The 57,671-nt window shown below is 34.4% G+C and carries 54 protein-coding genes, 1 pseudogene and 1 riboswitch (2 of these 56 cut by a window edge); of the genes and pseudogenes, 47 read left to right on the forward strand and 8 right to left on the reverse strand.

The window, feature by feature from the left end; genetic code table 11:
* The 24 genes from purC to ACYQ3D_RS02015 form a co-directional block, all read left to right on the forward strand.
* Nucleotides 1-597: the 3' portion of a phosphoribosylaminoimidazolesuccinocarboxamide synthase gene (gene purC / locus ACYQ3D_RS01900; protein WP_459835598.1), read on the forward strand. It extends 111 nt beyond the left edge of the window; the window shows 597 of its 708 coding nt (coding positions 112-708); its start codon lies off the left edge, out of view; it ends in the stop codon at nt 595-597.
* A gap of 106 nt (nt 598-703) precedes the next feature.
* Nucleotides 704-2,134, forward strand: a complete 1,431-nt coding sequence (gene purF, locus ACYQ3D_RS01905; protein ID WP_459835601.1) for an amidophosphoribosyltransferase — start codon at nt 704-706, stop codon at nt 2,132-2,134.
* A gap of 92 nt (nt 2,135-2,226) precedes the next feature.
* Complete coding sequence (gene purM / locus ACYQ3D_RS01910) at nt 2,227-3,264, forward strand: phosphoribosylformylglycinamidine cyclo-ligase (protein WP_459835604.1); 1,038 nt, start codon at nt 2,227-2,229, stop codon at nt 3,262-3,264.
* Nucleotides 3,265-3,491: 227 nt separating this feature from the next.
* Entirely contained in the window at nt 3,492-4,097 is a 606-nt protein-coding gene (purN, locus tag ACYQ3D_RS01915) for a phosphoribosylglycinamide formyltransferase (RefSeq protein ID WP_459835606.1), read from the forward strand.
* Nucleotides 4,098-4,299: 202 nt separating this feature from the next.
* On the forward strand, nt 4,300-5,865 hold the full coding sequence (gene purH / locus ACYQ3D_RS01920; RefSeq protein WP_459835609.1) for a bifunctional phosphoribosylaminoimidazolecarboxamide formyltransferase/IMP cyclohydrolase: 1,566 nt from the start codon (nt 4,300-4,302) through the stop codon (nt 5,863-5,865).
* A 12-nt stretch (nt 5,866-5,877) separates the two neighbouring features.
* The gene (locus tag ACYQ3D_RS01925) at nt 5,878-9,651 is read left to right on the forward strand and encodes a phosphoribosylformylglycinamidine synthase (RefSeq protein WP_459835611.1); all 3,774 of its coding nucleotides are present in this window, start codon (nt 5,878-5,880) and stop codon (nt 9,649-9,651) included.
* A gap of 424 nt (nt 9,652-10,075) precedes the next feature.
* Nucleotides 10,076-11,194 carry an alanine dehydrogenase gene (ald, locus tag ACYQ3D_RS01930; RefSeq protein ID WP_459835613.1) on the forward strand — a complete coding sequence of 373 codons (1,119 nt, stop codon included), beginning with the start codon at nt 10,076-10,078 and terminating at the stop codon, nt 11,192-11,194.
* Nucleotides 11,195-11,369: 175 nt separating this feature from the next.
* A complete protein-coding gene (locus ACYQ3D_RS01935) occupies nt 11,370-12,749 on the forward strand; it encodes an alanine/glycine:cation symporter family protein (protein ID WP_459835616.1) in 1,380 nt (459 codons plus the stop codon).
* 296 nt (nt 12,750-13,045) lie between these two features.
* A riboswitch (glycine riboswitch) is annotated at nt 13,046-13,144 on the forward strand.
* Between the two features lie 125 nt (nt 13,145-13,269).
* Nucleotides 13,270-13,656, forward strand: coding sequence for a GrdX family protein (locus ACYQ3D_RS01940; RefSeq protein WP_459835618.1), 387 nt, complete (start codon nt 13,270-13,272; stop codon nt 13,654-13,656).
* 108 nt (nt 13,657-13,764) lie between these two features.
* Nucleotides 13,765-15,051 carry a glycine/sarcosine/betaine reductase component B subunit gene (locus ACYQ3D_RS01945; RefSeq protein WP_459835620.1) on the forward strand — a complete coding sequence of 429 codons (1,287 nt, stop codon included), beginning with the start codon at nt 13,765-13,767 and terminating at the stop codon, nt 15,049-15,051.
* Nucleotides 15,052-15,076: 25 nt separating this feature from the next.
* Entirely contained in the window at nt 15,077-15,544 is a 468-nt protein-coding gene (gene grdA, locus ACYQ3D_RS01950) for a glycine/sarcosine/betaine reductase complex selenoprotein A (protein ID WP_459835622.1), read from the forward strand.
* Between the two features lie 56 nt (nt 15,545-15,600).
* Nucleotides 15,601-16,068, forward strand: a complete 468-nt coding sequence (gene grdA / locus ACYQ3D_RS01955; protein WP_459835624.1) for a glycine/sarcosine/betaine reductase complex selenoprotein A — start codon at nt 15,601-15,603, stop codon at nt 16,066-16,068.
* Between the two features lie 39 nt (nt 16,069-16,107).
* Nucleotides 16,108-17,406 (forward strand): glycine reductase complex selenoprotein B, encoded by a 1,299-nt coding sequence (gene grdB / locus ACYQ3D_RS01960; RefSeq protein WP_459835626.1) that lies wholly within the window; start codon nt 16,108-16,110, stop codon nt 17,404-17,406.
* A gap of 74 nt (nt 17,407-17,480) precedes the next feature.
* On the forward strand, nt 17,481-18,686 hold the full coding sequence (gene trxB / locus ACYQ3D_RS01965) for a thioredoxin-disulfide reductase (RefSeq protein ID WP_459835628.1): 1,206 nt from the start codon (nt 17,481-17,483) through the stop codon (nt 18,684-18,686).
* Between the two features lie 63 nt (nt 18,687-18,749).
* Complete coding sequence (gene trxA, locus ACYQ3D_RS01970) at nt 18,750-19,067, forward strand: thioredoxin TrxA (RefSeq protein ID WP_459835630.1); 318 nt, start codon at nt 18,750-18,752, stop codon at nt 19,065-19,067.
* Nucleotides 19,068-19,265: 198 nt separating this feature from the next.
* Nucleotides 19,266-20,804: a glycine/sarcosine/betaine reductase complex component C subunit beta gene (gene grdC / locus ACYQ3D_RS01975; protein WP_459835632.1), complete on the forward strand. Its 1,539-nt coding sequence runs from the start codon at nt 19,266-19,268 to the stop codon at nt 20,802-20,804.
* Between the two features lie 28 nt (nt 20,805-20,832).
* On the forward strand, nt 20,833-21,993 hold the full coding sequence (gene grdD, locus ACYQ3D_RS01980) for a glycine/sarcosine/betaine reductase complex component C subunit alpha (protein ID WP_459835634.1): 1,161 nt from the start codon (nt 20,833-20,835) through the stop codon (nt 21,991-21,993).
* Nucleotides 21,994-22,162: 169 nt separating this feature from the next.
* Nucleotides 22,163-23,530 carry an alanine/glycine:cation symporter family protein gene (locus ACYQ3D_RS01985; protein ID WP_459835636.1) on the forward strand — a complete coding sequence of 456 codons (1,368 nt, stop codon included), beginning with the start codon at nt 22,163-22,165 and terminating at the stop codon, nt 23,528-23,530.
* A gap of 534 nt (nt 23,531-24,064) precedes the next feature.
* Nucleotides 24,065-25,183: an alanine dehydrogenase gene (gene ald / locus ACYQ3D_RS01990; RefSeq protein WP_459835638.1), complete on the forward strand. Its 1,119-nt coding sequence runs from the start codon at nt 24,065-24,067 to the stop codon at nt 25,181-25,183.
* A 110-nt stretch (nt 25,184-25,293) separates the two neighbouring features.
* Complete coding sequence (locus ACYQ3D_RS01995) at nt 25,294-26,673, forward strand: alanine/glycine:cation symporter family protein (protein WP_459835640.1); 1,380 nt, start codon at nt 25,294-25,296, stop codon at nt 26,671-26,673.
* A gap of 273 nt (nt 26,674-26,946) precedes the next feature.
* Entirely contained in the window at nt 26,947-28,101 is a 1,155-nt protein-coding gene (alr, locus tag ACYQ3D_RS02000; protein WP_459835642.1) for an alanine racemase, read from the forward strand.
* Nucleotides 28,102-28,495: 394 nt separating this feature from the next.
* Complete coding sequence (locus ACYQ3D_RS02005) at nt 28,496-29,788, forward strand: HD-GYP domain-containing protein (protein ID WP_459835645.1); 1,293 nt, start codon at nt 28,496-28,498, stop codon at nt 29,786-29,788.
* A gap of 14 nt (nt 29,789-29,802) precedes the next feature.
* A complete protein-coding gene (locus ACYQ3D_RS02010) occupies nt 29,803-30,408 on the forward strand; it encodes a hypothetical protein (RefSeq protein WP_459835647.1) in 606 nt (201 codons plus the stop codon).
* Between the two features lie 312 nt (nt 30,409-30,720).
* Nucleotides 30,721-31,956: a patatin-like phospholipase family protein gene (locus ACYQ3D_RS02015; RefSeq protein ID WP_459835649.1), complete on the forward strand. Its 1,236-nt coding sequence runs from the start codon at nt 30,721-30,723 to the stop codon at nt 31,954-31,956.
* A 139-nt stretch (nt 31,957-32,095) separates the two neighbouring features.
* On the opposite strand, the gene ACYQ3D_RS02020 is transcribed toward ACYQ3D_RS02015, so the two are convergent.
* Nucleotides 32,096-34,426 (reverse strand): ATP-binding protein, encoded by a 2,331-nt coding sequence (locus ACYQ3D_RS02020; protein ID WP_459835651.1) that lies wholly within the window; start codon nt 34,424-34,426, stop codon nt 32,096-32,098.
* A gap of 232 nt (nt 34,427-34,658) precedes the next feature.
* Here ACYQ3D_RS02020 and ACYQ3D_RS02025 point away from each other — a divergent pair, with 232 nt between their 5' ends.
* Nucleotides 34,659-35,261, forward strand: coding sequence for a thymidine kinase (locus tag ACYQ3D_RS02025; RefSeq protein WP_459835653.1), 603 nt, complete (start codon nt 34,659-34,661; stop codon nt 35,259-35,261).
* 185 nt (nt 35,262-35,446) lie between these two features.
* On the opposite strand, the gene ACYQ3D_RS02030 is transcribed toward ACYQ3D_RS02025, so the two are convergent.
* Nucleotides 35,447-36,355, reverse strand: a complete 909-nt coding sequence (locus tag ACYQ3D_RS02030) for a P1 family peptidase (RefSeq protein WP_459835655.1) — start codon at nt 36,353-36,355, stop codon at nt 35,447-35,449.
* Nucleotides 36,356-36,491: 136 nt separating this feature from the next.
* Nucleotides 36,492-37,286 (reverse strand): prolipoprotein diacylglyceryl transferase, encoded by a 795-nt coding sequence (lgt, locus tag ACYQ3D_RS02035; RefSeq protein ID WP_459835656.1) that lies wholly within the window; start codon nt 37,284-37,286, stop codon nt 36,492-36,494.
* A gap of 109 nt (nt 37,287-37,395) precedes the next feature.
* Between lgt and ACYQ3D_RS02040 the strand changes: the two genes are divergently transcribed.
* The 10 genes and pseudogenes from ACYQ3D_RS02040 to ACYQ3D_RS02085 all read left to right on the forward strand — a co-directional run bounded on the left by ACYQ3D_RS02040 (nt 37,396) and on the right by ACYQ3D_RS02085 (nt 45,958).
* Nucleotides 37,396-38,019, forward strand: coding sequence for a redox-sensing transcriptional repressor Rex (locus tag ACYQ3D_RS02040; protein ID WP_459835658.1), 624 nt, complete (start codon nt 37,396-37,398; stop codon nt 38,017-38,019).
* A 233-nt stretch (nt 38,020-38,252) separates the two neighbouring features.
* Complete coding sequence (hflX, locus tag ACYQ3D_RS02045; protein ID WP_459835660.1) at nt 38,253-39,737, forward strand: GTPase HflX; 1,485 nt, start codon at nt 38,253-38,255, stop codon at nt 39,735-39,737.
* Between the two features lie 170 nt (nt 39,738-39,907).
* Nucleotides 39,908-40,681 carry an MBL fold metallo-hydrolase gene (locus tag ACYQ3D_RS02050; RefSeq protein WP_459835662.1) on the forward strand — a complete coding sequence of 258 codons (774 nt, stop codon included), beginning with the start codon at nt 39,908-39,910 and terminating at the stop codon, nt 40,679-40,681.
* A 15-nt stretch (nt 40,682-40,696) separates the two neighbouring features.
* Nucleotides 40,697-41,848: a S1C family serine protease gene (locus ACYQ3D_RS02055; RefSeq protein ID WP_459835664.1), complete on the forward strand. Its 1,152-nt coding sequence runs from the start codon at nt 40,697-40,699 to the stop codon at nt 41,846-41,848.
* A gap of 11 nt (nt 41,849-41,859) precedes the next feature.
* On the forward strand, nt 41,860-42,339 hold the full coding sequence (gene rlmH / locus ACYQ3D_RS02060) for a 23S rRNA (pseudouridine(1915)-N(3))-methyltransferase RlmH (protein WP_459835666.1): 480 nt from the start codon (nt 41,860-41,862) through the stop codon (nt 42,337-42,339).
* A 31-nt stretch (nt 42,340-42,370) separates the two neighbouring features.
* A complete protein-coding gene (locus ACYQ3D_RS02065) occupies nt 42,371-42,889 on the forward strand; it encodes a ferritin (RefSeq protein ID WP_459835669.1) in 519 nt (172 codons plus the stop codon).
* A gap of 321 nt (nt 42,890-43,210) precedes the next feature.
* A complete protein-coding gene (locus ACYQ3D_RS02070; RefSeq protein WP_459835671.1) occupies nt 43,211-44,131 on the forward strand; it encodes an ABC transporter ATP-binding protein in 921 nt (306 codons plus the stop codon).
* A complete protein-coding gene (locus tag ACYQ3D_RS02075) occupies nt 44,118-44,888 on the forward strand; it encodes an ABC transporter permease (protein ID WP_459835673.1) in 771 nt (256 codons plus the stop codon). Before ACYQ3D_RS02070 ends, ACYQ3D_RS02075 begins: the two co-directional genes overlap by 14 nt.
* Before the next feature lie 225 nt (nt 44,889-45,113).
* Nucleotides 45,114-45,308 (forward strand): annotated as a pseudogene (locus ACYQ3D_RS02080) (cold-shock protein); the annotation flags it as partial.
* Nucleotides 45,309-45,427: 119 nt separating this feature from the next.
* A complete protein-coding gene (locus ACYQ3D_RS02085) occupies nt 45,428-45,958 on the forward strand; it encodes a carboxymuconolactone decarboxylase family protein (RefSeq protein WP_459835676.1) in 531 nt (176 codons plus the stop codon).
* A gap of 23 nt (nt 45,959-45,981) precedes the next feature.
* Here the strand turns inward: ACYQ3D_RS02085 and ACYQ3D_RS02090 are convergent, their stop codons facing one another.
* Nucleotides 45,982-46,128, reverse strand: a complete 147-nt coding sequence (locus ACYQ3D_RS02090) for a ferritin family protein (protein WP_459835679.1) — start codon at nt 46,126-46,128, stop codon at nt 45,982-45,984.
* Nucleotides 46,129-46,450: 322 nt separating this feature from the next.
* On the opposite strand from ACYQ3D_RS02090, the gene ACYQ3D_RS02095 reads away from it, so the two are divergent.
* From ACYQ3D_RS02095 to ACYQ3D_RS02115, 5 genes are read left to right on the forward strand one after another with little or no spacing between them, the layout of a single operon-like run.
* Nucleotides 46,451-47,518 (forward strand): GerAB/ArcD/ProY family transporter, encoded by a 1,068-nt coding sequence (locus ACYQ3D_RS02095; RefSeq protein WP_459835681.1) that lies wholly within the window; start codon nt 46,451-46,453, stop codon nt 47,516-47,518.
* Nucleotides 47,519-47,544: 26 nt separating this feature from the next.
* Nucleotides 47,545-48,627 (forward strand): GerAB/ArcD/ProY family transporter, encoded by a 1,083-nt coding sequence (locus tag ACYQ3D_RS02100; protein WP_459835683.1) that lies wholly within the window; start codon nt 47,545-47,547, stop codon nt 48,625-48,627.
* Nucleotides 48,624-50,234, forward strand: coding sequence for a spore germination protein (locus ACYQ3D_RS02105; RefSeq protein ID WP_459835685.1), 1,611 nt, complete (start codon nt 48,624-48,626; stop codon nt 50,232-50,234). The genes ACYQ3D_RS02100 and ACYQ3D_RS02105 overlap by 4 nt, the downstream gene beginning before the upstream one ends.
* Entirely contained in the window at nt 50,221-51,453 is a 1,233-nt protein-coding gene (locus tag ACYQ3D_RS02110; protein WP_459835687.1) for a Ger(x)C family spore germination protein, read from the forward strand. Before ACYQ3D_RS02105 ends, ACYQ3D_RS02110 begins: the two co-directional genes overlap by 14 nt.
* A gap of 22 nt (nt 51,454-51,475) precedes the next feature.
* Nucleotides 51,476-51,712 carry a hypothetical protein gene (locus ACYQ3D_RS02115; protein WP_459835689.1) on the forward strand — a complete coding sequence of 79 codons (237 nt, stop codon included), beginning with the start codon at nt 51,476-51,478 and terminating at the stop codon, nt 51,710-51,712.
* A 25-nt stretch (nt 51,713-51,737) separates the two neighbouring features.
* Here the strand turns inward: ACYQ3D_RS02115 and ACYQ3D_RS02120 are convergent, their stop codons facing one another.
* Complete coding sequence (locus tag ACYQ3D_RS02120) at nt 51,738-52,817, reverse strand: GerAB/ArcD/ProY family transporter (RefSeq protein ID WP_459835691.1); 1,080 nt, start codon at nt 52,815-52,817, stop codon at nt 51,738-51,740.
* 111 nt (nt 52,818-52,928) lie between these two features.
* Here ACYQ3D_RS02120 and ACYQ3D_RS02125 point away from each other — a divergent pair, with 111 nt between their 5' ends.
* Genes ACYQ3D_RS02125 through ACYQ3D_RS02135 form a run of 3 tightly spaced genes read left to right on the forward strand, consistent with a single transcriptional unit; the run spans nt 52,929 to nt 54,852 of the window.
* The gene (locus tag ACYQ3D_RS02125; RefSeq protein ID WP_459835693.1) at nt 52,929-53,726 is read left to right on the forward strand and encodes a SigB/SigF/SigG family RNA polymerase sigma factor; all 798 of its coding nucleotides are present in this window, start codon (nt 52,929-52,931) and stop codon (nt 53,724-53,726) included.
* Nucleotides 53,714-54,358 (forward strand): stage II sporulation protein R, encoded by a 645-nt coding sequence (spoIIR, locus tag ACYQ3D_RS02130; protein ID WP_459835695.1) that lies wholly within the window; start codon nt 53,714-53,716, stop codon nt 54,356-54,358. The genes ACYQ3D_RS02125 and spoIIR overlap by 13 nt, the downstream gene beginning before the upstream one ends.
* Before the next feature lie 50 nt (nt 54,359-54,408).
* On the forward strand, nt 54,409-54,852 hold the full coding sequence (locus ACYQ3D_RS02135; protein ID WP_459835697.1) for a C40 family peptidase: 444 nt from the start codon (nt 54,409-54,411) through the stop codon (nt 54,850-54,852).
* 39 nt (nt 54,853-54,891) lie between these two features.
* Here the strand turns inward: ACYQ3D_RS02135 and ACYQ3D_RS02140 are convergent, their stop codons facing one another.
* From ACYQ3D_RS02140 to ACYQ3D_RS02150, 3 genes are read right to left on the reverse strand one after another with little or no spacing between them, the layout of a single operon-like run.
* On the reverse strand, nt 54,892-55,458 hold the full coding sequence (locus ACYQ3D_RS02140; RefSeq protein WP_459835699.1) for a manganese catalase family protein: 567 nt from the start codon (nt 55,456-55,458) through the stop codon (nt 54,892-54,894).
* Between the two features lie 24 nt (nt 55,459-55,482).
* Entirely contained in the window at nt 55,483-55,740 is a 258-nt protein-coding gene (locus ACYQ3D_RS02145; protein WP_459835701.1) for a spore coat protein CotJB, read from the reverse strand.
* A 19-nt stretch (nt 55,741-55,759) separates the two neighbouring features.
* A complete protein-coding gene (locus tag ACYQ3D_RS02150; protein WP_459835703.1) occupies nt 55,760-55,927 on the reverse strand; it encodes a spore coat associated protein CotJA in 168 nt (55 codons plus the stop codon).
* Between the two features lie 256 nt (nt 55,928-56,183).
* Between ACYQ3D_RS02150 and ACYQ3D_RS02155 the strand changes: the two genes are divergently transcribed.
* The 4 genes from ACYQ3D_RS02155 to ACYQ3D_RS02170 form a co-directional block, all read left to right on the forward strand.
* Entirely contained in the window at nt 56,184-56,339 is a 156-nt protein-coding gene (locus tag ACYQ3D_RS02155; protein WP_459835706.1) for a DUF1540 domain-containing protein, read from the forward strand.
* A 27-nt stretch (nt 56,340-56,366) separates the two neighbouring features.
* Nucleotides 56,367-56,528, forward strand: a complete 162-nt coding sequence (locus tag ACYQ3D_RS02160) for a DeoR/GlpR family DNA-binding transcription regulator (RefSeq protein ID WP_459835708.1) — start codon at nt 56,367-56,369, stop codon at nt 56,526-56,528.
* 180 nt (nt 56,529-56,708) lie between these two features.
* Nucleotides 56,709-57,164, forward strand: coding sequence for a hypothetical protein (locus tag ACYQ3D_RS02165; protein WP_459835710.1), 456 nt, complete (start codon nt 56,709-56,711; stop codon nt 57,162-57,164).
* 82 nt (nt 57,165-57,246) lie between these two features.
* On the forward strand, nt 57,247-57,671 hold the 5' portion of the coding sequence (locus ACYQ3D_RS02170) for an NAD+ synthase (RefSeq protein ID WP_459835712.1). It continues 301 nt past the right edge of the window; the window shows 425 of its 726 coding nt (coding positions 1-425); its start codon is at nt 57,247-57,249; its stop codon lies beyond the right edge, outside the window.

The following is a 57,671-nucleotide window of genomic DNA, read 5'->3' on the forward strand; positions in this document are numbered from 1 at the left end:
CAGAAAAAAGGTCAAATTACTGATAAAGGAAAATTTAATGCTCAAATTTCAACTATTTTCTTTGAGTTATTAGAGGAGAATGGGATCTCTACTCATTTAATAGAAAAGATAAATGATACAGATGTAGTAGTTAAAAAGTTAGATATTATTTTAGTAGAAGTAGTAGTTAGAAATATAGCAGCTGGTAGTTTAGCAGAAAGATTAGGTTTAGAAGAAGGTACTAAGTTAGACCAACCAGTATTAGAGTTTTATTATAAAGATGATGATTTAGGAGACCCTATGATTAATGAGTATCATGTCTACGCTGAAGAGTTAGCTACCCCGGAACAATTAGCAGAGGTTAGTGATTTAGCTTTTCGGATTAATGATATTCTAGTTGACTTTCTAGCAGATAAAGGTATTGATTTAGTTGACTTTAAATTAGAGTTTGGTGTAGATAGTGACGATAATATTCAGCTAGGAGATGAGATCTCACCAGATACTTGTCGTTTGTGGGATAGTGAAAGCCAAAAGAAATTAGATAAAGATAGGTTCCGGCGGGATTTAGGTGAAGTAGAAGGGGCTTATCAGGAGATTGTAAATCGGCTTACTAAGTAATTTTAAAAATTTAGATTTTGAGTTTAAATGGTTTGAATTAGCAGACAGCACACAACACATAGCTTACGACTGGGTCAATAGTTGAAAAGAAGGAGTTGAAATAAATATGACCAGAAATCATTCTTGTCAGGGCGGAAATTTAATAGATAAGATGGAAGAAGAATGCGGGGTATTTGGAGTCTATTCTACTTCTCAGGCTGAAGTCGATGTAGCAAATTTAACTTATTTAGGTTTACATGCTCTCCAACATCGGGGCCAAGAAAGTGCCGGTATTTGTGTTAATGATAGAGGTGAATTTACGAATTACAGAGGCATGGATTTAGTAACTAATGTATTTGATGAAGAAACATTAGAAGAGTTAACTGGACAAATGGCAGTAGGACATGTTCGCTATTCTACAACAGGTTCTAGTTTATTATCTAATGCGCAACCTCTAGTAACTAATTCAATCAAAGGAGAATTAGCTTTAGCTCATAACGGAAATTTAGTTAATGGTTTAGAAATGAGAGAAAACCTAGAAGAGAGAGGATCTATCTTTCATTCGACACTTGATACTGAAGTGATTGCTCATCTAGTAGCTAGGTCTTTTAAGGATGATATTGTGGAGGCTTTAACTCATAGTTTACAAAAGGTAACCGGAGCTTTTAGTCTGGTAGCAATGACTGAAGATAAACTAGTAGCTGCTCGTGACCCCCATGGTTTTAGACCGCTAGCTATAGGAAAAATAGGTGATAGTTATATCGTTGCTTCCGAGACTTGTGCCTTTGATATTATCGGGGCTGAGCATATTAGAGATGTTGAACCGGGAGAACTTATAATTATTAGTGATGAGGGGATTGAAAGTAAATATTATGGAGAACGGACTTCTTATAATTTCTGTGTTTTTGAGTTTATTTACTTTGCTCGTCCTGATAGTGTAATTGGGGAGCAGAATGTGCAGTTGGCCCGCAAAGAGATAGGACGTCAATTAGCTAAAGAGACGGATATAGAAGCTGACCTTGTAGTGCCAGTACCTAGCTCTGGGATTCCCTCGGCTTTAGGATTTGCCGAAGAAGCAGGAATTGAATATAAAAAAGGAATTTTAAGGAATAAATATGTGGGACGGACTTTTATTCAACCTACCCAAGAGATTAGAGATCTTAAGGTAAGAATCAAATTAAATCCAATTCGAGATATTATTGAAGGAAAACGGATAATTTTAATTGATGATTCAATAGTAAGAGGTACTACTAGTCAACAGATTATTCGGATGATGCGCGAAGCAGGAGCTAAAGAAGTCCATCTAGGAATAGCTTCTCCTCCAGTAGCTTATCCTTGTTATTATGGTTTAGATACTTCTCGCCGCCAGGAATTAATTGCAGCAGAAAATAGTGTAGAAGAAATCTGTGAGCATATTGATGCTGATTCTTTAAATTATGTTACTAAAGAAGGTTTATTAGATTCTATTTCTGCTAATGGTTATGGTTTTTGTACAGCTTGTTTTGATGGAGACTATCCAGTGGGAGAAGGAGCAGATAAATTTAGTTTGGAGGAATGAGATTAAATTTACAATTGACAATTGAGAATTGACAATTAAATTCAAAATCAAATAAATTATTACTGATTGTAAATAGAAAAAGAGGTGTTAGGATGGGACTAACCTATAAAGACGCTGGAGTGGATATTGATGCTGGAGCAGAAGCAGTGGATAAGTTAACAGAGGATGTAGAAGCTACTTTTACTCCGGAAGTACTAACTGGCTTAGGAAACTTTGGGGCTTTATTTGCTCCAGATTTAAGTGATTTTGATCAACCGGTATTTGTTTCAGGAACTGATGGAGTAGGAACTAAGTTAAAGGTAGCTTTTAAGACGGGCCAACATGATACTATAGGTATTGATTTAGTAGCTATGTCGGTCAATGATATTTTAGCTCAGGGAGCTAAGCCTTTATTCTTTTTGGATTATTTAGCTACTGGTAAATTAGAACCAGATAGTGTAGCTGAAGTTGTTACCGGAATTACAACTGGTTGTCAAGAAGCAGGATGTGCTTTAATTGGTGGGGAAACAGCAGAAATGCCTGATTTTTATGATTCTGGAGAGTATGATCTAGCAGGTTTTGTGGTGGGCATGGTTGATAAAGAAGAAATTATTACAGGAGCCGATATCAAACCAGGAGATAAAATTATTGGTCTAGGTTCTAATGGAATTCATAGTAATGGTTATACCTTAGCCCGCAAAGTCTTTTTTGAACTAGCAGGTTATGATGTTGACCAGCAATTAGCTGAATTAGATACTACTTTAGGTCAAGAGTTATTAAAACCAACTAGAATTTATGTAGAGCCAGTTTTAGAGATTTTAAACCAGTATCAAGTTAATGGGATTGCTCATATTACTGGTGGGGGCTTAATTGAGAATCTGCCTCGGATTCTACCAGCTAATACTGGGGCAGTAATTGATAAAAGTAGTTGGCCCACGCAACCTGTATTTGATTTAATGCAAAATTTAGGTGATATAGCAGAAGAAGAGATGTATCGAACTTTTAATATGGGGATCGGAATGGTCTTAGTTGTGCCGGAAGAAGAAGCAGATGATGTAGTTAAGCAGGCTAATCAAATAGGAGAAAAGGCTTATCTGATTGGTGAAGTACAACCAGGAGACGATAAAGTACAATTGACAATGGAGAATTAATAATTGAGAGTTGATAATTGAGAGTTAAAGGCAAAGAATAAATAATATAGAAAGTTAAGGTTGAGGTTAAGTAAATTCAAGGTTAAGATTGAGGTTGAGTAAAATCATAAAAGATATATAATTGCTAGATTCAAGTTTTTATTAATAGATTTATTTGGGTTTGATTTTATCTTTTAATTGTAAACTGTAAATTCTAAACTGTACACTGTTAAAGGTGAGGTGTTGTAATGTTAAAAGTAGGAGTTTTAGCCTCAGGAAGAGGTACTAATCTACAGTCTATCATTAATGGGATTGAGGCAGGGGAAGTTCCGGCTGAAATTAAGATTGTAATCAGTGACCGCGAGGAAGCCAAGGCTCTAGAAAGAGCTGCAAGGTATGGTATTGATGCTGTGTATGTTAATCCGCAACAATATGATACAACTAAAGATTTTGAACAGGCACTGCTTGATATCTTAGAAGAGCAGGAGATAGAGTTAGTAGCTATGGCTGGGTTTATGCGCTTATTAACTTCTTATTTTATTGGGCACTATCGGAATCAAATAATGAATATTCATCCTTCTTTATTACCAGCTTTTAAAGGACTCCACGCCCAGCAACAAGCTTTAGATTATGGAGTTAAAGTGGCAGGTTGTACTGTCCACTTTGCTGATGAGGGAATGGATACCGGGCCAATAATTTTACAAGCTGCTGTACCAGTTAAACAAGATGATACCGAAGAGACGTTAGCTAATCGGATTTTAGAAGAAGAACATAAAATTTATCCGCGGGCAATTAAATTGTATGCCGAGGGTAAGTTAGAGGTTAGAGACGGGAAAGTTAGGATTCAGAAGTGATTTACAATTTATAATTGAGAATTGAGAGTTGAGAATTAAAAATTAAAAACAGCTGTTGAATTTTCATTAAAAAAGTTATATTTTATCTCTATAATGTTTTAAAGGAGTAAAGGATTTAATTAAGAAATTTAGTATTAAGGAGTATAGAATTGTAAATTGTCCATTATTAATTATCAATTAAAAAACTAAGGGGTGAGAGTGAATGGCTCAGATTAGACAGGCGTTATTAAGTGTTTCTAATAAGGAAGGGATTGTTGAATTTGCTCAGGGTTTAAGTGAGTTGGGAGTAACTATTATTTCTACTGGTGGTACAGCTCAAAAGATTAAGGAAGCTGGATTAGATGTAGTAGAGATCAGTGAGGTAACAGATTATCCCGAGATGATGAATGGTCGGGTGAAGACTCTACATCCTGCTGTCCATGGTGGAATTTTAGCAGTTAGAGATAATCAAGAACATATGGAAGAGATTAAGGAGCAAGGGATTAAGCCGATTGATTTAATTGTTTGTAACTTGTATCCATTTGCCGAAACGATTGCTCAGGAAGATGTAACTCTAGAAGAAGCTGTGGAGAATATAGATATTGGCGGACCAACTATGATCCGTTCTGCTGCCAAGAACTTCAATGATGTAGGAGTAGTTGTTGATCCAGCTGATTATGATACTATTTTAGAGCAGTTAGAAGCTAATGAAGGAACTTTAGCTGCCGAGAAAAAAATGGAGTTGGCCCATAAAGCATTTGAGCATACTGCTAAGTATGATAGTTTAATCCAGAAGTATTTAAGTGGACTAGTAAGTGAAGATGAACTTCCTGAAACTATGTTAGATGCTTATAGTAAAAAATCAGATTTAAGATACGGAGAAAATCCACATCAAGATGCTGCCTTTTATCAGGAGCAGGAAACTAATGAACCATCTATTACAACTGCTCAGCAGCTACATGGTAAGGATTTATCTTTCAATAACATCAATGATACTAATGGAGCTTTAGAATTAGTAAAGGAATTTCCAGATCAGCCTGCTGCTGCAGTAATTAAGCATGCTAACCCTTGTGGTATGGCTCAAAGTGATAATTTACTTGATGCCTATAAACAAGCTCATGCTGGAGATCCATTATCTGCTTTTGGTAGTATTGTTGCTTTAAATCGTGAAGTAACAGCAGATGTAGCAGATGAGATAGCAGATGAAGATAAATTTATTGAGGTAGTGATTGCGCCTAAATTTACTGATGAAGCACTTGAAATTCTTAAGGAAAGATGGGATAGTGTTCGATTGTTAGAAACAGGAGATTTATATATTAATCGAGATAACCCAGGATATAATCTTAAGAAAGTAACTGGTGGTTTATTAGTTCAAGAGCGAGATATAATAGAATTAGATAAAAATGAACTAGAGATAGTTACCGAAGTTAAGCCAACAGAAGAGCAGTTAAAAGATTTATTATTTAGTTGGAAAGTTGTTAAACATGTAAAATCCAATGCTATTGTAATGGCTAAAGATGAAATGGTAGTGGGCGTTGGAGCAGGCCAGATGAGTCGAGTTGATTCTATGATGATAGCTGGTCGGAAAGCTGATGGTAGACAACAAGGAGGAGTTGTAGCTTCTGATGCTTTCTTCCCCTTTCCTGATGCAATTGAAGAAGCAGCTGACAAAGGAATTAAAGCAGTCATTCAACCAGGTGGTTCGATTAGAGATGAGCAGGTTATTGAAGCTGCTAATAAGAATGGAATTGCTATGGTCTTTACCGGTAGAAGACATTTCAGACACTAAGGAGGCCTAAAAATGTCCCAGATTAGAAGAGTTTATGTAGAAAAAAAGGAAGGCTATAATGTAGAAGCCAAAGAATTACTAGAAGACTTACAACAGAATCTGCAACTAGAGGATTTAGAAGACTTAAGAATAGTTAATAGATATGATATTTCCCAGATCTCTGAAGAAGCATATCAACAAGCGCTTCATACAATACTCTCCGAACCTCCAGTAGATAATTTATATGAAGAAGAATTGGAATTAGCAGATAATGAGCTAGCTTTTGGAGTGGAGTATTTACCAGGCCAATATGACCAACGTGCCGATTCAGCAGAGCAATGTATCCAGATACTAAATAATGATCAAAAACCAATAGTGAGAGTAGCCAGGATCATTGTATTGCAAGGTAGCTTAACAGAAGAAGATATAGTAGAAATAAAAGACTATTATATCAACCCAGTAGATTCCAGAGAAGCAGATTTAGCTAAGCCAGACACATTAGAGTTAGAGTATGAAGTGCCCGAGGAAGTAGAGATAGTAGAAGGATTTATAGAATTAGATGAACCAGGAATTGAAAATCTACTATCAGAGTTAGGGCTAGCAATGAGTAAAGAAGATTTACTCCATACTCAACAATATTTTAGAGAAGAAGAACGAAGAAATCCGACAATTACCGAAATTAAAGTCTTGGATACCTATTGGTCGGATCATTGTCGGCATACAACCTTCTTAACAAGTATAGAGGATGTAAAAATAGAAGGAGATAAATATACTAAACCTGTAGAAGATGCTTATCAAGAATATCTAGAGGCCCGAGCCAAGGTTTATCCTACTGAAAACAAGGATGTCTGCTTGATGGATATTGCCTTAATGGGGATGAAAGAGTTAAGAAAAGAAGGTAAATTAGATGATTTAGAAGTATCCGATGAAGTAAATGCTTCTAGTATTATTGTTCCTGTAGATGTAGATGGAACAGAAGAAGAATGGTTAGTCATGTTTAAAAACGAAACTCATAACCATCCGACAGAAATTGAACCTTTTGGGGGAGCAGCAACTTGTTTAGGGGGGTGTATCCGGGATCCATTAGCAGGTCGTTCCTATGTTTACCAAGCAATGCGGATTTCAGGTTGTGGAGATCCGAGAGTAGATATAGAAGATACAATTCCTGGTAAGTTACCCCAAAGAAAAATAGCCCAAGAAGCTTCGGAGGGCTATAGTTCCTATGGTAACCAAATAGGAGTAGCCACCGGACAAGTAGCAGAAATCTACGACGAAAGATATCTAGCTAAGCATATGGAAATAGGGGCAGTGGTAGCAGCTAGTCCTAAAGAAGATGTAGTTAGAGGAAGTACCCAGCCCGGTGATATTGTTATTCTAGTAGGTGGTAGAACAGGACGGGATGGTTGTGGTGGTGCCACAGGTTCATCAAAAGAGCATACTGAAGAATCAATTGAAGAATGTGGGGCTGAAGTACAAAAAGGTAATCCCCCAACTGAAAGAAAGATCCAACGTTTATTTAGAAATTCTGAAGCCAGTCAGATGATCAAAAAATGTAATGACTTTGGAGCTGGTGGAGTAGCGGTAGCAATTGGTGAACTTGCTGATGCTCTAGAAGTTGATTTAAATGCGGTCCCAAAGAAATACGAAGGATTAGATGGGACAGAATTAGCAATCTCTGAATCCCAAGAACGAATGGCAGTAGTAGTAGATGAAGCAGATGTAGCAAGATTTAAAGAATTATCTCGAACAGAGAATTTAGAAGCAACAGTAGTAGCTAAAGTAAAAGACCATGGTCGATTAATTATGAACTGGAATGGTAATGATATAATTAATTTAAGTAGAGATTTCTTAGATACTAGTGGGGCTACGCAAGAAACAAAGGTAGTAGTTACAGAACCTGAAGCAGAAAGCTACTTTACAGAGGCGCCTAAGAAAAGATTAGCAGGGGCTATTAACTTAAAGGAAAAATGGTTCGAGAATTTAGCAGATATAAATGTTTGTAGTCAACAAGGATTAGTAGAAAAGTTTGATAGTACAATAGGTGCCGGTAGTGTATTGCTGCCTTATGGTGGTAAATATCAATTGACACCGACGCAAAGTATGGTAGCTAAAATTCCTACTTTAGAAGGAGCTACAACTACAGGAACAATCATGAGCTATGGCTTTGATTCTAAACTAACAACCTGGAGTCCCTTCCATGGCGCTTTGTATGCAGTAATTGAATCAGTTGCTAAAGTAGTAGCAACTGGGGGAAGTTATGATCGGATAAGATTTACTTTCCAAGAGTACTTTGAAAGTTTAAGAGAAGATTATAAAAGATGGGGGAAACCATTTAGTGCTTTGCTAGGTGCTTATCAAGCGCAAAAAGAATTTGGATTACCTGCAATAGGTGGAAAAGATAGTATGTCCGGAACCTTCCATGATCTTGATGTGCCTCCTACACTAGTCTCCTTTGCAGTTGATCCAGTAGATGTTAATAATGTAATTTCTCCCGAGTTTAAAGAGGCTGGCAGCCAAGTAGTTTATGTGCCTTTAGAAAGAGATGAAGCTGCCTTACCTGATTTTACTAAATTAAAAGCAGCTTATGAAAAAGTTACTGAACTAATTAGAGAAGGTAAGGTTTTGTCTGCTCGAGCAGTAACCTTAGGTGGAATAGCCGAAGCAGTAACTAAGATGTCTTTTGGAAATAAGATAGGGCTGACTTTCCAGGATGAATTAGAAGATGAGGAATTATTTAGTCCTGATTATGGTTCCCTAGTCTTAGAAATAAAAGCAGAAGAAGATGTGGCAGAATTATTTGGAGCAGTCAATTATAAAGTATTAGGTAGTACAACTGCTGAAGAAATAATCAAAGTAAATGATATCCAACTAGCTATTGATGAAGCTATTAAAGTTTGGGAAGAACCACTAGAAGATGTCTATAAAACTAAAACAGAGGGCACAGAAAAATTTGATTTTCAACCATACAAGACAGAAGATATACCTGCCTGTCAGAATAAAGTAGCCCAACCACAGGTTTTAATACCTGTCTTTCCTGGGACAAACTGTGAGTATGATACAGCACGACAATTTGAACAAGCAGGAGCTGATGTGGAAACATTAATCTTTAAAAACTTACAACCAGATCAGATAGAAGAGTCAATAGAGGATCTGGCAGCAGCAATAAAAAGATCGCAAATAGTTTCTTTAGTAGGAGGATTTAGTGCAGGAGATGAACCTGAAGGGGCAGGTAAATTTATAGCAACAGTCTTTAGAAATCCTAAGATAAAAGAAGCAGTAAGGGATTTATTAAATAACAGAGATGGGTTAATGATTGGTATTTGCAATGGGTTCCAGGCCTTAATCAAATTAGGCTTAGTACCTTATGGAGAAATCAGAGAGCTAACAGATGAGGCCCCAACATTAACTTATAATCAGATAGGACGCCATGTTTCCTGTGCTGCAAATACAAGAATAGTATCCAATAAGTCTCCTTGGTTAACTAATGTAGATGTAGGAGATATTCATACAATACCTTTATCTCATGGTGAAGGACGTTTTGTAGCCAGTGAGGAGCTGGTAGAGGAGTTACTTGCTAATGGCCAAGTAGCAACGCAATATGTAGATTTTGCGGGAACGCCAACCTCTGGTATAGATTTCAATCCTAATGGTTCTGTCTATGCTATAGAAGGAATCACCAGTCCTGATGGACGGGTATTAGGTAAGATGGCCCACTCTGAACGGATTGGTAATCATGTAGCCAAGAATATAATAGGTGATATGGATCAGCAGATATTCAAGGCAGGAGTAGAGTACTTTAAAAAATAAGTAAAAAGATATATATTGATATATTAGCCTTCTAGCTTAAAAAGCTAGAAGGCTAATATTATAAAGTAGTTTTTAAGCTATTAGAAATTTAAAGCTAATACGTTAATCCTTGTTTAATATTAAATTATATTTTATGATATACCCCCCCCTTTTTTTTCTTTTATATGTAAGATTTATGTTAACTTTATAACTTTACACTGTTGATGATAGGTGTCTAATCTTAATAAGTCAAGAATTATTTATTATTATGATATATAGTTAACATATAATTGACATGAGTAATTACCTTTGTTACAATAGAGGCGTATTGAATATAAAATCATAAATTTTTTAGCTTTTAGGTGAAATTGTGATAATTTATTTTAAATTTAAATGTATTTACATTGTATATAAATATAAAACTATTAAAAAGGGGGAATTAACAATGATTATTGGAGTACCAGCAGAAATTAAGAATAATGAAAACAGAGTAGGAATTACTCCACCAGGAGTAGAGGCATTAACTGGGGAGGGACATGAGGTAATCATTGAAAAAGAGGCAGGAGTAGGTATTGGTATTTTAGATGAGGATTATGTAGAAGCAGGAGCTAAAATTGAAGCGGACAAAGAAAAATTATTTGCAGATTCTGATATGATTATGAAGGTTAAAGAACCACTACCAGAAGAATATGATTTATTTAAAGAAGGACAGATTTTATATACTTATTTACACTTAGCAGCTGAAGAAGAATTGACTGATGCTTTAAGAGAAAAGAATGTTGTTTCTATTGCTTATGAAACAGTTGAATTAGAAGATGGTTCTTTACCATTACTAACTCCTATGAGTGAGGTAGCAGGTAGATTAGCTACTCAAGAAGGAGCTAAGTTTTTAGAAAAGCCAAAAGGAGGAAGAGGAGTATTACTTGGTGGAGTTCCTGGTGTAAGTCCAGCTAAAGTAGTAGTTATTGGTGGAGGAATTGTAGGAGTAAATGCTGCTAAAATGGCACATGGTTTAGGAGCAGATGTAACAATTATGGATATTGATCCTGCACGAATGAGACATTTAGATGATATTTTTCATGGAGATGTAAAAACTAGAATGTCTAATAAGTATAATATTTACGAAGAAGTAACAGAAGCAGATTTAGTAGTAGGTGCTGTTTTAATTCCTGGAGCTAAGGCACCTAGCTTAGTTACTGAAGACATGATTAAAGATATGAAAGAAGGAGCAGTAATTACAGATGTAGCTATTGACCAAGGTGGTTGTGTAGAAACTACTTACCCAACAACGCATGATGATCCTGTATTTACTAAGCATGGAGTAGTTCATTACTCAGTAGCGAATATGCCTGGAGCAGTAGCTAGAACTTCTACTTATGCTTTAACTAATGCAACTTTACCTTATGCAATTGATCTTGCTAATAAAGGATATAAAGATGCACTATTAGATGATCCAGCATTATTAAAAGGATTAAATGTCTATGAAGGTAAAGTGACTTATAAAGGAGTAGCTGAAGTTTATGATTTAGATTGTTATGATGCTAAAGAACTTTTAGAAGAGTAAGTGAAGAGTAAGTTAGGTTATAAGAAAAAGGCGGAGTTGGTTTATTCCGCCTTTTTAATTGCAAAATAGCATTTTATATTTTATAATTTTACAAATTATACAGGTAAAAGATCTGAATATTTTAAAAAATATTAAAATTTGAGATAATTAAAAATTAATAAGGGGGGATTATTAAATGGGATTGTTTCAGCAAATTGTTAGTTCAATTAGTGGTTTTGTGTGGGGATCTTATATGCTAGTATTTCTTGTAGGTACTGGAATCTATCTTACTTTAGGATTAAAATTGAGAACAATTACTAAACTTAAGTATGCTTTTCAGATGCTCATGGCAGGAAGAGATAAAGAAAAACAGAAAGGTGAAGGGGATATTACTCCATTTCAGGCATTGATGACTTCACTAGCAGCTACAGTAGGAACTGGTAATATTGCTGGTGTAGGTACAGCTATTTTTTTAGGAGGTCCTGGAGCAGTTTTTTGGATGTGGATTACAGCTTTATTTGGAATGGCTATTAAATACGGAGAAGCTGTTTTAGCAGTAAAATATAGAGCTAAAAGTGAAGATACTGGAGAATTTGCTGGTGGGCCAATGTATTATATTAAAAACGGGATGGGAGAGAAATGGAATTGGCTAGGTGGAGCTTTTGCTTTATTTGCTGGAGTTGCTTCCTTTGGTATTGGAAATACAGTACAGTCCAATTCAGTTGCTAGAGCTGCTGAACAGGCTATTGGTCTTCCTTATTGGGGAACTGGAGTTATTTTAGCAGTTTTGACTTATGTAGTGATTATTGGAGGAATTGAAAGAATTGCTGAAGTCACAGAAAGGTTAGTTCCTCTAATGGCTTCTATTTATGTCCTGGGTAGTATAGTTATTATCCTAGTTAATATTGAACAGATAGGTTCAGCATTTTCATTGATATTTAATAGTGCTTTTAGTGGTCATGCTGCCACAGGTGGTTTTGCAGGAGCAGCAGTAACTCAAGCAATCCGTTTTGGTGTATCTCGAGGTGTATTCTCTAATGAAGCTGGTCTTGGTAGTGCTGCTATTGCTCACGCTGCTACTACAACTGAAGAGCCAGTTAAGCAGGGAGTTGTAGGCATGTTAGGTGGGTTCCTAGATACAATTGTCGTTTGTACAATGACAGCTTTAGTTATTGTTATGAGTGGTGCTTGGACCTCTGGAGAAACAGGAGCAGAATTAACATCTAAGGCATTCAATTTGGGATTACCAGGACCTGGAGACCTGATTGTAGCCTTTGGATTAATTTTCTTTGCTTTTTCTACAATTTTAACTTGGAGTTATTATGGGGAAAAATCATTTGAGTATTTATTTGGTTCTAAAGTAATTATGCCGTATCGTTATGCCTGGGTTATTGCTTTATTTATTGGAGCAATTGGGAACCTAGAAGTTGTTTGGAATCTTGCAAGTGCGATGAATGGGTTAATGATTGTACCAAACTTAATTGCATTATTAGCATTAAGTCCAGTAATCTTTGAAGAAACTAAGAAATTTTTCGATAAGGAACAGAAACAACAAGATGCAAATACTAATGGATAATTGATTTAAGACAAATAAATAGTTTAGTATCCGAATGAATCTTAATATATAGGTTTTGTGAAAACTTCAAGCTCTGGCATAGATTTTAAATCCTAATGTTTTTGTCTATGCTATAGAAGGAGTCACCAGCCCTGAGATGGACGGACATTAGGTAAGATGGTGCACTCCGGACGGATTGGTAATCATGATTATAATAGTGTGAATTCATTGACATTTTATAAAATGAAAGTTATAATATAATTGAAAAACTTGAAATTTAGTTATAACTTTCATTTTAAAATAAAAATTAAACTTGGATGAATCTTAAGGGAGAGATCCAATGTTTGGACACCGAAGGGGCAAAAGGAAATTTAATTATTCCTTAAACTCTCAGGTACAAAGACCTTAAGAGGACAAGATCTGGACTAAATTATTAGGACAGAGAGAACTAATTATTAAATTAGTTCTCTCTGTCCTAATTTTTTATCTATAATATTCTTACAATTTATAATATTTTGATAATTTATAAGGAGGGAGACTAGTGAGATATACAATAGTAACAAATAATCCCTTAGTTCAAGAAAATATAGAATTTAATATTGAATACTGTAATACTTTGGATGAAGTAATGAAATCAGCTAGAGATATGATTCATGTAGGATATAAATTAATAACGCACCCACTAAGCGGAAGTGTAAAACCAGTTCAAAGTCCATATAAATCTATAATTTTGCAAGAAGTTACAGATGATAAGCAAGAAAATAAATTAGATTATGATTCATTAAAAACAATAGAATCTGCAATAATAAAGGTAAAGCAGTTTAAAAAAAATCATACTATGACTTTAAAAGAATATCCTAAGTCAATTCTTGTTGATTATCAAACAATAGATTTTACTTTATTACAGAGTGGTCTAAAAGAAATTTAAGATAGTTTCGGAAAGGGGGTGATAAATTTAGCTTTTGATAAGTTTAATATGAAGATTTTGATTAAAAATTTAGTGATAAACAAAAAAAGATAAAGGGGGGGGAAGATAGTGAAGTTAGAATTAGGAAAGATTCACATTAATGATGTTCAATTTGGAGAAACAACAAAAGTTAATAATGGTGTTCTGACAGTTAATAAAGATCAATTACTTGAAGAAATAACTATTGATAATAGAATTAAGTCTTTAGATATTGAATTAGCTAAACCAGGTGATAGTGTTAGGATTATTCCAGTTAAAGATGTAATTGAACCTAGAGTAAAAGTTGAAGGAACAGGTGGTATCTTTCCTGGGGTAATGGCTGAAGAAGATATAGTAGGTTCAGGAAGAACTCATGCTTTAAAGGGAGTTGGAGTAGTAACGACAGGTAAAATAGTAGGTTTTCAAGAGGGAATTATTGATATGTCTGGTCCAGGAGCTGACTATACTCCATTTTCTAAATTAAATAATATTGTGGTTACTTGTGAAGTAATTGACGATATAGAACAGCATGAACATGAAGAAGTTGTAAGAATAATGGGATTTAAAGTAGCCAATTATATTGGACAATTAGCTAAGGACTTAGAACCTGATGAAATAGAAGAGTTTGAGCATAAGCCAATACCTGAAGCTATTACTGAATATCCAGATTTACCTAGAGTAGGTTATATTTATATGTTACAGACTCAAGGGTTACTGCATGATACTTATGTATATGGAGTAGATGCTAAGGAAATTTTACCAACATTAATTTCTCCAACTGAAATAATGGATGGGGCAATTATAAGTGGTAATTGTGTGTCTGCTTGTGATAAAAATGCTACTTATGTGCATCAAAATAATCCAATCATTGAGGATCTATACAAACATCAGGGAGAAAAGTATAATTTCATGGGAGTTATAATCACTAATGAGAATGTAACATTAGGTGATAAAGAAAAGTCTTCAAATTATGCTGCTAAATTAGCAGAACAATTAGGATTAGATGCAGCAATAATTTCTCAAGAAGGCTTTGGTAATCCTGATGCTGACTTAATTATGAACTGTGTTAAATTAGAGGAAAAGGGAATAAAAACAGTTCTAACAACTGATGAATATGCAGGAAGAGATGGCTCGTCTCAGTCATTAGCAGATGCTGACCCAAAAGCAGATGCAGTAGTAACAGCTGGTAATGCTAATGAAACGGTTACTTTGTCTGCTATGGAAAAGACAATTGGGCGCCAGAAATTTGCAGATGTAGTTGCTGGAGGTTTTGATGGTAGTTTACATGAAGATGGAAGAATTACAGTTGAGTTACAAGCTATTACAGGAGCTACTAATGAACTTGGCTTTGGTCATTTAACTGCGCGCGGATATTAAAAATAAATCATAAGGGGGAAAAATAATGTTAGAGGATAAGAAAGTAGTAATTATTGGAGATCGAGATGGTATTCCAGGACCTGCTATTCAAGAATGTATTGAAACAACAGGTGCTGAAGTGGTTTTTAGTTCAACAGAATGTTTTGTGTGAACGGCTGCAGGAGCTATGGACCTAGAGAATCAAAAGAGAGTTAAGGAGATCGCTGAAGAGCATGGAGAAGAAAATGTAATAGTTATCTTAGGAGGAGCTGAAGCAGAAGCATCTGGTTTAGCTGCTGAAACGGTAACGAATGGCGATCCAACTTTTGCAGGTCCATTAGCAGGAGTCCAGTTAGGACTCAGAGTTTATCATATTTTAGAGCCAGAAGTTAAAGAAGAAATAGATGAAGAAGTTTATGAAGAACAGATAAGTATGATGGAGATGGTTTTAGAAGTGGATGACATAAGAGAGGAAGTTAAAAAGTATCGAGAAAAGTATTGTCAGTTTTTATAAAAATATAACATAACTGCTAGAGGATATTAAAAATAAGTTAAGTGGAGGTGGAATTAATGTTAGAAGATAAGAAAGTAGTAATTATTGGAGATCGAGATGGTATTCCAGGACCTGCTATTCAAGAATGTATTGAAACAACAGGTGCTGAAGTGGTTTTTAGTTCAACAGAATGTTTTGTGTGAACGGCTGCAGGAGCTATGGACCTAGAGAATCAAAAGAGAGTTAAGGAGATCGCTGAAGAGCATGGAGAAGAAAATGTAATAGTTATCTTAGGAGGAGCTGAAGCAGAAGCATCTGGTTTAGCTGCTGAAACGGTAACGAATGGCGATCCAACTTTTGCAGGTCCATTAGCAGGGGTCCAGTTAGGACTCAGAGTGTATCATATTTTAGAGCCAGAAGTTAAAGAAGAAATAAATGAAGATGTTTATGAAGAACAAATAAGTATGATGGAGATGGTTTTAGAAGTAGATGATATAGTAGAGGAAGTTAAAAAATATCGAGAGATGTATTGTCAATTTCTATAAGTAAATTTAGTTAGAATTAAAAAAAAGGGGGGGAGAGTAATGTCTTTACGTATAGTTCATTATATAAATCAGTTTTTTGGTCAAATTGGGGGAGAGGAAAAAGCTAATATTCCACCACAGATTGAAGAAGGAGCAGTAGGACCAGGGAATGGAATTAGTGCTGGTCTAAAAGATACTGGAGAAATTGTTAAGACTATTATATGTGGAGATGATTATTTTAATGAGAATACTGAAGAGGCTAAGCTTAAGATTAAAGAAGTATTAGAAGAAGTAGAACCAGATTTAGTATTAGCAGGCCCAGCTTTTAATGCTGGACGTTATGGTATGGCTTGTGGTGGCGTAGCTGAGTTAGCTTTTGATGAATTGGATATTCCAGTGATTTCGGCTATGTATCCTGAAAATCCAGGTTATGAAATGTATAGAAACTATGCTTATATAATTGAAACATCAGATTCTGCTGCTGGAATGAGAGAAGCTATTCCAGATATGGTCAAATTGATTAAAAGTTACGCTGAACAAGATGGTGAGTTAGGTCGACCAGAAGAAGAAGGATATATGCCTTGTGGGATACGAAAGAATGTTTTTGCAGAGAAAAGAGGTTCTGCTAGAGCAGTAGAAATGTTAATTGAGAAAATTAATGATGAAGAGTATAAAACTGAATATCCAATGCCTGATTTTGATCAGGTAGAGCCAGTTAGTCCAATAGAGGATTTAACTAATGCTAAAGTAGCTTTAGTTACTTCAGGAGGGATTGTGCCAGAAGGCAATCCAGATCGAATAGAATCCTCCAGTGCTTCTAAATATGGGGAATATAATATTTCAGAAATTTACGAGACAGCCCACGGTGGTTATGATCCTGTGTATGCTAATGAAGACCCTAACCGGGTTCTTCCAGTTGATGTAATGAAAGATTTAGAGAACGAAGGAGTAATTGGAGAATTACACGAAATTTATTATTCTACAGTTGGTAATGGAACTGCAGTAGCTAATGCTAAAGCTTACGCTCAAGAAATTGCTGAAAATTTAATTAATGATGGGGTTCAGGCAGTAGTATTAACCTCTACTTGAGGTACTTGTACTCGTTGCGGTGCAACGATGGTAAAAGAGATAGAAAGAGCTGGTTTACCAGTAGTACATGTAGCAACAGTTGTTCCAATTTCTAAAACTGTAGGAGCAAATAGAATAGTTCCTGCAGTAGCTATTCCTCATCCACTAGGAAATCCAGAGAAAAAATCTGAAGCTGAGAAACAGATTCGTAGAGAAATAGTAGAAAAGGCTTTGCAGGCATTAAAAACTGAGATAGATGGGCAGACTGTATTTGGTGCTGAAGAAGAGTAAGATTAAATAATAGGCAGTAATATTACTGCCTATTATTTATAAGGTTGCGATAGTTGCTGAGGAGGTAATAAGTAATGTCTAAAGAATACGATGTATTAATTATTGGTGGAGGACCAGCAGGATTAGCAGCAGGACTTTATTCCTCACGATCTAAACTTAATACAGTATTATTAGAAACAAATAGTCAACTAGGTGGGCAAGTTTCCACTTACGAAGAAATGGAAAATTATCCTGGGGTACCGGAGACTAGTGCTCCTGAATTAATGGAGAATTTTGAAGTGCACGCTAAAAAGTTTGGGACTGAAATTAAGCAAGCTGAAGCGGAAGAAATTAAAGGTGATGACTTTATAAAGACTGTTAAAGCTAAAGACGGGACAGAATATCAGGCCAAAAGTGTAATAGTAGCTACAGGAGCAGAACCAAGAAGGTTAGGTGTTCCTGGAGAAGAGGAATTTAAAGGTAAGGGAGTTTCTTATTGTGCTACCTGTGATGCCGACTTCTTTGTTGATTTGGAAGTTGTAGTTGTTGGTAATGGTAATTCAGCTATAGAAGAAGCATTGTATTTAACTAAGTTTGCTAGTAAAGTAACTGTGATTGTGATTCATGATGAAGGAATTATGGATGCTGATAAGATCTATCAAGAAAGAGCATATGATAATGATAAGATTGAATTTGTTTGGAATTCTACCTTAGAAGAAGTTAAAGGAGATGGATTAGTAGATACAGCTGTACTTAAAAATGTTAAGACAGGAGAAAAGACTGACTTTTCTTGTGATGGTATCTTTATCTTCATTGGTCGAGTTCCACGAACAGACTTTTTAGAAGGAACAGTTGAATTAACAGATAAGGGATATATTAAGACTAATGATAAATTAGAAACAAGTCTAGCAGGTGTTTATGCAGCTGGTGATGTAAGAGATAAATTCTTACGGCAAGTTGTAACTTCGGCTGCTGATGGTGCTACAACTGCAGCTGCTGCTGGAGGATATATTGAAGAAGAAGAGTATTGGCAAGAAAATGTATTAGGGGCTAAAGAAGATGTATTAGTAGCTTTCTGGAGTCCTACTAATGAGGCAAGTTTAGAAATGACAGGTAAGTTAGAAAATATTGATTTAGAAGCTGAAGGTGTTAAGTTAGTTAAGATAGATACTTATAAGAATACTCGGATTTCTAATCGGTATGATGTAACTGAAGTTCCAACTTTACTGAAGATTCAAGATGGTGAGGTTGTAGCTAAGATTGCTCAACCTACAGAAACTGAAATAGAAGAAATTATATAGCTAATCAGCTTGAGTTAACTTAAATCAAGCTTAAACTTATAAACTTGAAAGGAGCTGAGAGTAATGATTAAAGTTGATAAGGAAAATTATGAAGAGGAAGTATTAGAGGTAGAGGGGCCAGTAATGGTAGACTATTGGGGTGAAGGCTGTGACAGATGTATGGAATTAATGCCTCAAGTTGAAGAGTTGGCTGAAAAGTATGAAGATGATATGAAATTCTGTAAGCTGAAGATCAAAGGGAATCGTCGGCTAGCTATGAGCCAGCAGGTTATGGGCTTACCATCTATGGTATTTTATGTTGATGGAGAAAAAGTAGAGCACCTAAGTGGTGATGACTTAACAGCTGAAGAGATTGAAGAAGAAATTAAGAAGCATATTTAGTAACTTAAAAATAAGCAGCTTCACTCAATAGAGTGGAGTTGCTTACTTAGTTTAAAGTGTACAATGTACGGTTTACAGTTAAATTCAAAATCTCTATAATGCTTTATATACTATTGGGTTAAAAAGGCTTTATTTTATGGTTTCAACTATAAATTATACATTATTAATTATCAATTAATACAAGTGGAGGTGGCCAATATGAGTGAAGCAGTTTTAAAGGGCAGTAGTTATGTATTAGTTCATGCTGCTAATACTTTATTACAACATGGATCTACCCAAACATCAGAAAGAGCACAGAATTCTGATAGTGAGTATTTAGCTAAAGCACCTGAATTTTTAAGAAGTTATGAAGATGTAGTAGGTTATGGGCCAAATCAATCTTATATTGGAAATATATCAGTAGAAGATTTAGATGAGATAGAGAGACCTTGGTATGAGAATACTGTTGAAGATGCTAAGCGCTTTAGTGACTGGGGCGAGATTATGCCTGAAGATGAATTTTATGGTTTGCTAAAGATAGCAGATAGTTTTGATTTAGTTAAGTTAACAGAAGAGTTTGCTTTAGATATAAAAGATAAATTAGCAGACCATAACTTATTAGCCAAAGATTATATAGAACAGATTAAAGGGACAGAAGTTGACTCCATTCAAGAGTTAGTAGATGGGCATACTGCTGAACCTTTATACTTAGATGAAAAATTGGTAGGTTGTGTCAAGCAAGCACATGATACAGATGTTAACTTATCAGCTCATACTATGTTAGAAAATACAGTAGTTAAAGCTTCCGGAGTACTTTCTATGTTACATTTAGGTAAGCAAGAAGGAATTGATTTAGAAGAAGTAGATTATGTAATTGAAGTATCAGAAGAAGCATGTGGTGATGTCAACCAGCGTGGTGGTGGTAACTTTGCGAAAGCAATAGCTGAAATGGCTGGTTGTAAGCAAGCTACTGGTTCTGATACGCGAAGTTTCTGTGCTGGACCTACTCATGGTTTAGTACATGCAGCTGGATTAGTTAAATCTGGTATCTTTGATAATGTAGCAGTAGTAGGAGGAGGTTCTACAGCGAAGTTAGGGATGAATGGTAAAGATCATGTAGATCAAGAAATGCCTATCATGGAAGATTGTTTAGGAGGATTTGCTGTGTTAGTTAGCCAAGATGATGGAGCAAGTCCAGTTATTAGAACAGATGCTATAGGACGACATACAGTAGATACAGGTTCAGCTCCGCAAGCAGTAATTTCCTCTTTAGTTACTAATCCCCTAGACGAAATAGGATTAAGTATTACTGATATTGATAAGTATTCTGTAGAGATGCAAAATCCAGAAATTACTGAACCAGCTGGAGCAGGAGACGTACCAGCCTCAAATTATAAAATGATTGCTGCTTTAGGTGTTAAACGAGGAGATTTAGAGAAAAAAGATTTAATGAACTTTGTTGCTGAGCATGGGATGGTTGGTTTTGCTCCTACGCAAGGTCATATTCCATCAGGAGTTCCCTTTATTGGTCATGCACATGAAATGATGGCTAATGGTGAACTAGAAAGAGCAATGATTATTGGTAAAGGGAGCCTATTCTTAGGTAGAATGACTAACTTATTTGATGGAGTATCCTTTATTATGGAGAAGAATACTGGTCAAGAAAGTCAAGGAGAAAGCGTTAGTGAAGATGAGATTAAAGGTATTGTAGCAGATGCAATGCGTAATCTAGCTGATTCTTTATTAGAAGAGGAATAAATAAAACAAAATCATAGGAGGTGACAAAATGGCTACTAAGCAATCTAAACAACAAGTTGCCCAAGTGTTTAATCAACTAGCTGATGCACTTGAATCAGGTGAATATGGAGCAAAAACTAAGGTAGGAATAACTACTTTAGGAAGTGAGCATGGTGTTGCTGAAGTTGTCAAAGGAGCAGAATTAGCAGCTGAAAAACATTCTGATCTGGAAGTAAAGTTAATTGGGCCTAAGGCTGATACAGATTTAGAGATAATTCATAAGACAGATTGTGAAGAAACAGCACATGACAAAATGGAAGAATTATTACAAGCTGGAGAAATAGATGCTTGCGTAACTAATCACTTTAATTTCCCAATTGGTGTTTCTACAGTAGGAAGAATTATAACTCCTGGCCTAGGTCAAGAAATGTTACTAGCTACTTCTACTGGTACTTCGGCTACTAACCGGATTACTGCTATGGTTAAGAATGCTCTATACGGTATTATTGCTGCTAAGGCAATAGGAAATCAAAATCCATCTGTAGGTATCTTAAATGTTGATGGGGCTCGCCAAGTAGAGCAAGCTCTTAAAGAATTACAGGATAATGGTTATGATATCAACTTTGCTCAGACAGTTCGGGCTGATGGTGGTTGTGTCATGCGTGGTAATGACTTATTACAAGGTTCAGCTGATATAATGGTAACTGATACTTTAACTGGTAATTTATTAATGAAAGTATTTGGTGCTTTCACTACTGGAGGTAGCTATGAATCATTAGGTTATGGTTATGGTCCGGGAGTTGGAGAAGATTATGATCAGATTATTAATATTATTTCTCGTGCTTCAGGTGCTCCAGTAATTGCAGGGGCAATTAGATATGCTGCTGATGCAGCGCAAGGTGGACTTACTAAGCTAGCTCAAGAAGAATTTAAAGCAGTTAACAAGGCAGGTCTAGAGGATATTATCGCTGATATAGAAAGCAGTAATGATTCATCTACTGAAGAAGTTTCAGCTCCGCCAGCTAAAACAGTAGATGAAGAAATTTCAGGAATTGATATTTTAACTTTAGACGATGCAGTACATGCATTATGGCAAGAAGATATTTACGCTGAAAGTGGTATGGGCTGTACAGGACCTGTAGTAATGGTAGCTAGTGAAGATGAAGAAGAAGCTATGGAAGTTCTAAAAGAGAATGGATTTATCAGCTAAGTAAAATAGAATTTTGGGTTATAAATTTTATAATTAAAGAGTATCTATTTAAATTTATTATATCATTCTTGTTATTAATTGACATTTATGTATTAGATTATTGACTATAGTTGTTTATTATACTATAATGAGGAGGGATAGTAAAAATTTAAACGAGGAGGAAAATGAAATGCAAGAACAATTATTAGCTTTTTTTACTCAGGCAAGTAGTATAGTTTGGGGACCACCCATGTTGGTTTTATTAGTAGGGACAGGAGTTTATCTTACTGTACGTTTAAAAGGCAAAAGTATAACTGCTCTTACTACGTCTTTTAAATTAATTTTTTCACAGGAAGATGATGATGAAGAAGGAGACGTATCAGGTTTTTCTGCTCTAGCAACTGCTTTATCTGCTACCATTGGTACAGGTAATATAGCAGGAGTAGCAACAGCTATAGCAATTGGTGGACCAGGTGCTGCTGTATGGATGTGGATAGCAGCTTTATTTGGGATAGCTACTAAATATGCTGAAGGGGTTTTGGCAGTAGAGTATAGGGTGCAAAATGATGAAGGAGAGATGTCAGGGGGGCCAATGTATTATATTCAACGAGGTTTAGGAGAGAATTGGAAGCCTCTCTCCTATTTTTTTGCTGTTTGTGGGATAATGGTTTCTTATTTTGGAATCGGTGCTACTGTTCAGGCTAATTCAATGGCTGATGCTTTGCAAGCAAATTTTGGTCTTCCTGCTTGGGTAACCGGGATAATATTATCCTTTTTGATTGGACTGGTAATTCTAGGTGGAATTAAAAGGATAGCTAAAGTTGCTAGTAAAGTTGTTCCTTTGATGAGTGCTATTTATATCTTATCAATTTTGTATATCATTTTAAGTAATTTAGGCCAGTTACCAGAAGCTATTACTTTAATTTTCAGATCTGCTTTTTCTGGTCAATCAGCTGCTGGAGGATTTGCAGGAGCTACTGTAATGATGGCTATTAAAAAAGGAATTTCACGAGGTGTGTTTTCTAATGAAGCAGGTGTAGGTAGTGCTCCTATTGCTCATGCTTCTGCCAAAACAAGTAGTCCAGTACGTCAGGGATTAATTGCAATGACAGGAACTTTTTTAGATACAATTGTAGTTTGTAGTTTAACTACTATAGCCATTGTAATTACTGGTGTTTGGGATTCGGGATTAACTGGAGCAGAACTAACCACTAAAGCTTTTACTGTTGGAATTCCTGGACCTGGTGGATTAATTATTGGGATTGGCATTATTTTCTTTGCTTATTCTACAGCTTTAAGCTGGTGTTTTTACGGTGAAAAATGTACAGAGTATTTATTTGGTGTTAAAGCGGTTAAGCCATTCCAAATTATATATTTAGCTTGTATTTTTATTGGAGCTACTAGTAAATTAGAGTTAATTTGGTCTATTTCTGATGTGGCAAATGCTTTAATGATTATTCCTAACCTAATAGCTTTATTAGGTCTTTCAGGAGTAGTGGTAAACTTAACTCAAGACTATTTTGATAATAAAGTAGACAATAATAATTTTTCAGCATAAATTATTATTTGATGTTGTTTAACTATTTAAAGATTTAGAATAGATGTTAATAATCAAGAAAGGAGGGATAGAATTAAACTTCAAATAGTAAAATTTGTTCTAATTATAAAGTATTTAATATTTTCTATCAATAATAAACTCCATTTAGTAGTGACTAATTTGTGAGAAAAATAATTAAAAAAAATAAGCAGGATTTCTTATTATAATATTGAAACTCTATTATAGGACAGAACAAAATAAAACCTATAATTCTACAATCCTTCCTATAAGCAACTACTCTTATTAGCTTATCAATTTTTCTTTAAAATATATTCTCTATAATCAAATAATTTTATAACCCTTTTGTAATTTAAATTCAACTTAATAATTTCAAAATATTTATCATCATAAAATTATTATTAATATTCAGAATATTTTTTAGATAATTAATAGTATCTAAATGATACTATTTTATATAAAGTTATAATTTTATTAAGCTGTAAGTATTTATCAATGTGATTAAGTTTTATTAATTTATTAAAGGGGGAATTAATAATGATTATTGGAGTACCAGCAGAAATTAAGAATAATGAAAACAGAGTAGGAATTACTCCACCAGGAGTAGAGGCATTAACTGGGGAGGGACATGAGGTAATTATTGAAAAAGAGGCAGGAGTAGGTATTGGTATTTTAGATGAGGATTATGTAGAAGCAGGAGCTAAAATTGAAGCGGACAAAGAAAAATTATTTGCAGATTCTGATATGATTATGAAGGTTAAAGAACCACTACCAGAAGAATATGATTTATTTAAAGAAGGACAGATTTTATATACTTATTTACACTTAGCAGCTGAAGAAGAATTGACTAAAATTTTAAGAGAGAAAAATATTGTTTCTATCGCTTATGAAACTGTTGAATTAGAAGATGGTTCTTTACCATTACTAACTCCTATGAGTGAGGTAGCAGGTAGATTAGCTACTCAAGAAGGAGCTAAGTTTTTAGAAAAGCCAAAAGGAGGAAGAGGAGTATTACTTGGTGGAGTTCCTGGTGTAAGTCCAGCTAAAGTAGTAGTTATTGGTGGAGGAATTGTAGGAGTAAATGCTGCTAAGATGGCACATGGTTTAGGAGCAGATGTAACAATTATGGATGTAGACCCTGCCCAAATGAGATATTTAGATGATATCTTCCATGGAGATGTAAAAACTAGAATGTCTAATAAGTATAATATTTACGAAGAAGTAACAGAAGCAGATTTAGTAGTAGGTGCTGTTTTAATTCCTGGAGCTAAGGCACCTAGCTTAGTTACAGAAGATATGATTAAGGATATGAAAGAAGGAGCAGTAATTACAGATGTAGCTATTGACCAAGGTGGTTGTGTAGAAACTACTTATCCAACAACTCATGATGATCCTGTATTTACTAAGCATGGAGTAGTTCATTACTCAGTAGCGAATATGCCAGGAGCAGTAGCTAGAACTTCTACTTATGCTTTAACAAATGTAACTTTACCTTATGCAATTGATCTTGCTAATAAAGGATATAAAGATGCACTATTAGATGATCCGGCATTATTAAAAGGATTAAATGTATATGAAGGTAAAGTGACTTATAAAGGAGTAGCTGAAGTTTATGATTTAGATTGTTATGATGCACAGAAACTTTTAGAAGAGTAATTTTGATTTTAAAAGGCGGAGTAAATAATACTCCGCCTTTTAATAAGATTATATAAAAAATCTGAAAATTTAAAATAGTTAGAAGAGTATTAATAAGGAGGTATTAATAAATGGATTTATTCCAGCAGATTGTTAATTCAATTAGTGATTTGATGTGGGGTCCTTATATGCTAGTATTTCTTGTAGGTACTGGAATCTATCTTACTTTAGGATTGAAATTTAGAACAATTACTAAACTTAAGTATGCTTTTCAGATGCTCATGGCAGGAAGAGATAAAGAAAAACAAAAAGGTGAAGGGGATATTACTCCATTTCAGGCATTGATGACTTCACTAGCAGCTACAGTAGGAACTGGTAATATTGCTGGTGTAGGTACAGCTATCTTTTTAGGAGGTCCTGGAGCAGTTTTTTGGATGTGGATTACAGCTTTATTTGGAATGGCTATTAAATACGGAGAAGCTGTTTTAGCAGTAAAATATAGAGCTAAAAGTGAAGATACTGGAGAATTTGCTGGTGGGCCAATGTATTATATTAAAAACGGGATGGGAGAGAAATGGAATTGGCTAGGTGGAGCTTTTGCTTTATTTGCTGGAGTTGCTGCCTTTGGTATTGGAAATACAGTACAGTCCAATTCAGTTGCTAGAGCTGTTGAACAGGCTACTGGTTTTCCTTATTGGGGAACTGGAATTATTTTAGCAGTTTTGACTTATATAGTGATTATTGGAGGAATTAAAAGAATTGCTGAAGTCACAGGAAAATTAGTTCCTCTAATGGCTTCTATTTATGTACTAGGTAGTATAGTTATTATCCTAGCTAATATTGAACAGATAGGTTCAGCATTTTCTTTGATTTTCAATAGTGCTTTTAGTGGTCATGCTGCTACAGGTGGTTTTGCAGGGGCAGCAATAACTCAAGCAATCCGCTTTGGTGTATCTCGAGGTGTATTCTCTAATGAAGCTGGTCTTGGTAGTGCTGCTATTGCTCACGCTGCTACTACAACTGAAGAGCCAGTTAAGCAGGGAATTGTAGGTATGTTAGGTGGGTTCCTAGATACAATTGTCGTTTGTACAATGACAGCTTTAGTTATTGTTATGAGTGGTGCTTGGACTTCTGGAGAAACAGGAGCAGAATTAACATCTAAGGCATTCAATTTGGGATTACCAGGACCTGGAGACCTGATTGTAGCCTTTGGATTAATTTGTTTTGCTTTTTCTACAATTTTAACTTGGAGTTATTATGGGGAAAAATCTTTTGAGTACTTATTTGGTCCTAAAGTAATTATGCCTTATCGTTATGTTTGGATTGTTGCTTTATTTATTGGAGCAATTGGGAACCTAGAAGTTGTTTGGGATCTTGCAAGTGCGATGAATGGGTTAATGATTATACCAAACTTAATTGCATTGTTAGCATTAAGTCCAGTAATCTTTGAAGAAACTAAGAAATTTTTCGACAAGGAACAGAAACAACAAGATGCAAATACTAATGAATAATTGATTTAAGACAAATAAATAGTTTAGTATCTGAATGAATCTTAAGGGAGAGTTAAAGTCTTATTTTAATAGTTAGAGATTATCCTAAAGCAGTGCTTAAAGACTATCAAACTATAGATTTTCTTTAGATAAAATAGGATTAAGTATTATTAATATTGATATTTTAACTTTATCTGAAAGTGAACTAGTTTGTGCAGGACCTGTAGTAATGACAGCTAGCAAAGAAAAAGTTTAAAAAGAAAATAGGTTTTTAGTGGTTTAAGGAGGTTAATTATGAAAATCACTGGTTTTCGTCCAACTTGGCTAGAAATAGACTTAGATGCTATTGAGTATAATGTTAAACAGGTCCAAAATAAATTAAATGATGATACTCAAATAATGGCAGTTGTTAAAGCAGATGCTTATGGCCATGGAGCAATTGAAGTAGCTAAACAAGCTCTTGAAAGTGGAGCTAGTTGGTTAGCAGTTGCTACAGTAGAAGAAGGAATTAGACTGCGAAAAGCGGGGTTTAAAGTACCTATTTTAATTTTAGGAACTTTAATGCCTGATCAAATAAAACAAGTAATAGAGAACAAATTAACTCCAACTATTTATACTCTTAGTTTAGCTCATAAATTATCTAATCAAGCTAAAGAATTAGATGAAGAAGTAAAAGTTCATATTAAAGTTGATACAGGAATGGGTCGGATTGGAATATTACCAGACCAAGCTGTAGATATAATTAAGAATATAAAACAACTATCTAATATAGAAGTGGAAGGTATTTTTACTCACTTTGCTGTAGCAGATGAAGATGATCAATATACTCAAAAACAATTAGTTAAATTTAATCAAATTATAGCTGAACTTAAAGAGAAAGGTATTGAAATTCCAATTAAACATACAGCTAATAGTGCAGCAACTATTAAATATTCTCAATCTGATTTTGATTTAATTAGAATGGGGATTATCTTATATGGTCTTTATCCGGCGGCTCAGTTAAAAGATAAGTTCAGTTTAAAGTCTGCTTTAAGTTGGAAGGCTAAACTTGTTAATGTTAAGGAAGTGCCAAAAGGAAACTGTATTAGTTATGGCTGTACTTATACAACTAAAGAGCAGACTAAAGTAGGGACCTTACCAGTTGGATATCATGATGGCTACCCAAGATTATTATCTAATCAAGCTGATGTTTTATTTCAAGGTAATAGATATCCAATTATTGGACGTGTTTGTATGGATCAGACAATGATAGATGTTACAGGTACAGATGCTAAACAAGGAGATATTGTTACTTTAATTGGAAAGGAAATTACAGCAATGGAATTAGGTGATAAGATAAATACTATTAATTATGAAATTGTTAGTAGAATAGGCTCTCGAGTTCCTAGAGTGTTTTATGAAGCAGGAGAAATTATAAAAATAGATGATAGAATATTAAATAAATATTAATTCCATTAAAAAATTCCTAGCCAGCAAGGCTAGGAATTTTTTAGTGTACTAAGTAGATATTTGTAGTAATTTATGATGTTGATTCGAACTAGAACAAGGACAATCCTTAATTTCATAGAAATAGGAAATGAAAGGAATATCTGATGGCTAAAAAAGATTAGCTTACAATCGAGCTTAGCCTACCTTCGTTTAGCTTTTTAGCTTAGGTTGAATAATAATTAAGCGAAGGGGGCTATAATTATGAAAAAATTTGGTAAAAAGTTATGGGTTGCTTTTTTGACAGGTGCCTTTACGATTTTGTCTACTGTAATGGCATTAGCTGACTCTACTAGTTGGTAATAATTTAGTTTAAGGCCATCAGATATTCCTTTTTATTTTAAAAGGAGTGAAACTAATGAACCGCAGATTAAAATTGTTTTTAGGGGTAGAATACAGTATTTTCAGCTTATTCTTTTGCTATTTATATCAAACTAGCATAGATCCAGTATCTACGAAAGAAGTAATTTTTTTTGTTTTATTATTATTTTTAATTACTAATATTAGTGCTTTTATCAATACTAGCACTAAGCTCACTACTCATATTAGTCTTCCGGTATTAATTCCTGCTATTATAAGTTTAGGTCCCTTTTGGGCTAGTATAGTAGCTTTCCTATCTACGACGATAATTAATAAAATCAAGAATGATTTCATTTGGTATAAATTTATATTTAACCGAACTATGTTTTTTATAGCAACAGGGTGTGCTGCTTTAGTTTTTGAGATAAGTAAAGGTTATTTTTCTACTTCTTACTTTTGGTTATCTCTATTGTTAACATCTATAGTTTATTTTCTAATTAATAATGGTTTAGTTTTTTTAGTGGTCAAAATAGAAAGTGAAAATAGTAATTTCTCTGCTCTATTATACTTTTTTGAATTATCTAAAAATGTATTTATTTCTTATTTGTATGGTACTTTTCTTTATTTTATTTATATTAAATTTGGTAAAGGATATGTAGTATTAGGTATGTTATTTATATATTTAATGAAGGATTTTTTATATTCAAATATACAACAATTGAATTACTCAACCCAGATTGTGAGAAGTTTTTTAAAAGTAATAGATTCTAAAGATCATTATACAGAAGGACATTGTAAACGGGTAGCGGAGTATACTAGAATTCTATGTAAAAACATGAAGTTATCTCCTGGTAAATGTAATCAAATTGTGCAAATGGCTAAGATTCATGATATTGGAAAGATAAATGTCAGTGATGAAATCTTAAAATGTTCTGGTAGATTAACAGATGAACAATATGAGAAAATCAAAAACCATTCAATCTATGGTTATCAACTGCTTAAGGATATTGATTTATTAAATAATGGGTTAGAGATAATTAAATATCATCATGAGCGGTATGATGGGACTGGTTACCCAGCAGGAATAGCTGGAGAAGAAATTCCTCTAGGCGCTCGGATTTTAAAAGTTTGTGACGCATTTGATGTGATGACTAGAGGAAGGGTTTATAAACCATCTATGAACAAAGAGGAAGTATTACAAGAGCTTAAGGATTGTGCTGAAATACAATTTGATCCACAAATTGCTAGGGAAATGATCGATTTAATCAACCAAGGAGAGTTTGCTGATAGTTTTAAAGAAAATATTATAGATTATGATTCCAAATCTGAAGTAGCAGTTACTAAATCTTAAGGGGGAGGTTGTTTATGTTTAATGAGTTAGAGGAGAAAGTTAATAAATTAGAAGGAATCATTTCTTGTAGTATTACAGGGGAGACAGCCATTGATGAAATACATATTATAGCTAATAAAGAGAGAAAGCCTAAACGTATAGTTAGAGATATAGAAACTATGGTATTAGTTAATCTTGACCAGGAAGTTAGTCATAAAAAGATAAGTATTGCCCAAATTGATACCCAAGACCAAACTATTACTCAAGATGAAATTGAACTTATTTCAATTCATAGAGAAAATAACCAACCAATCTGTCACTTTAAGTTAGAGATTAATAATAATTTAATAGAAAAAGAGATTGGAGGAGAAGAAGGAGTTCCTTTATCTTTTATGGTTGCTAAAGGAATGTTGAAGATTATTAATGATTATCTTAATCTAGAAGGTAAACTAAGAGTCGAGAATCTTTTTACTACGGGAATTAATGAGGAAGTAATTGTCGCTCAGATTATATTATATAAAACAGGAGATTTTGGGGGCCAAAAACGTTTAGTTGGGGCTGCTTATATTGATAATCATCTTGCTTTAGCTACTGGAAAAGCTTGTTTAAAGGCTCTAAATCAATTTTTAAAAATAAAATAACTAATTTTTCGGACGCAGTAATTGCGTCCCATTTTATTTTTTGATTAGTAACTAAAGTTATTTTTGCTCATAAGTTATTATAAAAGTAATTATCAAAAATTCAACAGCTATTTCGGAAAAGCTACAAAGTAACTTTTTTTCGAGTAACTTTTATTGAACTATAAAAGTTACCAAAAGATTTTAAGTTAGAACAATCAATGTTTTCTACCAGTAATGAATTTTAAGGTTGTAGAGATTAAAGTGTAAATTTGTAAAGTTACACTTTATATCAATTAAGCTATAGTTACTTAAATAGTTTGAAAGGGGGATATAATGTCACTAGAAATTAATTTATCTCTCAGTGGTGGGGGAGTTAAAGGAATAGCTCAGTTAGGTGGACTGAAAGCGATAGAGGAAGCGGGAATTGAAATTGTAAGTGTTGCTGGTAGTTCAGCCGGGGCTATTATAGCAGCCTTATATGGGGCAGGATATACTTGTAATAACTTAAAACAAGTTATTTTTGACCAAGACTTAACTTATTTTAAAGATGATTTATCGTTAGTTAGACTAATCAGACAGTTTGGATTATACAAAGGAGATGCTTTTTTAAACTGGATGAAGGAGAAACTAGCGGCTAAAGGGGTACGAACTTTTAGTGACTTGGATAAAGAAGTTAAGATTATAGCTACAGATGCTACTTACCGCAAGGCTAAAGTCTTTTCGCAACAGACTAGTCCTTGTCTTTCAGTAGCTAAAGCGGTAAGAATGGCTATGAGTATTCCTATTTTTTATACTCCTTGTAGTTATCAAACAAATTCATATGTTGATGGGGGAGTGATGAATAATCTACCGTTACAGACCTTTGTATCTTCACAGCGACCTACTTTAGGTTTGCTGTTAGTAGATAAAGAATCTAATCAACCTGTTGTAATCGATAATGTATTGGATTATTTAACTAATTTAGTAGAGATGGTGATGACTGTTAATGAAGTGCGCCAGATTGAGTTAACAGATGCTTATGTAATCCCGATTCAGATTGTAGATATTAATGTAATAGATTTTTCTTTGTCTCAAGCAGAGAAGGAGCAATTATATAAGCTAGGCTATCAGCAGGTAAGAGAGGAGCTAAGCTATTTTAAAGACAGACACACTACTAAAACTAAAATCAATTCTGCTAAGCAAATTCCAGCTACTACTATTGAAATAGAGGAATATAGTAGAGAACTAATAGACTATATAACTAAGAAAGTAGATGTTAGTCAGATTGATGGGATAGTAACTACTAGGGCAGATGATTATCTATTAGCTTATTTAGTGGCTAAGGGTTTACGTAAAAAATTCAGTGTCTGTGAGTTAGATGAAGAACAAAATTATTCTTATAATCAGATTAATCCTGATGATAATTTAGTAGTAGTTAATCTGCGTCAGTTAAGTCAAAGACAGACTAATCAATTAACTAAGTTAGTAACCAATCTAGGGGCCAAAATTATAGCTGCTTTTTTCTTTCTAGGCCAGGGAAGAAACAAAAAATTAGAAGATATTCCTAGGTATACTTTATATCAATCCTAACTTAGATATATGGTTAAATAAGGAATTAAAGATATTATACTTCAATTCAAGGTCTATTAGAACCAAGTGGTTAGTACTTACCTGATAATTATGCGCAAAATAATTATTTGGATAACTCAGTAGAAGCATTGACTTATTATTATAAGTTATATATGTCTGAAAATTCTACCTTTATTCTATCAATTTCACTAGTAGCATCAGCTTTATAATTAAATTGTGTGTCAGGTGAGTCTGCTAATTTTTTCTTTGGAAGCTTTATATTAAATTCTGTAAATTCTCCGTACTTACTATTAACAGTGATTTCACCATTATGTAACTCCACAAGCAATTTAACAATAGCTAATCCAATTCCAGTTCCTTCATGATTTCGGGTAAAGGATTTATTGACCTGTCTAAATTGTTTAAAGATTGTATTTTGTTTTTTCTGGGGAATACCTATTCCGGTATCTCGGACTGATATTAAAATTATGTCCTGTTTATCAACTAAATTGACTGATATTTTATCTCCTGATTCTGTAAATTTAATTGCATTAGAGAGTAGATTTAACATAATTCTTTCTATGCTAAAAGGGTCACAAGCTATTATTTTCTCTTCTATATTTGAATTAAACTCTAATACTTTAGCTTTATTTTCTATATAATTTTCAACTGAATAAGTTATTTTCCTAAGTATTTCTACTATATCACTGTTTTTCAAATTCAAATTAAAAGAATTAGAATTTATTTTTGTTATATCCACGAGGTTGTTAACTAACCTTAACATCCTATAACTATTCTGTTCAATGGTTTCTGTGTAGTCACTTAATTTTTTATAAGTTTGCGGTTCCAATTTATTTTTGTGGTGTAAATCCAATACTTGTAAGGAGGAAAAGATTAAATTTAAGGGAGTTTTTAATTCATGGGATAGATTAGCAAAAAATTGCATTTGCAATTTATTATATTCTAATTCTTCTTTTAATAATTCATATTTGGTAATATCTTTGCCTGAGCTGAGAACTCTTTTAATATTTCCTTGGGCATCTTTTAAGATATTACTATTCCATAGTATTTGTCTTCTTTCTCCAGTTTTAGTTATAATTTCAGACTGAAAATTATCAATTGAAGTAACTTGATTAGCTGGGGTTGAGGCCAAATGTTTTGTTATTTTTTGTTCTTGACTTTCATCAACAAAATCTGTCCATTGGCTTCCTAGAAGTTCTTCTTTTCTATATCCTAAGATTTCACAACTTTTCTGATTGACTTCTACTATTTTCCCTTCTTGATTAATATTAAAGATCAGTACTTTTGAGACTTCAAAATACTGAGCTATTTTATTTCTTTCTCTTCGTAAATTATCAATTCGTCGTTTAAGTCTATTATGCATTGTATTAAGAGCTTGCTTTAACTTTCCTACTTCATTTTGGGAATCCACTTTCATTTTTGCTATATCCAAGTTTTCTTCAGCAATTTCTTGAGCGAAATCTGTGGCTTCGATTAATGGATCTAAAGAACGAGAAATTAGCCAATAAAGTAATCCACATAAGATTAAAATTCCTAAACCTCCTAAGCTAATCATGGTTGCTGTTGATTGATTAACAGCTGCTAAAACTTCATTTTGTTTAACTGTCATTATTACATTCCAACCCCCGATTTCTATGGGGGCATAAGCAACAAAACTAGCCAACTTTTCATTTTTAATTACTTTAACTTGTTTTGATTTAGTTAGTGGTTTAAAAATAGATTTATACTTATCAAGCTCAGCTAAATTTTTAGTCAATAAGTTATTTTCAGCAGTAGTTCCAATTATTTGATTATTACTACTCAATAAATAGAATTTTGCTGTAGCATAGGATTTTAAATTATTTAATAATTTCTGAAATTTTTTTAAACTACGATCTATTCCTACTATTCCTCTAAATTTGCCTTCGATTTGAAGAGGGTAGGTTGCTTCGGTCATCATTACTCCTTTATAAATATAAGGTTCTGTAATAGTTAGTTTACCAGTTTGCTTTGGATTCTGGTAAAACTGACTTTCTGCTAAAACTTCATTTTCTACTGGGTCAGATATGGTTATTCCTTCTTTGGAACGAACCCAAGAACCAACAAATCGGCCTGTAGAATTATGATACTTACCACTAGATTGGTATTTACTATCTTGTCCATCAGCATTAGATTCATAAATAAAATAAGCACCATACACTTTTGTATTATCTTCTAAAATTTTGCGCAAAAATTTTACACTTTCTTCTCTATTACCAAAGCCACCCACTTTTTGATAATTAGCCATTGTTTTAAGTAAACTAGCTACTTGTTTATTATGAGCGTTAATTTTATTACTGACATTAGTTATAACTCCTTTCATCTCGTTTTGAATTTTATTTATTTGCGCTTGTCTAAAATCAATTACGACAAATGTAAAAATCATTGCTAAGATAATTGATAGTGTTAAACCTATTTTAATTGTAATAGAATTCTTAAGTGATTTATTCATTGGTTAGTTTCCTCTCTTTGTAGTTAGTTATAATAAGATTTTATTTTGCTGTATTTTGTTAGAATTAATTGAAAAATAAAAAAGTCCTGCTTGATTTCATATTTATGTTATTTATTTGATTTTGAATTTTGTAATATTTTCCGAAATAACTTAGCCTTGTTTTTTGCTAGATATAATCTTATAATAGAAGAGGTGCTAACTTGAATTGATTAATTTTTAGAAAGGAGTTTTTATGGTGCATGGCTATTATGGTAGTGTAGAGACCGGTTGGTTAGAAGTGATTACTGGAGTTATGTTTTCGGGAAAAAGTAGTGAATTGATTCGGCGAGTGGAACGAGCTATGATTGCTGACCAAGAAGTTTTAGTCTTTAAGCCAAGTATTGATAATCGATATAGTGATACAGAAGTTGCTACTCATAATGGAATCACTGTGGAAGCACAGATTGTAGATGATGTAACAGGGATTAAGGATAGGATTGCAGCTAAGAAGGAGACAGGAGCTTTAGATGTTGTGGCTATTGATGAAGGACAGTTCTTTTCTTCCGAATTAGTTTCTCTGGCAGATGAATTAGCAAAGCAGGGCTTAAGAGTAGTCATTGCTGGGTTAGATACTGATTTTGCTGGAAGAGGTTTTGCTCCACTACCAGAGCTGATGGCCCGGGGAGAGTATGTAACTAAATTACATGCTGTATGTGTTCAGTGTTCTAATCCTGCTACTAGAAATCAACGGTTGATTGATGGACAACCAGCTCGTGTTGATGACCCAGTAGTAGTAGTAGGAGCTGAAGAACAGTATGAAGCTCGTTGTCGGCGGTGCCACGAAGTGAAAAGATAATTGACAATTAAGAATTGAGAATTGACAATTAAAGTCAAAAGATTATAAAATTAAAATATAAATCAATCTCCAATTAGATACAAAAAGTTTAAAGTGATTTATTAAAAAATTTGAGTTTGGAATTAAATAGAATCAGATATTCTTTATTATTTGCATTTTGTGGTTTTGAATTTAACTGTAAATTATCAATTGTTAATTGCTTTCATAATCGCTTGACCCATTACCTGACTGGCTGCAGTAGCTAAGAGATTAATATCTAGTTGTTTGTCACCGGTGCTAAGAGCAAAGATAGTATCACCATCTAACATAGTATGGACAGGTCGAATATGTTTACCATAGGCATTATGAGCTACTTGAGCAACTTTAGTGGCTTCTGTGTTAGTTAGTTGGACGTTAGTGGCTACCACTCCTAGAGTGGTATTTTTAGCCAAGCCTGAGGCTTCTTCTTCTTGTTGTAGAGCTTGGTAAGTGTCAATAAAATCTCCTGTTTTATCTTTGCAGCCAGCAATAATATTTCCTTGGGTATCTAAGATATCTCCAAAGGCATTAACAGCAACTAGAGCCCCAATATAAATATCATCTGTTAGTTGTAGGCTAGCACTGCCTAGTCCACTAGGGCTAGCTTGTTCTATCCCTTGTAAATTACCTACTGTACAACCTATTCCTGCCCCAATATTACCTAATTTAGTTTCTTGAGCAGAAGCATTTACTACTGCTTGGCGACCCATTTGAGCATCAGGTCGGATATTAGGATTGCCTACTGTTAAATCAAATAGTACAGCAGCAGGTACAATAGGAACAGTAGTAACTCCTACATCAAAGCCAATACCTTGTTCTTCTAGGGCTGTCATTACTCCTTCAGCAGCACTAAGGCCAAAGGCACTACCTCCAGTTAGTAAGATAGCATGAGCTTGTTGGACTGTGTTCAGCGGGTTTAGAAGATCAGTTTCTCTAGTGCCTGGAGCAGAACCTCTGACATCGACTCCTGCTGGAGCACCGTCTTCGGTGAGGATGACAGTACAGCCTGTTTTAGCTTGTCTATTTTGAGCGTGGCCCACTTTGATTCCGGGAACATCTGTAATATAATTTTTCATAAGAACCTCCTTTATTGCTTGTTAGCTATGTGCTATGTGCTGTGTGCTATGAGTCGTGAGCTAGTTCAAAATCAAAACCATAAATAAGCAATTATAAAGTTTAGATCTTGAATTGATAATTATCAATTCTCAACTATCAATTCTCAACTCTTTTGTCTCGATGATTATAATAGGCTAGTCCTAAAGATACAATAATAATCAAGATACTGATTACCTGGGCTACTTGGATTGATCCTAGCATTAGACTATCAGTTCTCATTCCTTCAATAAAATAACGTCCTAAGGAATAAAGCCCAATATAAGTTAAGAAGATTTCCCCTGGTTGTAAGAAATCTTGTTTCTTCCAGTAAAAGAATAGAAATAAGAAGATAGCTAGATTCCAGATTGATTCGTAGAGAAAAGTAGGGTGGTAGTAGATCCCGTTAATCTGCATCTGTTCTATAATCCAGTGGGGAAGTTGGAGCTGTTCTAAGAAGTTGCGAGAAGTTGGCCCGCCATGGGCTTCTTGGTTGATAAAGTTGCCCCAGCGACCAATTGCTTGACCTAAGATCAAGCTAGGAGCAGTAATATCAGTTAGTTTACGAAAGGAGATACCTTTGTGGTAGGCAAAGGTAATTCCTGCTAGTAGACTACCAATTAATGCCCCATGAATAGCTAGTCCACCATGCCAAATGGCAATAATTTCTTGGGGATGTTGGCTATAATAAGACCACTGAAAGATAACATAATAACTACGAGCGCCAATAATAGCACAGGGAATCCCCCAAATAACAAGATCAAGGATTAATTCAGGATTAATATTTTTTCTGTTGGCTTCTTTAGTAGCTAAAAATAATCCGATTAAGACTGCTGTAGCCATGATTATTCCGTACCAATGAATATTTAAAGGACCTAATTCAAAAGCAATAGGGTCAATATAACTAGAATTCATTTTTTTCCTCCTCCATTTGACCAGGATTAATTTTAAGATTATAATAAAGTTATACAATAGTCAAGAAAATAACTAGTTAACAGTTCAAAAATAGAAAGGAATGATTGCAATGAAGGAAATTAGAACTCCAGCAACAACCATAGAAAGATTACCACTTTATTATCGTTGTTTACAAAAACTAGATTCTCAGCAAGTAGAAGTTATTTCTTCTCAGGATTTAGGAGATATGTTAGGTATTCCGTCCACTCAGGTGCGGAAGGATTTATCCTACTACGGAGAGTTTGGTCGTCGTGGTGTAGGGTATGAAGTTTCTGTTTTACTGAGGAATTTAGAGCGGATATTAGGATTAAATGAAGATTGGGAAATAGTACTAGTAGGGGCTGGAAATTTAGGTCATGCTTTAGTGAATTATGGTGGATTTAGAAATTTAGGTTTAGAAATAAATTATGTCTTAGATGTTGACCGGAGTAAGATCGGTAATTGTCTAGGAGAGGCCGAGATTTATCCAATCAGTGAATTAGAGGAATTAATTAACGAGAAGCAGATTAAGATTGGGATTATTGCTGTTCCGGAGACAGAAGCCCAAAGTGTTGCTAACAGATTAATCGCAGCTGGGGTGGAAGCCATCTGGAACTTTGCTCCTACAAGACTTGAAGTAGCTGAGGATATAGAAGTACGCAATGAGGATTTATCAATTGGTTTAATCAGTTTAACTTATCATTTGTCTCAGTGAGATAGAGATAGCTGATAAAGGAGGCAGGAATTATTAATAAAGAGCAAGTTTTAGACTGGCAAGTAGAAAGAGGTAAGTTAGTTTCTTCTGAATTATTAAGTAGGTTAGAAGATTTTACTGAGCAACAACTTAATTTATTATTTAATCGGCAGGGTAAGATAGTTGATTATCAGTTAGGTGATTTAACAGCAGAGTTACTTGCAGATGCTAGACGGCGCAGAAGTAATAAACGTTTGGCAGGACTTCGTATTTTAGTAGTTAAGCACCAAGCAAGCCAGATGTTAAGATCGGAGTTACTCTTACACTATAGACTGGATAATATAGCTTATCTAAATTTAACTACAGCTAGATTAAGATTGGTTTGGCCTCAGGTGGAGGCAGGTCGATTAGTGGGAGTAAGGGAAGAGAAACAGACTTTAAAAGAAGCACAGGCTATTGATTATCTAACTTATGTTGCTAATTTAGAAGAAAGGTTAAGTCAGGTTGAAACACATAAAGTAGAACAAGGCCAAGAAAAGGCTATTTTAGTAGGTAGTAAGCAAGAGAGTCTGGCTGAATTAACTAATTTGGCTCAGACAGCTGGTGTGAAATTTGCTACTAAAATTAAAGTTAGACAGGAAGCAATAGATGCTAATTACTATTTAGGGGCTGGTAAGTTAAGTCAGGTTAAGCAGAAGCTATTAGCTAGACAAGCTAATCTGGTGATTATTGATGATGAATTAACTCCAGCCCAGCATAGTAATTTAGAAGCTAGTCTAGAAGTTAAAGTGATTGACAGAACACAGTTAATTTTGGATATCTTTGCTAGGCATGCTAACACTAAAGAAGGTAAATTGCAGGTGGAGTTGGCCCAATTAGAATATCTATTGCCTCGGTTAGCTGGTCAAGGAGCTGATATGTCTCGTTTAGGAGGTGGAATCGGGACTCGAGGGCCAGGAGAGACAAAATTAGAGATTGATCGTCGGAGAATTAGAAAGCGAATTCATAGATTGCAGGAAAAATTAGATCAAGTTAGAAAAAATCGCCACTTAAGAAGACAAAATCGCAAGCATCCTGTAGTTTCTCTGGTAGGTTATACTAACGCTGGTAAATCAACTTTAATGAATTTGTTGACTACAGCAGATGTAGAAGTCAAAGATAAGCTATTTGCTACTTTAGACTCCACTTTACGTCAGATTGAGTTACCAATTGGCAGGCAAGTAATAGTTAGTGATACAGTAGGATTTATTAAAAAACTACCTCATGATTTAGTAGCAGCTTTTAAGGCGACCTTAGAAGAAATTAAAGAAGCTGATTTATTATTGCATGTAGTAGATAGCAGTCACCCTAATCTGACAGATAGAATTACTGTAGTTCATAGCGTTTTAGAGGACTTAGGGGTTTTGGATAAAGAGATAATTACTGTCTTTAATAAATCGGATCTAGTAGAGGATAGTAAGTTAGAGCTTCTACAACGTGATTATCAAAATAGTGTGACTATGTCTGCTTTAACCGGGGTAGGAAAAGAGGATTTATTAGATCAGGTATCTTCCTTTTTCCTCCAGGATATGGAGCAGATCCAAGTCCACCTTCCTTACGAGTCAGCTAACTGGTTAGATAAGATTTATCAGGAGGGTAAAGTATTGGAGAAAGAATACAGTACTGCTGGAATTACAGTCCAGGCCCAAGTACCTCATAAAATGGCGGCTAAATTAAAAGACATTCTGGCAGAGAATTAAATTAATGTTGTGATCATAATTATTAGGACCAACTTTAAAGTCCATGGTTTCATTGCCTCCTTAATAAAATTGGTTATATAATTTATATTTCCTTGGTTTATTTTGGGAATCCTGTTTTTAATTCAATAATTGGATCAAAGGAGGTGATCTAGATTAGTTTACAAGTATCTGTGTTGGCAAGTGGTAGTTCAGGTAATGCAATTTATATAGGAACTCAAAAGCATAAAATTTTAGTTGATGCAGGGTTGAGTGGGGCAGAGATTAACCGGCGGTTACAAGAAATTGAGGTTGATTTGGCTGATTTAGATGCTATCCTATTGACTCATGAACACAGTGATCATATTAGTGGAGCGGGAGTACTAGCAAGAAGATGTGATTTGCCTATTTATGCTACAGAGGGAACTTGGCAAGCTGGAGCTGAAAAACTAGGGAAGTTAAGATCTGAACAACAATTTATCTGTTCAGAGGTTTTTGCTATTGGTGAGCTTAATATTAAATCCTTTACTATTCCTCATGATGCTCAAGAACCAGTAGGGTATACTATTAGGTATCAGGGGCACAAGGTAGCAGTAGCTACTGATATGGGGGTAGTAACAGAAGAAGTGAAAGAAGAAGTAGCGGGGGCTCAATTAGTTGTTTTAGAAGCAAATCATGATCTGGAGATGTTAAAGATTGGCCCTTATCCTTGGTCATTAAAGAAACGGGTTATGAGTCCCAAAGGACATCTATCCAATGATGATGCTGCTGCTTTAGCAGTTGAATTGGCTCAACAGGAGGCTAATCGTATATTATTAGCCCACTTAAGTCAAGATAATAACATACCAGAGTTGGCCTTTTTAACAATTAAGAATATGTTGGTGGAGCAAGGACTTAAGTTAGGAGGAGATGTTGTTTTGAATTTTGCTCAGCAGGATAGTGCTACTGCTGTATACCAGGTTGGCTAACAAGGGGGATAGAAGATGGACTTTTTATTTACTGATAGACAGAGATCAAGTCTGAAATCATATCTTATTTTAGTTCTAGTTATTGCTATCTTAGGAGGAAGTATAGTTTATCTTATCGGGCCTAGTACTGATAATCAACAGACTGAACCAGAGGACAAGATAGCCCCTGAAACTAAAAAGGATCAATCTTCAGTTGAAGTGCAAGGGACTAAATTAAGCAAGGAAGAAGCAGTTATTGGAGTGGTGGATCAAGTTGGCCCGGCAATTGTAAAAATCAATACTCAAAAACAGAAAGTGGTTAGTGATTTTTTCACTTGGGAGTCTAAAAAACAGTTAGAAGGGCAAGGGTCGGGATTGATTATTGACTCGCAAGGGTATATTGTAACTAATCATCATGTGGTTAAAGGTGTAGAAGAAATTACAGTAGTTTTACCAGAAGAAGATAAACAGTATCAAGGTCAGGTAGTTGGTCGTGATGCTATAACAGATTTAGCAGTAATTAAGATTGATCCTGCTGACAAAAAGTTGCCGACAGTTGAGTTTGGTGCAACTGAAGATTTACAGGTAGGACAGTTAGCAATTGCTATAGGTAATCCGTATGGTTTTTCTAAGACAGTGACTACAGGAGTTATTAGTGCAATTGGACGTAATATTTCTAGCCCTAAAGGGGCTAAATTGACTAATATGATTCAGACAGATGCAGCTATTAACCCTGGAAATAGTGGGGGAGCCTTGCTCAATAGCCAAGGAGAAGTGATTGGGATCAATACAGCCATCATTGAACAAGCTCAAGGAATTGGTTTTGCTATCCCTATAGATGTAGTACAGGAGATCACGCAAAAATTAATTACTCAGGGAGAAATTATTAGACCTTGGTTAGGGATTAAAGGAGGAGATGTAACTGATCGATTAGCTAACCAATATGATTTGCAAAAGAAGCAAGGAGTTTATGTTTTTGAGGTAGTTCAAAATAGCCCGGCAGCAGAAGCTAAATTAGAAACTGGAGATATTATAGCGCAAATTGAGGGTCAAGAAATTACTAGTGTTGATCAATTACAGGAATCCTTGCAAAAATATGGGGTTAATGATAAAATTAACTTAATAGTTTATAGAAATCAAACTGAACATAAAGTAACTATTAAGTTAGAGCGGAGGCCAGAGCAGTAGGGAGGGATATGATGGAACTACATATTATAGCAGTAGGAAAGATTACAGAAAGTTATGTCCAAAAGGGGATTGATGAATTTATAACTAGATTACAACGGCATGCTGAAGTAAAAACAACAGAAGTTAAAGCCGAAAAGATTAATGGTAATTTAAGTTCGGCTGAAATGGAACAAGTTAAAGAACAAGAAGCAGATAGAATCAAGGATCAGATAAATAAGAGATCTTATGTAATTGCCTTAGACCCTCATGGGAAACCAATGACTTCTGAGGGGTTAGCAAAATCTATTGGTAATTTACAAGTGCAAGGTTATAGTAGTATTCAATTTATTATTGGAGGAACTTTAGGCTTGCATACTAAAATTAGAGAATTAGCAGATTATGTACTAACTTTTTCTCATATGACTTTTACTCATGAAATGATTAGATTGATTTTATTAGAGCAGGTATATAGAGCGTTTAAGATTATGAAGGGGGAACCCTATCATCACTAAATCACTTTAAGCATGAGAAAGGGGTTTTTTTATGTTATCAGAGGAATTATTGGCAGCTTTAAACAAACAGATGAATTTTGAGTTTTTGTCTGCTCACTATTATTTGGCTATGTCCGCTTATTTTAAGGCAGAAGATTTGGATGGCTTTGCTCATTTTTTCTGGGTTCAAGCAGAAGAAGAACGGTTTCATGCTGAGAAATTCTTTACTTTTATTAATGAAAAAGGTGGTAGGGCTAGGATTAAAGAAATATCTCAACCACAAAATAATTTTGATTCTACTACTGAGGTATTTGAAACAGCATTAGAACATGAACAAGAAGTGACTAGACGGATTTATGAATTAATGGATTTAGCGCAAGAGGAAAAAGAATACTCTACAATAAGCTTCTTAGACTGGTTTGTTGATGAACAAGTTGAAGAAGAAGCTACAATGGAAGAAATATTAACTAAATTAGAAAGATTAGATGAAGATAGTCACGGTATTTTCATGTTGGATGATGAATTAAGTCAGCGTGTCTTTAATCGACCGCAAAATGTAGATCAGGTATAAGAGATCGTTTAATTTAGTTTGATGTAATATAGATTGCCTCGAGCCAATTTGGCTCGAGGCTTATTAAATTAATTACTATTTGATATCTATAACTTGTTTATTTTCTTCATCTATTATTATAATTAACTGGTAGTTGATTTGCGAATATTAACAATTAGAATAAATTAAGGATAGTGATAACCAAGGCTAATCAGCTGTAGTTAACAAGGTAAAACAGGGGAATTAAAGGTCAGAGAAGGTCATATGAGATTTAATTTACTGTTTGAGGGGTTGATTAATTAGTGAACAACAATTATTATAATGAAAGAAGGGAGGACTTATATGCCAGCAGCAATTGAATTTAAAGGTATCAATAAGAGCTATGGTCAATTACAAGCACTACAGGATATAAATTTAACAATTGAAGAAGGAGAATTTTTTGGCTTGTTAGGGCCAAATGGAGCAGGCAAGAGTACATTAATCGGTATTTTAGGAGGATTGGTTAATACAGACTCTGGTTCAGTAACTGTCCTAGGTAATGATGTTATTACTGATTATCTACAGACTAAACAGAAGTTAGGAATTGTCCCTCAGGAAGTAGTCTTTGATCCTTATTTTACTGTGCGAGAGACGTTAGAAATTCAGTCAGGTTACTTTGGGCTGGAGAATAATGAGGAGAGAATTAATGAGGTATTAACAGCTTTGGATTTGCAGGATAAAGCAGATGTTAAACCGCGAGGTTTATCTGGGGGCATGAAGCGGCGATTGTTGATTGCTAAGGCATTGGTACATGATCCTGATATAATTGTCTTAGATGAACCTACAGCAGGAGTAGATGTAGAATTAAGAAGGTCACTTTGGGATTATGTGCAGCAGCTGAATCGAGAAGGGAAGACTATTATTTTAACTACTCATTATTTAGAAGAGGCAGAAGCTTTATGTGATCGGATTGCTATTTTAGATCAAGGTGCAGTAATAGCAGTTGATAAGAAAGAAGAGTTAATTAATCGGATTGATAAGAAGATAGTGGAAGTTAAGTTTGCCGAGGAAGTTACCAATATTCAAGAATTAGCTGATTATGTGCTTGATTTTAATGCAGAGCAAAATGAACTTAAATTAGAGATTCAACGAGATGAAGTAGATCAACTAGTTCAGTGGTTATATAATTTAGAGTTAGAGATTGCAGATTTAGAAGTTACTAGTGCTAAACTAGAAGATATCTTTGTCCAACTGACTAATTTAGGTGGTGATGATAGTGAATAATTTTACTTCCTTTTATACTTTAGTCAAACGAGAAGTTTGGCGTTTTTCTAAAGTAGCCACTCAGACTGTATTTGCTCCTTTAATTTCTACTAGTTTATACTTGATTATTTTTTCCTATTCTTTTAGAAATCGAGCTGTAACTGGCTATGAGATAGATTATATAAATTTTATTGTCCCGGGGTTGATTATGATGAGTCTGATCCGGAACTCCTTTGCTAATACTTCCTCTTCGTTGATGATTGCTAAGTACAACGGATCAATTATAGATCTCTTGTTGGCCCCTATTTCTTATTTGGAATTAAGCTTAGGATTGATGATTGGAGGAATTGCTAGGGGAGTTCTAGTAGCAATTACTATTTATTTAATTTCAGTTTTCTTTTATGGCGGGAGTGTTTATGCAGTAAGTTTATTAATTATCTTTATTTTGTTAGTAGCAGGTATCTTTTCTCTGTTAGGGATTATTGCTGGATTGTGGGCAGATAGTTTTGATCAGGTATCTATTTTTTCTAACTTTTTTATTACTCCGTTAACCTTTTTAAGTGGTGTTTTTTATTCAGTTAAGAATTTACCAGGTATTTGGAGTCAGGTTTCTCTCTTTAATCCTGTTTTTTATATGGTGGATATGACTAGATATGCTTTTTTAGGTATTTCTGATGTTAATCCTTTATTTTCTGTAACAATTGTAACTTTATTCTTTATTAGTCTTTTAGTTTTAGTTACTTATCTTTTGAAAATAGGTTATAAAATTAGAAATTAAATAATCAGATACCTGTCTTTACTGAGGTCTAATCTAGTTTGACAAACTAAAATTAGAATGATATTATTAGCCATAGTGTAAAATTAACATAGTTGGAGGGATTTGAAGATGGTTGCAGTAAATAGTTTAGGTGACGCTTTTGCAGAAGCAGGTCTTGTAGACGAAGAAGAAGTTGAAGAAGTAACAGAAGAGGTAACTGAAGGAACAGAAACAAATGAACCAACTCATACTGGTTCTGTTAAATGGTTTGATACTCAAAAAGGTTATGGATTTATCGAGCAAGAAGATGGAGATGACGTTTTCGTTCATTTCTCTTCTATTGCTGAAGATGGATTCAAAGATCTTGAAGAAGGAGCAGAGGTTAAGTTTGATATTGTAGAAACTGATAAAGGATTACAAGCTGAAAACGTTATTAAATAACAATAAATTAGTAATTTGTAATCAGATAAAAGACTCAGGCATTATGCCTGAGTCTTTTTGTTTTAAATTAGAATTTAAACCTTCTATTTGGGATAATCTAAACTTAGGAGGTGGTTAAAATGGTTGAATCTAGTGCTAATAGAGTAAGTACAATTAAACCAGAGGAAGCAAAGAATATAACAAAAGATATATTTATTAAGATTGAAGATAAGCTAGGGAGTGTTCCGAATCTTTATCGAACTTTAGGGCATAAGCCAGATACTTTGCGGGCCACCTGGGAATTAATGGAATTAGTAATGGAGGATGATTTATTGCCGAGAAAGCTAAAAAAGTTAGTGGCTTTAAGGGTTTCTACTTTAAATCAAGCTGATTATTGTATTGATAAACACTACCAAAGTTTACAACAGATTGGATATCCTGATGAAGTACTAGCTAAGGTAAAAAAGGGAGAATATGAAAAATTGACTGAGATAGAAGCTAAGGTATTAAAATTTATAGATAAAGCACTTGCTGAAGAATATAAATTACAAGAAGCAGATTTTACAGAATTACAGTTTAAAGAAGAGGAAATATTAGAGTTAGTGACTGTAGTGCAATTATTCTCTGGACTTAATTCTTTTACAAAAATACTAGATATAAAGTTAGATTAATCCCCCAATATTGGGGGATTTTTTTAATAGTTGCTTTTAATAGTCTGTAATTGGACTAAATGTCTTTTTTCCTCTAGGATTAATTTTTCTAAGGCTTTTATTGTCTCTGGATTTTCTTCGATTTCTATTAACTCTTGGTAAAGCAATAATGAATTTTTTTTCAGCTCCAATTCCTACTTTAACAGCTTCTTCTAAATTGTGAGCGATATCATTTGTAGCCTGTTTAGTACTAGGAAAGACTTTATTATCAACTAGAGATTTAAGGTAACCATTGACTTGTTGGTTATATAAATAATCTCTAGTTATAGATTGGTCTGAATCATCAAATTCAGCTAGTAGATCTTTAAAGTACTGATAGTGATCTTCTTCATCATTTAATAATCAATTTTTATTAGGAAGTTTTTACTTATTTGATGGATAAAAAGAATAAGAAACTGTAAAAATAAAGATAGGTGTAAAGTTTAGAATAAATAATATGAATGAGGGTATTAAATGCAAGAGAATAAGATAACAGCTACGCAAGTTTTTTGGATTTCAATAACTATAATTCTGGGAACCATTATTTTGATAGTTCCTAGAGTTATAGTTCAACATGGCAAACAATCAGGCTGGATTGCTATTTTAATAGCAGGATTTAGTATAGGGGTAATTCATTATATTGTTTTAAAATTAAGTTGTAATTTTTCGCAGCAGAGTATTTTATGGGATTTTCAAAAAATCTTTGGTTCTTACTTAGGAAGAATATTAATTCTACCTTATATGCTAATGATTATAGAGATTAATATTTACTTATTAATTCAAAGTACTAGTTTAATTGGAGCTGTCATGCCTGAAATGCCAATGGTTTCTTTATGGATAGGGATCAGTATATTAGCTAGTTATTTAGTTTATACAGGAATAGAAACAATAGCTCGAGTAAATAAAATAGGAATTATAATAATGGTTTTATCAATAATTATTATATTAGGATTCAATTTAAAAGAATCATTAGCAGGAGTTAATAACTTAAGACCTATTTTAGTCAATCCTAAAAATATGGTTAAAGCAGCAATTATACCAGCGCATTGGTTTATATTAATTCCAGTTATTTTATTGGTATTTAAACCTTTTTTTAAAGATAATAATAGAGTAATCAAGGCTAGTTTAGCAGCAAATTTAAGCTGTCAACTAATTATTATTTTATTAGTAGTTACTGCAGTTTCTGTTCTAGGAGTTAACTTAACTACAACTTTAGCTTTTCCCTTCTATAATTTAAGTAGATTACCCATTTCTGGTTTAGAAATTATAATTTTTGTAGCTTGGATTACAGGAGCAATAATTAAGATTGCGATTTTTTATTATTCTTTTATTAAGTTGCTTGCTAATTGGTGTGAATTACAGGATTATAAAGTTTTAATAAGTCCTGTTGCAATTTTAATAACAGCCTTAACTATGTATAGTACACAGATGTCATTAGTGAGTCAGACTTTGAAATATGCTGTAACAGGTTTTTTGCTATTAATTGAACTACCTACTTTACTGTTATTAAGTCTAGGATATTTATTAGCTACAAATGATTAATTTTTTGTAAACTAAGGAGATTAAATATGCAACAGATATCTAAAGGTCAATTGATTGTATTAGTAATTAATATTTTAATTCCTACAGCCCATATTCAAGTTTTACTAACGTCAATTAAGTATGCCCAAGAGGATGCTTGGTTAGCTACAACAATTGGTTACTTGGTTGTGCTAGTGAGTTTAATTATTTATTGGCGGTTGGTAAGACTTTATCCTGAGCAGAATATATTACAGTTCACGCCTCAGATAGTAGGAAATTTGATGGGGAAGCTATTTAGTAGTATCTTTTTTGGTTATTCCTTTTTGGTTGCGACTTATACATTACAGCAATTTACAACTTTGATGACTACAATTGTTTATAGACAAATAAGTGGTAGTTTATTTAGAATTTTGCTGATGATACTAGTAGTTTATATCAGTAGTCTAGGAGTTGAGGTTATTTTTAGAACTAGTGATTTTATATTTTTAGCAGTTGGGTTTGTCACAGTAATTATTGGTCTAGCTTTAGTACCAGAAGTCAATCTTGAGTTGTTGAAGCCTGTTTTAAACCAAGATTTAACTAGTTTATTACAGGGAGCTGTAACGCCAGTAGCTTTTTTAGGTCAGGTAATGATGATATTATTCTTTAACGACTTGGTAAAGAATAAACAAAAAATGTTACGGGATATTAGTTTAGGGCTTACTTTTGGTTTTTTATTTGTAGTTTCCTTTGTAGTAATTGGAATATCTATCTATGGAGCGGAAGTAGCTTCTAAATTATGGTTTATCCCTTTTGTAATTACTAGACAAGTTACTTATGGTGGTGTATTGCGGGTGGAGATTTTTCTCTTAGTAGTCTGGATTGGATTAATATTTATTAAATTAGCTACTTTCTTTTGGATTAGTAGGTCATCTTTAAGCAGTTTGTTTGACTTAGAGAAGGAGAAATTTTTAAATATTCCCTTGGCAGTATTAGTAGTGGTCTTTGCTACTAGTACTTGGGAGAATATTGTAGAATTCCAACGTTATATAGAGACTACTTATTCGAGTGTATTGCTTATAATCCAATTATTTATTCCTTTGTTGTTGTACTTGATTGCTGTGTTGAAAGGGAAGGAGGGGCATAATTGAGTGAATTAAAGGAGCCGCTAACTCTAGAGAAAAAAAAGCAACAGGAGCTAGAAGAACTAAAAGAAAAGTATTTAGCAAAAGAGGAGATTAATAATTTAGAGTTAGAGCCAGACTTAGATCGTAATTTAGTTTATTTAGAAGCAGTATTTGATAAAGTAGATGATTTAGTTATTAAAGAATTTTCGATTGCTGATACTAAAGCAGTTTTAGTCTATATTGGCGGGATAGTGGATAAACAGCTAATTAACGAATCAATTCTGAAACCCTTAATGATTACCTCGCAAGATGAGGATATTACAGCGGAGGTAACCCCGACTAATGTAGTGGATTTAATTGAGGATTCTTTGCTGAATTTAGGTCAAGTGGAGACTAGAAAGAAGTTTGATCCAGTAATGGAGGATTTATTAGCTGGGAATGCTATTTTATTATTAGCTGATAATGATTTAGCTTTGTCTTTAAATGTAGCAGCTACAGAGACTAGAAGTGTTGCTGATCCAAATACTGAAACTGTTGTTCGCGGGCCAAAAGAAGGTTTTGTAGAGAATTTTGAGACTAATCTTAGTTTATTAAGAAGAAGAATTAAAACAGCTGATCTTAAGTTTGAAACCATGAAACTAGGTCGGACCAGTAAGACAGATGTAGCAGTTGCTTATATTCAGGGCATAGCTGGTGATGATGTAGTAGAGGAGGTTAAAGAGAGGTTACAGCGAATAGATATTGATCTGATAAATGAAAGCGGAAATATAGAACAGTTAATCGAGGATGATCCTAGTTCTCCTTTTCCCCAGATGAATAATACAGAACGTCCTGATGGAGTAGCAACTGCTTTAAACGAAGGGCGAGTAGCGATTATTATTGATGGGACTCCCTTTGTTTTACTTGTGCCAGCAGTTTTTGTTCATTTTTTACAATCTACTGAAGATTATTACCAACGGTTTTTATTTCCTACGGCAATTAGACTATTGAGATTGTTATCTTTTACTATTGCCCTGTTAGGTCCCTCTGTCTACATAGCAATCACTACTTACCATCAGGAGATGATTCCTACTCCTTTACTGATTAGTATTGCTGCTTCTAGGTCAGGAGTACCTTTTCCAGCAGTCATTGAAGCTCTCTTGATGGAGGTTAGTTTTGAGATGTTACGAGAAGCAGGTTTGCGACTACCACAGCCAGTAGGACAGGCTGTTAGCATTGTTGGAGCTTTGGTAGTAGGCGAGGCTGCTGTCCAAGCTGGACTCGTTTCTCAGGCAATGGTCATTGTAGTTGCTTTGACAGGAATTGCTTCGTTTATCATTCCAGCTTATAATATGGGGATTGGAATTAGATTGTTGAGGTTTCCGATTATGTTCTTAGCAGGTAGTTGGGGGATGTTCGGGATTACTTTTGCGGGGTTAGGTTTGTTAATCCATTTAGCTAGCTTGAGATCATTTGGAGTACCTTACTTATCTCCAATTACTCCTACTGATTGGTCAGGTTTAAAAGATGCTATCTTTAAGGCGCCAGAATGGTTTAAGAATCGCAGGCCAGCTTTTTTAGTTAAAAGAGATCGGTGGCGGATTGAGTCTGATGCCAAGCCTGGCCCTGAGCAAGGTGATGATGATGATTAAAAAGTGGTGTCTAGTTTTGGTAGTAGTTAGTTTAGTAACTAGTTTAAATGGTTGTGCTGGTAAACGAGAGCTGGATAAGTTAGGGATTGTCAATGTAGCTGGTGTGGATCGGGATCCTAAAACTGGTGGTTATAGATTAATGGTACAGATTATGTCTCCAGAAAGAAGTCAGGGAGGTATGGGTGGAGCCCAGACTAAGACTTGGATTGCTACTGCAACGGGAAAGACGTTAATGGATGCTAGTAAGAACTTAAGAGCTATAGTTTCTAAGAAGATAGTCTGGTTTCATAGCAATTTAATAATTATTGGGGAAGAGGTAGCCAGGGAAGGAATCACTAAAATTACTGATTTTTTTGCTCGGAACCAGGAGATTAGGTATAGTAGTTGGGTAGTAATTAGTGATGGAAAGGCTAAAGAAGTTTTAAAGTTAAACCCTAGATTTAGTGGCTCTTTGGCAGAAGAAGTGGAAGGATTGATTGATAATACTAAGGTAAGAGCAGAGGGTCATGTTTTAAATTTAAAGGATTTGTTAATTAGGCTAGATAATGAGCAATACGATGAAGTTACTGGTCGCATTACTGATTATTATCCTAAGATTGAGCCTGAAGGAACTTACGAACAAGAAAATTTAGTTAAAGAATTACCTAAAAAAGAAAAAAGGATAGTAGCTTTATCAGGGATGTCTGTATTAAAAGATGGTAAGTTACAAGGCTGGTTAAATAGGATAGAAACTAGAGGTTACTTGTGGATCACAGATGAAATGGAAGGTGGGACAGTAGTAGAGATAATCTCTCAGCCAGAATTAAAAATGGCTGATGCTAAACCTAAGATTTCAGCAGAGATTTTAGAAGCAAGTTCTAGTTTAACTCCCCAGCTAAAAGGAGATGAGATTAGTTTTGAACTAGAAGTTACTGCTGGGGTAGGGATTACAGAACAGATTGCTAAATTGGATTTGACCAAAGAAGAGAATATCAATCAAATGGAGACTATGATAGCTGGGGAGATAAAAAAGAATATAGAATCTGCTTTGAAGAAGGCTCAGTTGGATTATGAAGCAGATATTTTTGGATATGGTACTGCTTTATATCGAGCTTATCCGCAACAGTGGGAAGAGATTAAAGATGAGTGGGATCAAATTTTTCCTACAGTGAAGACTAAGATTAAAGTTGATGTTACTATTAAGCGATTAGGTATGATTTCTAAGCCAATTAGTAATTAATTATCTGTAAAGGAGTTAAAAAGTGAAGAATACATTAGCTATAACATTATTTTTTATAGTAGTTATCTCTTGGCAGGTAAGAAAGTTAGTCCAGCAGAAACAATGGCGGGAGCTAGTTGTTTATTCTTTAATAATGGGAGCTGGAGTTTTATATAGTTATGGAGTTTTACTTGATCTAGCTTTACCCAATCCAATTAATTTACTAAATGATTATGCGGAACCAGTCTACAATTATATTTTTAAAGAATTATTAGCTTAATGGTGGAGTGATATTGCTCCACCATTTAAGTTGTTAGGATAATTAATTTAAGATAGTAAACTAATAATAGTAATATAGGTAAATAAATTCCAATAATAATATTTAGCCAGAGAGAGTAATTTAAACCAAGTGCTAAATGTTGAGGATAGCCTTTGGCTATTATTATAGATAAATAACCTACAATAGGCAGAATTATAAAAGTTAACTTTCTGTAGGAAATGGGAAATATTTGCGAGTATCCTTTAATACTGCCGTAAGAAATGGTGGTAATTTTAGTGATTAAAGTTAGTAAGGTAGCTATAGTAAGAAAAAAATCAAAGTTACCTAGTTGTCCTCCGGTTAACTGGCCACTTTTAATTAAGGGATAAACTGTTTCTTCTGCTAGAGCTGGATTTAAGGTGGTAATCATGGTAATTGTATTAACTGTTAAGATAAGAGAAGCTAGGATAATACCTAGCAGTAAAGTAGTACGTTTAGTTTTTTGTTGTTTTTTAACTTGGGGAATGATCATCATTAAGATAGCTACTTCGGCAAAGGGAAAAGCTAAGATACCAGGGTATACTTCTTGACTGATAGGTTGGAGTCCATTAGCTAAGACTGGAGTTAAAGCAGCAAAATCACCTCGGGTTAATAACAGATAACTATTAACAATTACTAGTATTGAGAAAACAAAGGGAAAGACAATAGCAATCACTCGACTGATTGTTTCTAGTTTATAGTAAATAGCATAGATAGTTAGTAAAGTAATTAAGATAACTGCAGTAGTTATCTTAGTTCCTGGAATTATAAAGTGGGTCACTTGTTCAGCTAAGTCTCTTATATTTCTAGCTGCTAGATAAAGAAAGAAAGTAGAGTAAATAAAGCCAACTAGCCAACCTAGATAAGTTCCTAAAATTTGTTGACTAATGCCAATAAAGTTTTCCTTAGGATCAATTGCATTTATTTTAATATAGATGAGTCCTAGTAAAATCCCTAACCCCATACCTATTAGGATTACTAGGTAGGCATCTTGCTGAGCACCAATCCCTAGGGGAAATAGGATAGCACTACCTATTATAAAGTTAATAGTTAAGAGTAAGAATTCAAATAGAGATATTTTTTGCATCTAATCACTCCTTATTCTCACATTTATTATTACTTAATTTTAATTTTTTATGTATAACTCTAGTTATTACTGTCAATGTTATTAATAGAAATAAATGGAAGAGGTGATTAGATGGAAAGAGTAGAGTTAGCGGGATTGGATACGAGTAATCTACCTGTTTTGTCTAATGAGGAAATGATGGATTTATTTAGGCAGATGGAAGCTGGAGATAAGGGAGCTAGACAAGAAATAATTAATGGTAATTTGCGATTAGTATTAAGTGCGCTACAAAAGTTTAGGAATAATAGTAAGTATGCTATAAATGATTTATTTCAGGTTGGTTGTATGGGGCTGATTAAAGCAGTGGATAATTTTGATAGAGAACGAGGGGTTAAATTTTCTACCTATGCTGTTCCCATGATTGTAGGTGAGATCAAACGCCATATTAGAGATAATAAGCGGATTCGGGTTAGTCGTTCTGTCCGGAAGATAGCTTATCAAGCTCTTAAATTTAAGGAAAAGTTAAGAAAAGAGCAAGGAGTAGAGCCTACTTTAGAAGAGATAGCTGCTGAAATGGATGTTCCGCGGGAAAAGATTGTTCATGCCTTAGAAGCAGTGAAGAGTCCAATTTCTTTATTTAAGCCTGTTTTTGAGAATGAAGGAGATAGTCTCTTATTATTAGATCAGTTAGCCGAGGGAGAGGAAGAGGTTAATTGGGTAGATGGGATTAATATCGAACAAGCACTTAAAGAGTTAACTGCTAGAGAACGATTTATTATTAAGTTAAAGTTTTTTGAAGGTAAAACCCAATCGGAAATAGCAGAAAAAGTAGGGGTCTCGCAAGCGCAAATCTCGCGGATCCAAAAGAAGAGTCTACAGAAATTAAAACAAGCTGTAGCAACTAAGGAGGAAGTAAAATGCGTAGAATAAAATTAGTGTTAGGTACTAGTTTAGTTCTTATCTGTTTAGTTTTACTGGCTAATAAAGCTCTTTTTGTCTTGCCCGATAAGGATTTTAACTCTAGTAACTTATTAAGGTTACATGTAATTGGGAATAGTAATTCTTTAACTGATCAGTTGCTTAAACGCAGAGTGAGAGAGGCTGTACTTACGGTTGGTTCGGACTTATTTACAGGAGTAACTGATATAAGACAAGCTAAATCCCAAATTGTAGCTCATAAGAAGGAATTAGAGAAGATAGCTCAACAAGAAGTTAAGCAAGCAGGTCAGGATTATGAGGTTGATTTAGAATTTGGTGAGTTTTCTTTTCCGAAGCGAAGTTACGGGCAGGTCACCTTGGCTGCTGGGAATTATCAGGCTTTACAAGTAACTCTGGGCCAAGGAGCTGGGGAGAATTGGTGGTGTGTTTTATTTCCTCCGTTATGCTTTATTGATTCAGCTGATCAGTTACCAAGTCAAAAGTCGGGGCAAAGTAAAGACGAGATTGAAAAGGGGAAGTTAGAGGTTGACTTTAGGTTTAAGGTGGCTGAGTATTTAGATGATAATTATGAGTTTGTTAAGGATAATCTAAATTTGGGAAATATTATCTCTGATACTAATTAATCTTCACCAATTAGTAGTTGTTACATATACTGTAGACAAGGGGTGAGGATATGAAACAGAGTAAAGCAAATTTAGAAGAAAAGATGGCAGAAGTGGTAAAGAAGTATCGCAATATTCCTTATCGCCATAATGGTCGGTCGTTAAGGGGGCTGGATTGTTTAGGACTGATTATTTTTGTCTATGATGAGTTTGGGATTGACGTTCCTAGAGGAGATGGTCAAGAGATTTCAAAAGAATGGTATAAGGAGGATCCGGATAGATATTTAAGATCTTTACTAAAGCTAGGTAAAGAAGTTTCCTTTTCTGAATTACAGGTATTGGATTTAGTCTATTTTGAATTACTTGATGATATTGTAACTCATTCGGGAGTAATGGTTAATGATTATGAATTCATTCATATTTTACAAGGAAGGGATGTAGAAGTAAGTTCTTTGCAGCGCAGATTCTGGCGGAATAAAATTGCTGGGGGAAGAAGATTAATTGAGATTAATTAAAGAAAATAAAAAGCCCTGCTTAAGCAGGGCTTTTTATTTTTAATCTTCATTTTCTAAATAATCCCGAACTAAGTCAAGGGTTTCCCCAAATCGTTGGAAATGGACTACTTCTCTTTCTCGTAGGAAACTAAGAGTATCAATTACTCCTGGATCATTACTTAGATCTATTAGATTTTCATAAGTTGCTCGTGCTTTTTCTTCAGCTGCTAAGTCATCATGTAAACTAGCAATCGGATCTTCCATAGATTGCATAAAAGATGCTGTCCAGGGAACTCCTTCGGCATCATGAGGATAGATAGCGCGACCATGTTGGGTGTAGTGGCCTCCAATTCCTGCGTCACGTAATCTTTGGACCGGGATGCCAGCAGTTAACTTATAGATTAAAGTAGCAATTATTTCCCAGTGGGCCAACTCCTCTGTACCAATGTCAGTTAAAGTAGCTTTTGCTTCGTCAGTAGGCATAGTGTATCGTTGACTTAAATAGCGCATACCAGCTGATAATTCACTATCCGGTCCTCCATACTGAGCAAAGAGATATTTAGCCATTTCTAGGTCATTGCCCGCCACTTTAACCGGATATTGTAACTTTTTCTCATAAGTCCACATACTGTTTCCTCCTTTAAGTAATATTTAATAGTCAATTTGCCACGGCCAATCTGTTTCTAGATAACTCCAGTAATACTCATCATAGGTAGGATGCATAGCAGATATTGGCCCGTATTCTTCTTGGTACTCCATCTTTAAATCCATTAACTTACTAGTTGTTTGGTTATAGTCGGCCAAAGCTTCTCGGCAGTCGGGATGGGTGTTTAAGAATAAATTTAAGTCTACAGCAGTGAATTCTAACTCCATCAGTCTCTTTAACATCTCTAGTTGCTCTCTAGTCATTCTTTTACCTCCTTAGAGTTTATCTTTGGCGTTGGTAAGGCTTATATAGTTCAGGAAAAATAGTTCCTTTTGATAAAGCTTCTTGGGAATTATAAATTGAATTATACTCCTGAAAAGGAATATAAGCCTCAGCTAATTCATACTGCAGTGGGTAGTCACGTTCTATTCTTCTCTCGTGCTGCGGCATCTAATCACCTCCTTAATCAATCTGCTATATCATATTCTAGATAGAAAGAAAGTGTGAAGAATAATCTAGCTATGAGTCATGAGCTATGTGTCGTGAGCTAGTTCTAATTCAAAACCATAATAAACATTTGTCGATAATAGATAGCTGGAATAAAAAAGTCGGACATTATAGCAATTAATTAGCAAACTTTTCTTGGATAATAGTTTATTTTGCTGTAGATAATAAAAGTAGAAAGATTATTGAGGGGGGGATAGAGATGACTTTAAATAATGTCAAATGTAATGTTGATAATTGCAAGTACTGGAAGGAAAAGCACTGTACTGCTTCGGCGATTGAGGTGGATGTTGATGGTGGGGGCACCAGTGCTAATGATTATGAAATGACTAACTGCCACACTTTTGAAAATCAGTAGATTATAGTTAGCCACAGCTACTAAGCTGTGGCTAAAAAAGATTCTAATGTAGAACCATCATTTTTGGAGAAAGAACACGAGCATGCGCAAGCTAAAAAGTTGATTGGTAGACAAGCAGCCAAAGCTTTAGTTGGCCCGGCTACTGAGAATCACCTTCAACATCTTCATGCAGATAAAGTATTTTATTGAAGAGTTAGAAGCAATTTTAGATGATAGCCTTAATTTTAGAGCTGAAGTAGTTCAGCAAGAAAATTAGCTAACTGCTTAAATTAAATACTAATTTTTGATCCTGGCCGTCCACTTTTGTGGGTGGCTTTTTAATATTATCAGCTTTACTTCGGTATTCTATTAAAAAGGAGGAATTAAAAGATGACTAAATCTTATATTGAACAGACTAAAGAATCCAGCTCTCAAATCGATTACCAGGAAGCAGCAGAGATACTAAATAGTCGGACCCCAGAGAAGCATGGAGTACTATTAGATTGTATTTTACCCCAACGAGAAAATATCACTTACCCTGATGGAATAGCTAAGCCAATTGCTTTTTTGCAGGCAGTTAATACGACAGATAAATTGATGATTATTATGGTTGAATATAAATTACATTTATCTGCTGAGGCTAAGGAGAGAGAAATAGCTTTAGAGATTACAAAAGTAGATTATGAAGTCTATAAAGAACCTGATAAGCTGAAGTTTATTTTTAATGATGAACAACCAATAGAGATTAAGTTATATAATTCCTTTGATTTCCCTTATGATTTAGACCAGGAGGCAACTATTCCTACTTATCCCTTACTTGATTGGGCTACTAGTCCCTTTATTTAGTTGAGAGTTGAGAGTAAGTAATGATTAACTATCCTAACCAGGTATGTTATAATAAACTAAACTATTAAGCTGGGGGGATAATATGTTAGATAAAGATTATAGTCATGTACGCGATAAATTAGTGGACTGGATTAGAGACCAGGTAACAGAGGCAGGTTGTCAAGGAGCTATAGTAGGTTTAAGCGGAGGAATTGACTCCTCGGTAACTAGTGTATTATGCAACAAAGCGTTTCCGGAGGATACTTTAGGGCTGATTATGCCTTGCTATAGTGATCCTCAGGATGCTGAAGATGCTAAGAAAGTAGCCGGTCAATTTGATATTCCTTACCAGGTAATTAATTTAGAAGCTACTTATGATCAATTATTAGAGACTATCGGAGTTGAAGAATCAGATGGTTTAGCTACAGCTAATATTAAACCACGCCTCAGAATGACTACGCTTTATTATTATGCTAGTCAAAGAAATAGTCTAGTAGTGGGGACTGATAATCGTAGTGAGTTAAAACT

Source organism: Halanaerobaculum tunisiense, from assembly GCF_054657635.1.

What these genes read in the sequence shown, in the direction of transcription:
- purF (WP_459835601.1), top strand. Translation starts at nt 704, where the DNA reads ATGACCAGAAATCATTCTTGTCAGGGCGGAAATTTAATAGATAAGATG.
- purM (WP_459835604.1), top strand. Translation starts at nt 2,227, where the DNA reads ATGGGACTAACCTATAAAGACGCTGGAGTGGATATTGATGCTGGAGCA.
- purN (WP_459835606.1), top strand. Translation starts at nt 3,492, where the DNA reads ATGTTAAAAGTAGGAGTTTTAGCCTCAGGAAGAGGTACTAATCTACAG.
- purH (WP_459835609.1), top strand. Translation starts at nt 4,300, where the DNA reads ATGGCTCAGATTAGACAGGCGTTATTAAGTGTTTCTAATAAGGAAGGG.
- ACYQ3D_RS01925 (WP_459835611.1), top strand. Translation starts at nt 5,878, where the DNA reads ATGTCCCAGATTAGAAGAGTTTATGTAGAAAAAAAGGAAGGCTATAAT.
- ald (WP_459835613.1), top strand. Translation starts at nt 10,076, where the DNA reads ATGATTATTGGAGTACCAGCAGAAATTAAGAATAATGAAAACAGAGTA.
- ACYQ3D_RS01935 (WP_459835616.1), top strand. Translation starts at nt 11,370, where the DNA reads ATGGGATTGTTTCAGCAAATTGTTAGTTCAATTAGTGGTTTTGTGTGG.
- trxB (WP_459835628.1), top strand. Translation starts at nt 17,481, where the DNA reads ATGTCTAAAGAATACGATGTATTAATTATTGGTGGAGGACCAGCAGGA.
- trxA (WP_459835630.1), top strand. Translation starts at nt 18,750, where the DNA reads ATGATTAAAGTTGATAAGGAAAATTATGAAGAGGAAGTATTAGAGGTA.
- grdC (WP_459835632.1), top strand. Translation starts at nt 19,266, where the DNA reads ATGAGTGAAGCAGTTTTAAAGGGCAGTAGTTATGTATTAGTTCATGCT.
- grdD (WP_459835634.1), top strand. Translation starts at nt 20,833, where the DNA reads ATGGCTACTAAGCAATCTAAACAACAAGTTGCCCAAGTGTTTAATCAA.
- ACYQ3D_RS01985 (WP_459835636.1), top strand. Translation starts at nt 22,163, where the DNA reads ATGCAAGAACAATTATTAGCTTTTTTTACTCAGGCAAGTAGTATAGTT.
- ald (WP_459835638.1), top strand. Translation starts at nt 24,065, where the DNA reads ATGATTATTGGAGTACCAGCAGAAATTAAGAATAATGAAAACAGAGTA.
- ACYQ3D_RS01995 (WP_459835640.1), top strand. Translation starts at nt 25,294, where the DNA reads ATGGATTTATTCCAGCAGATTGTTAATTCAATTAGTGATTTGATGTGG.
- alr (WP_459835642.1), top strand. Translation starts at nt 26,947, where the DNA reads ATGAAAATCACTGGTTTTCGTCCAACTTGGCTAGAAATAGACTTAGAT.
- ACYQ3D_RS02005 (WP_459835645.1), top strand. Translation starts at nt 28,496, where the DNA reads ATGAACCGCAGATTAAAATTGTTTTTAGGGGTAGAATACAGTATTTTC.
- ACYQ3D_RS02010 (WP_459835647.1), top strand. Translation starts at nt 29,803, where the DNA reads ATGTTTAATGAGTTAGAGGAGAAAGTTAATAAATTAGAAGGAATCATT.
- ACYQ3D_RS02015 (WP_459835649.1), top strand. Translation starts at nt 30,721, where the DNA reads ATGTCACTAGAAATTAATTTATCTCTCAGTGGTGGGGGAGTTAAAGGA.
- ACYQ3D_RS02020 (WP_459835651.1), bottom strand. Translation starts at nt 34,426, where the DNA reads ATGAATAAATCACTTAAGAATTCTATTACAATTAAAATAGGTTTAACA.
- ACYQ3D_RS02025 (WP_459835653.1), top strand. Translation starts at nt 34,659, where the DNA reads ATGGTGCATGGCTATTATGGTAGTGTAGAGACCGGTTGGTTAGAAGTG.
- ACYQ3D_RS02030 (WP_459835655.1), bottom strand. Translation starts at nt 36,355, where the DNA reads ATGAAAAATTATATTACAGATGTTCCCGGAATCAAAGTGGGCCACGCT.
- lgt (WP_459835656.1), bottom strand. Translation starts at nt 37,286, where the DNA reads ATGAATTCTAGTTATATTGACCCTATTGCTTTTGAATTAGGTCCTTTA.
- ACYQ3D_RS02040 (WP_459835658.1), top strand. Translation starts at nt 37,396, where the DNA reads ATGAAGGAAATTAGAACTCCAGCAACAACCATAGAAAGATTACCACTT.
- ACYQ3D_RS02055 (WP_459835664.1), top strand. Translation starts at nt 40,697, where the DNA reads ATGGACTTTTTATTTACTGATAGACAGAGATCAAGTCTGAAATCATAT.
- rlmH (WP_459835666.1), top strand. Translation starts at nt 41,860, where the DNA reads ATGGAACTACATATTATAGCAGTAGGAAAGATTACAGAAAGTTATGTC.
- ACYQ3D_RS02065 (WP_459835669.1), top strand. Translation starts at nt 42,371, where the DNA reads ATGTTATCAGAGGAATTATTGGCAGCTTTAAACAAACAGATGAATTTT.
- ACYQ3D_RS02070 (WP_459835671.1), top strand. Translation starts at nt 43,211, where the DNA reads ATGCCAGCAGCAATTGAATTTAAAGGTATCAATAAGAGCTATGGTCAA.
- ACYQ3D_RS02075 (WP_459835673.1), top strand. Translation starts at nt 44,118, where the DNA reads ATGATAGTGAATAATTTTACTTCCTTTTATACTTTAGTCAAACGAGAA.
- ACYQ3D_RS02085 (WP_459835676.1), top strand. Translation starts at nt 45,428, where the DNA reads ATGGTTGAATCTAGTGCTAATAGAGTAAGTACAATTAAACCAGAGGAA.
- ACYQ3D_RS02095 (WP_459835681.1), top strand. Translation starts at nt 46,451, where the DNA reads ATGCAAGAGAATAAGATAACAGCTACGCAAGTTTTTTGGATTTCAATA.
- ACYQ3D_RS02100 (WP_459835683.1), top strand. Translation starts at nt 47,545, where the DNA reads ATGCAACAGATATCTAAAGGTCAATTGATTGTATTAGTAATTAATATT.
- ACYQ3D_RS02110 (WP_459835687.1), top strand. Translation starts at nt 50,221, where the DNA reads ATGATGATGATTAAAAAGTGGTGTCTAGTTTTGGTAGTAGTTAGTTTA.
- ACYQ3D_RS02120 (WP_459835691.1), bottom strand. Translation starts at nt 52,817, where the DNA reads ATGCAAAAAATATCTCTATTTGAATTCTTACTCTTAACTATTAACTTT.
- ACYQ3D_RS02125 (WP_459835693.1), top strand. Translation starts at nt 52,929, where the DNA reads ATGGAAAGAGTAGAGTTAGCGGGATTGGATACGAGTAATCTACCTGTT.
- spoIIR (WP_459835695.1), top strand. Translation starts at nt 53,714, where the DNA reads ATGCGTAGAATAAAATTAGTGTTAGGTACTAGTTTAGTTCTTATCTGT.
- ACYQ3D_RS02135 (WP_459835697.1), top strand. Translation starts at nt 54,409, where the DNA reads ATGAAACAGAGTAAAGCAAATTTAGAAGAAAAGATGGCAGAAGTGGTA.
- ACYQ3D_RS02140 (WP_459835699.1), bottom strand. Translation starts at nt 55,458, where the DNA reads ATGTGGACTTATGAGAAAAAGTTACAATATCCGGTTAAAGTGGCGGGC.
- ACYQ3D_RS02145 (WP_459835701.1), bottom strand. Translation starts at nt 55,740, where the DNA reads ATGACTAGAGAGCAACTAGAGATGTTAAAGAGACTGATGGAGTTAGAA.
- ACYQ3D_RS02150 (WP_459835703.1), bottom strand. Translation starts at nt 55,927, where the DNA reads ATGCCGCAGCACGAGAGAAGAATAGAACGTGACTACCCACTGCAGTAT.
- ACYQ3D_RS02155 (WP_459835706.1), top strand. Translation starts at nt 56,184, where the DNA reads ATGACTTTAAATAATGTCAAATGTAATGTTGATAATTGCAAGTACTGG.
- ACYQ3D_RS02165 (WP_459835710.1), top strand. Translation starts at nt 56,709, where the DNA reads ATGACTAAATCTTATATTGAACAGACTAAAGAATCCAGCTCTCAAATC.